General features: G+C 34.3%; 65 protein-coding genes, 1 tRNA gene and 5 pseudogenes (2 of these 71 running past the window's edge). 32 read left to right on the top strand and 39 right to left on the bottom strand.

Annotated features, from left to right (window positions below):
• The 5 genes from AAGD89_RS03390 to AAGD89_RS03370 all read left to right on the top strand — a co-directional run.
• Positions 1 to 541 carry the 3' end of an ankyrin repeat domain-containing protein gene (locus tag AAGD89_RS03390; protein WP_341808846.1) on the top strand. Its footprint begins 572 nt before the window's first position, so only the last 541 of its 1113 coding nucleotides appear in the window; its start codon lies off the left edge, out of view; the stop codon is at positions 539 to 541.
• Positions 542 to 913 (top strand): hypothetical protein, encoded by a 372-nt coding sequence (locus AAGD89_RS03385; protein WP_341808845.1) that lies wholly within the window; start codon positions 542 to 544, stop codon positions 911 to 913.
• 123 nt (positions 914 to 1036) lie between these two features.
• A complete protein-coding gene (locus AAGD89_RS03380) occupies positions 1037 to 2266 on the top strand; it encodes a lipoprotein-releasing ABC transporter permease subunit (RefSeq protein ID WP_341808844.1) in 1230 nt (409 codons plus the stop codon).
• Positions 2259 to 2993, top strand: coding sequence for a hypothetical protein (locus AAGD89_RS03375; protein ID WP_341808843.1), 735 nt, complete (start codon positions 2259 to 2261; stop codon positions 2991 to 2993). The genes AAGD89_RS03380 and AAGD89_RS03375 overlap by 8 nt, the downstream gene beginning before the upstream one ends.
• A complete protein-coding gene (locus AAGD89_RS03370) occupies positions 2990 to 4204 on the top strand; it encodes a heme biosynthesis protein HemY (RefSeq protein ID WP_341808842.1) in 1215 nt (404 codons plus the stop codon). The genes AAGD89_RS03375 and AAGD89_RS03370 overlap by 4 nt, the downstream gene beginning before the upstream one ends.
• A gap of 167 nt (positions 4205 to 4371) precedes the next feature.
• Here the strand turns inward: AAGD89_RS03370 and AAGD89_RS03365 are convergent, their stop codons facing one another.
• Positions 4372 to 5028 (bottom strand): ankyrin repeat domain-containing protein, encoded by a 657-nt coding sequence (locus tag AAGD89_RS03365; RefSeq protein ID WP_341808841.1) that lies wholly within the window; start codon positions 5026 to 5028, stop codon positions 4372 to 4374.
• A 397-nt stretch (positions 5029 to 5425) separates the two neighbouring features.
• Between AAGD89_RS03365 and dnaE the strand changes: the two genes are divergently transcribed.
• From dnaE to AAGD89_RS03315, 10 genes and pseudogenes are all read left to right on the top strand, one after another.
• Positions 5426 to 8764 (top strand): DNA polymerase III subunit alpha, encoded by a 3339-nt coding sequence (gene dnaE, locus AAGD89_RS03360; protein ID WP_341808840.1) that lies wholly within the window; start codon positions 5426 to 5428, stop codon positions 8762 to 8764.
• A 48-nt stretch (positions 8765 to 8812) separates the two neighbouring features.
• The gene (gene rpsF / locus AAGD89_RS03355) at positions 8813 to 9595 is read left to right on the top strand and encodes a 30S ribosomal protein S6 (RefSeq protein WP_341808839.1); all 783 of its coding nucleotides are present in this window, start codon (positions 8813 to 8815) and stop codon (positions 9593 to 9595) included.
• Complete coding sequence (gene rpsR, locus AAGD89_RS03350; RefSeq protein WP_341808908.1) at positions 9595 to 9870, top strand: 30S ribosomal protein S18; 276 nt, start codon at positions 9595 to 9597, stop codon at positions 9868 to 9870. The genes rpsF and rpsR overlap by 1 nt, the downstream gene beginning before the upstream one ends.
• A 7-nt stretch (positions 9871 to 9877) precedes the next feature.
• The gene (gene rplI / locus AAGD89_RS03345; protein WP_341808838.1) at positions 9878 to 10450 is read left to right on the top strand and encodes a 50S ribosomal protein L9; all 573 of its coding nucleotides are present in this window, start codon (positions 9878 to 9880) and stop codon (positions 10448 to 10450) included.
• Entirely contained in the window at positions 10447 to 11748 is a 1302-nt protein-coding gene (purB, locus tag AAGD89_RS03340) for an adenylosuccinate lyase (RefSeq protein ID WP_341808837.1), read from the top strand. The genes rplI and purB overlap by 4 nt, the downstream gene beginning before the upstream one ends.
• Positions 11739 to 11814 (top strand) — tRNA-Met (locus AAGD89_RS03335). Before purB ends, AAGD89_RS03335 begins: the two co-directional genes overlap by 10 nt.
• A 561-nt stretch (positions 11815 to 12375) precedes the next feature.
• A complete protein-coding gene (locus AAGD89_RS03330; RefSeq protein ID WP_410541864.1) occupies positions 12376 to 12765 on the top strand; it encodes an RDD family protein in 390 nt (129 codons plus the stop codon).
• 312 nt (positions 12766 to 13077) lie between these two features.
• The gene (locus tag AAGD89_RS03325) at positions 13078 to 13389 is read left to right on the top strand and encodes a hypothetical protein (RefSeq protein WP_341808836.1); all 312 of its coding nucleotides are present in this window, start codon (positions 13078 to 13080) and stop codon (positions 13387 to 13389) included.
• Entirely contained in the window at positions 13379 to 14011 is a 633-nt protein-coding gene (locus AAGD89_RS03320) for an ankyrin repeat domain-containing protein (protein WP_341808835.1), read from the top strand. The genes AAGD89_RS03325 and AAGD89_RS03320 overlap by 11 nt, the downstream gene beginning before the upstream one ends.
• Before the next feature lie 156 nt (positions 14012 to 14167).
• Positions 14168 to 15001, top strand: a pseudogene (locus AAGD89_RS03315) (transposase family protein).
• 21 nt (positions 15002 to 15022) lie between these two features.
• Here the strand turns inward: AAGD89_RS03315 and AAGD89_RS03310 are convergent.
• The 19 genes from AAGD89_RS03310 to AAGD89_RS03220 form a co-directional block, all read right to left on the bottom strand.
• Positions 15023 to 15199: a hypothetical protein gene (locus AAGD89_RS03310; protein WP_341808834.1), complete on the bottom strand. Its 177-nt coding sequence runs from the start codon at positions 15197 to 15199 to the stop codon at positions 15023 to 15025.
• Positions 15200 to 15248: 49 nt separating this feature from the next.
• Positions 15249 to 15416 (bottom strand): hypothetical protein, encoded by a 168-nt coding sequence (locus AAGD89_RS03305; RefSeq protein ID WP_341808833.1) that lies wholly within the window; start codon positions 15414 to 15416, stop codon positions 15249 to 15251.
• Between the two features lie 230 nt (positions 15417 to 15646).
• Positions 15647 to 15817 carry a hypothetical protein gene (locus AAGD89_RS03300; RefSeq protein ID WP_341808175.1) on the bottom strand — a complete coding sequence of 57 codons (171 nt, stop codon included), beginning with the start codon at positions 15815 to 15817 and terminating at the stop codon, positions 15647 to 15649.
• A gap of 297 nt (positions 15818 to 16114) precedes the next feature.
• On the bottom strand, positions 16115 to 17059 hold the full coding sequence (locus AAGD89_RS03295) for a hypothetical protein (protein WP_341808832.1): 945 nt from the start codon (positions 17057 to 17059) through the stop codon (positions 16115 to 16117).
• A gap of 16 nt (positions 17060 to 17075) precedes the next feature.
• A complete protein-coding gene (locus AAGD89_RS03290) occupies positions 17076 to 17351 on the bottom strand; it encodes a hypothetical protein (protein ID WP_341808831.1) in 276 nt (91 codons plus the stop codon).
• Between the two features lie 79 nt (positions 17352 to 17430).
• On the bottom strand, positions 17431 to 18174 hold the full coding sequence (locus AAGD89_RS03285) for a hypothetical protein (RefSeq protein WP_341808830.1): 744 nt from the start codon (positions 18172 to 18174) through the stop codon (positions 17431 to 17433).
• Positions 18175 to 18392: 218 nt separating this feature from the next.
• Positions 18393 to 18680 (bottom strand): hypothetical protein, encoded by a 288-nt coding sequence (locus AAGD89_RS03280; RefSeq protein ID WP_341808829.1) that lies wholly within the window; start codon positions 18678 to 18680, stop codon positions 18393 to 18395.
• 568 nt (positions 18681 to 19248) lie between these two features.
• Positions 19249 to 19698 carry an Hsp20/alpha crystallin family protein gene (locus AAGD89_RS03275; RefSeq protein WP_341808828.1) on the bottom strand — a complete coding sequence of 150 codons (450 nt, stop codon included), beginning with the start codon at positions 19696 to 19698 and terminating at the stop codon, positions 19249 to 19251.
• 133 nt (positions 19699 to 19831) lie between these two features.
• Positions 19832 to 19969: a hypothetical protein gene (locus AAGD89_RS03270; RefSeq protein WP_341808827.1), complete on the bottom strand. Its 138-nt coding sequence runs from the start codon at positions 19967 to 19969 to the stop codon at positions 19832 to 19834.
• A gap of 221 nt (positions 19970 to 20190) precedes the next feature.
• Positions 20191 to 20556 carry a hypothetical protein gene (locus tag AAGD89_RS03265; protein ID WP_341808826.1) on the bottom strand — a complete coding sequence of 122 codons (366 nt, stop codon included), beginning with the start codon at positions 20554 to 20556 and terminating at the stop codon, positions 20191 to 20193.
• 18 nt (positions 20557 to 20574) lie between these two features.
• On the bottom strand, positions 20575 to 21267 hold the full coding sequence (locus tag AAGD89_RS03260) for an ankyrin repeat domain-containing protein (RefSeq protein ID WP_341808825.1): 693 nt from the start codon (positions 21265 to 21267) through the stop codon (positions 20575 to 20577).
• A 136-nt stretch (positions 21268 to 21403) separates the two neighbouring features.
• Positions 21404 to 21730, bottom strand: coding sequence for a hypothetical protein (locus tag AAGD89_RS03255; RefSeq protein WP_341808824.1), 327 nt, complete (start codon positions 21728 to 21730; stop codon positions 21404 to 21406).
• Between the two features lie 183 nt (positions 21731 to 21913).
• Positions 21914 to 23026 carry a hypothetical protein gene (locus AAGD89_RS03250; RefSeq protein WP_341808823.1) on the bottom strand — a complete coding sequence of 371 codons (1113 nt, stop codon included), beginning with the start codon at positions 23024 to 23026 and terminating at the stop codon, positions 21914 to 21916.
• 124 nt (positions 23027 to 23150) lie between these two features.
• Positions 23151 to 23528, bottom strand: a complete 378-nt coding sequence (locus AAGD89_RS03245) for a hypothetical protein (RefSeq protein WP_341808822.1) — start codon at positions 23526 to 23528, stop codon at positions 23151 to 23153.
• An 8-nt stretch (positions 23529 to 23536) separates the two neighbouring features.
• Positions 23537 to 23956, bottom strand: coding sequence for a hypothetical protein (locus tag AAGD89_RS03240; protein WP_341808821.1), 420 nt, complete (start codon positions 23954 to 23956; stop codon positions 23537 to 23539).
• Between the two features lie 413 nt (positions 23957 to 24369).
• Positions 24370 to 24579 carry a hypothetical protein gene (locus AAGD89_RS03235; protein WP_341808820.1) on the bottom strand — a complete coding sequence of 70 codons (210 nt, stop codon included), beginning with the start codon at positions 24577 to 24579 and terminating at the stop codon, positions 24370 to 24372.
• Between the two features lie 91 nt (positions 24580 to 24670).
• The gene (locus tag AAGD89_RS03230; RefSeq protein ID WP_341808819.1) at positions 24671 to 25066 is read right to left on the bottom strand and encodes a hypothetical protein; all 396 of its coding nucleotides are present in this window, start codon (positions 25064 to 25066) and stop codon (positions 24671 to 24673) included.
• Between the two features lie 206 nt (positions 25067 to 25272).
• Complete coding sequence (gene mlaD, locus AAGD89_RS03225; protein WP_341808818.1) at positions 25273 to 25728, bottom strand: outer membrane lipid asymmetry maintenance protein MlaD; 456 nt, start codon at positions 25726 to 25728, stop codon at positions 25273 to 25275.
• 2 nt (positions 25729 to 25730) lie between these two features.
• On the bottom strand, positions 25731 to 26045 hold the full coding sequence (locus AAGD89_RS03220) for an NADH-ubiquinone oxidoreductase subunit NDUFA12 family protein (protein WP_341808817.1): 315 nt from the start codon (positions 26043 to 26045) through the stop codon (positions 25731 to 25733).
• 64 nt (positions 26046 to 26109) lie between these two features.
• Between AAGD89_RS03220 and AAGD89_RS03215 the strand changes: the two genes are divergently transcribed.
• The gene (locus AAGD89_RS03215; protein ID WP_341808816.1) at positions 26110 to 27588 is read left to right on the top strand and encodes a proton-conducting transporter membrane subunit; all 1479 of its coding nucleotides are present in this window, start codon (positions 26110 to 26112) and stop codon (positions 27586 to 27588) included.
• A gap of 333 nt (positions 27589 to 27921) precedes the next feature.
• Here the strand turns inward: AAGD89_RS03215 and AAGD89_RS03210 are convergent, their stop codons facing one another.
• From AAGD89_RS03210 to glpX, 3 genes are all read right to left on the bottom strand, one after another.
• Positions 27922 to 28074: a hypothetical protein gene (locus tag AAGD89_RS03210; RefSeq protein WP_341808815.1), complete on the bottom strand. Its 153-nt coding sequence runs from the start codon at positions 28072 to 28074 to the stop codon at positions 27922 to 27924.
• A gap of 75 nt (positions 28075 to 28149) precedes the next feature.
• Positions 28150 to 28482 (bottom strand): hypothetical protein, encoded by a 333-nt coding sequence (locus tag AAGD89_RS03205; RefSeq protein ID WP_341808814.1) that lies wholly within the window; start codon positions 28480 to 28482, stop codon positions 28150 to 28152.
• 113 nt (positions 28483 to 28595) lie between these two features.
• Complete coding sequence (gene glpX, locus AAGD89_RS03200; RefSeq protein WP_410541863.1) at positions 28596 to 29522, bottom strand: class II fructose-bisphosphatase; 927 nt, start codon at positions 29520 to 29522, stop codon at positions 28596 to 28598.
• A gap of 500 nt (positions 29523 to 30022) precedes the next feature.
• Here glpX and AAGD89_RS03195 point away from each other — a divergent pair, with 500 nt between their 5' ends.
• Positions 30023 to 31099, top strand: coding sequence for a type I glyceraldehyde-3-phosphate dehydrogenase (locus AAGD89_RS03195; protein WP_341808813.1), 1077 nt, complete (start codon positions 30023 to 30025; stop codon positions 31097 to 31099).
• Positions 31100 to 31139: 40 nt separating this feature from the next.
• Here AAGD89_RS03195 and AAGD89_RS03190 read toward each other — a convergent pair whose 3' ends face one another.
• Positions 31140 to 31556, bottom strand: a complete 417-nt coding sequence (locus tag AAGD89_RS03190) for a hypothetical protein (RefSeq protein ID WP_341808812.1) — start codon at positions 31554 to 31556, stop codon at positions 31140 to 31142.
• A 189-nt stretch (positions 31557 to 31745) separates the two neighbouring features.
• Between AAGD89_RS03190 and tatC the strand changes: the two genes are divergently transcribed.
• Positions 31746 to 32495, top strand: coding sequence for a twin-arginine translocase subunit TatC (gene tatC / locus AAGD89_RS03185; RefSeq protein WP_341808811.1), 750 nt, complete (start codon positions 31746 to 31748; stop codon positions 32493 to 32495).
• Positions 32496 to 32666: 171 nt separating this feature from the next.
• Here tatC and AAGD89_RS03180 read toward each other — a convergent pair whose 3' ends face one another.
• From AAGD89_RS03180 to AAGD89_RS03155, 6 genes are all read right to left on the bottom strand, one after another.
• A complete protein-coding gene (locus AAGD89_RS03180) occupies positions 32667 to 33092 on the bottom strand; it encodes a hypothetical protein (RefSeq protein WP_341808810.1) in 426 nt (141 codons plus the stop codon).
• Between the two features lie 191 nt (positions 33093 to 33283).
• Entirely contained in the window at positions 33284 to 34540 is a 1257-nt protein-coding gene (locus AAGD89_RS03175) for an IscS subfamily cysteine desulfurase (protein ID WP_341808809.1), read from the bottom strand.
• Between the two features lie 96 nt (positions 34541 to 34636).
• Positions 34637 to 34909 (bottom strand): hypothetical protein, encoded by a 273-nt coding sequence (locus AAGD89_RS03170; RefSeq protein ID WP_341808808.1) that lies wholly within the window; start codon positions 34907 to 34909, stop codon positions 34637 to 34639.
• A 163-nt stretch (positions 34910 to 35072) separates the two neighbouring features.
• Complete coding sequence (locus tag AAGD89_RS03165; protein WP_341808807.1) at positions 35073 to 35693, bottom strand: hypothetical protein; 621 nt, start codon at positions 35691 to 35693, stop codon at positions 35073 to 35075.
• Between the two features lie 15 nt (positions 35694 to 35708).
• Complete coding sequence (locus AAGD89_RS03160) at positions 35709 to 36242, bottom strand: hypothetical protein (RefSeq protein WP_341808806.1); 534 nt, start codon at positions 36240 to 36242, stop codon at positions 35709 to 35711.
• A 5-nt stretch (positions 36243 to 36247) separates the two neighbouring features.
• Positions 36248 to 37324: a hypothetical protein gene (locus AAGD89_RS03155; RefSeq protein WP_341808805.1), complete on the bottom strand. Its 1077-nt coding sequence runs from the start codon at positions 37322 to 37324 to the stop codon at positions 36248 to 36250.
• 28 nt (positions 37325 to 37352) lie between these two features.
• Here AAGD89_RS03155 and AAGD89_RS03150 point away from each other — a divergent pair.
• Positions 37353 to 38186 (top strand): annotated as a pseudogene (locus AAGD89_RS03150) (transposase).
• Between the two features lie 314 nt (positions 38187 to 38500).
• On the opposite strand, the gene apaG reads toward AAGD89_RS03150, so the two are convergent.
• On the bottom strand, positions 38501 to 38905 hold the full coding sequence (gene apaG / locus AAGD89_RS03145; protein ID WP_341808804.1) for a Co2+/Mg2+ efflux protein ApaG: 405 nt from the start codon (positions 38903 to 38905) through the stop codon (positions 38501 to 38503).
• A gap of 104 nt (positions 38906 to 39009) precedes the next feature.
• On the opposite strand from apaG, the gene AAGD89_RS03140 reads away from it, so the two are divergent.
• Positions 39010 to 40170: a 5-(carboxyamino)imidazole ribonucleotide synthase gene (locus tag AAGD89_RS03140; RefSeq protein WP_341808803.1), complete on the top strand. Its 1161-nt coding sequence runs from the start codon at positions 39010 to 39012 to the stop codon at positions 40168 to 40170.
• Between the two features lie 56 nt (positions 40171 to 40226).
• Here AAGD89_RS03140 and AAGD89_RS03135 read toward each other — a convergent pair whose 3' ends face one another.
• The gene (locus AAGD89_RS03135) at positions 40227 to 41111 is read right to left on the bottom strand and encodes an ankyrin repeat domain-containing protein (protein ID WP_341808802.1); all 885 of its coding nucleotides are present in this window, start codon (positions 41109 to 41111) and stop codon (positions 40227 to 40229) included.
• Between the two features lie 191 nt (positions 41112 to 41302).
• On the opposite strand from AAGD89_RS03135, the gene AAGD89_RS03130 reads away from it, so the two are divergent.
• The 4 genes and pseudogenes from AAGD89_RS03130 (at position 41303) to ftsH (ending at position 45586) form a co-directional block, all read left to right on the top strand.
• Positions 41303 to 42052 (top strand): YebC/PmpR family DNA-binding transcriptional regulator, encoded by a 750-nt coding sequence (locus tag AAGD89_RS03130; RefSeq protein ID WP_341808801.1) that lies wholly within the window; start codon positions 41303 to 41305, stop codon positions 42050 to 42052.
• Between the two features lie 63 nt (positions 42053 to 42115).
• Positions 42116 to 42562: pseudogene (locus tag AAGD89_RS03125) on the top strand (M23 family metallopeptidase); the annotation flags it as partial.
• Positions 42563 to 42675: 113 nt separating this feature from the next.
• On the top strand, positions 42676 to 43524 hold the full coding sequence (locus tag AAGD89_RS03120; RefSeq protein WP_341808800.1) for an SPFH domain-containing protein: 849 nt from the start codon (positions 42676 to 42678) through the stop codon (positions 43522 to 43524).
• 229 nt (positions 43525 to 43753) lie between these two features.
• On the top strand, positions 43754 to 45586 hold the full coding sequence (gene ftsH, locus AAGD89_RS03115) for an ATP-dependent zinc metalloprotease FtsH (protein WP_341808799.1): 1833 nt from the start codon (positions 43754 to 43756) through the stop codon (positions 45584 to 45586).
• A 26-nt stretch (positions 45587 to 45612) separates the two neighbouring features.
• Here ftsH and AAGD89_RS03110 read toward each other — a convergent pair whose 3' ends face one another.
• Entirely contained in the window at positions 45613 to 46824 is a 1212-nt protein-coding gene (locus AAGD89_RS03110; protein ID WP_341808798.1) for a hypothetical protein, read from the bottom strand.
• 115 nt (positions 46825 to 46939) lie between these two features.
• Positions 46940 to 49483 carry a DNA polymerase I gene (gene polA, locus AAGD89_RS03105; protein ID WP_341808906.1) on the bottom strand — a complete coding sequence of 848 codons (2544 nt, stop codon included), beginning with the start codon at positions 49481 to 49483 and terminating at the stop codon, positions 46940 to 46942.
• Between the two features lie 177 nt (positions 49484 to 49660).
• Here polA and AAGD89_RS03100 point away from each other — a divergent pair, with 177 nt between their 5' ends.
• The 5 genes from AAGD89_RS03100 (at position 49661) to AAGD89_RS07270 (ending at position 52184) form a co-directional block, all read left to right on the top strand.
• Positions 49661 to 50566 (top strand): hypothetical protein, encoded by a 906-nt coding sequence (locus AAGD89_RS03100; protein WP_341808797.1) that lies wholly within the window; start codon positions 49661 to 49663, stop codon positions 50564 to 50566.
• Between the two features lie 237 nt (positions 50567 to 50803).
• Positions 50804 to 51307, top strand: coding sequence for a hypothetical protein (locus tag AAGD89_RS03095; protein WP_341808796.1), 504 nt, complete (start codon positions 50804 to 50806; stop codon positions 51305 to 51307).
• A 16-nt stretch (positions 51308 to 51323) separates the two neighbouring features.
• A complete protein-coding gene (locus AAGD89_RS03090) occupies positions 51324 to 51704 on the top strand; it encodes an IS630 transposase-related protein (protein WP_341808723.1) in 381 nt (126 codons plus the stop codon).
• 24 nt (positions 51705 to 51728) lie between these two features.
• Positions 51729 to 51917, top strand: coding sequence for a hypothetical protein (locus AAGD89_RS03085; protein ID WP_341807927.1), 189 nt, complete (start codon positions 51729 to 51731; stop codon positions 51915 to 51917).
• Positions 51918 to 51965: 48 nt separating this feature from the next.
• A complete protein-coding gene (locus tag AAGD89_RS07270; RefSeq protein ID WP_410541844.1) occupies positions 51966 to 52184 on the top strand; it encodes a transposase in 219 nt (72 codons plus the stop codon).
• 60 nt (positions 52185 to 52244) lie between these two features.
• On the opposite strand, the pseudogene AAGD89_RS03080 reads toward AAGD89_RS07270, so the two are convergent.
• Together AAGD89_RS03080 and AAGD89_RS03075 are read right to left on the bottom strand one after the other, a co-directional pair.
• Positions 52245 to 52512: pseudogene (locus tag AAGD89_RS03080) on the bottom strand (DUF6444 domain-containing protein); the annotation flags it as partial.
• Positions 52513 to 52689: 177 nt separating this feature from the next.
• Positions 52690 to 53205: pseudogene (locus AAGD89_RS03075) on the bottom strand (ribonuclease D); the annotation flags it as partial.
• A 131-nt stretch (positions 53206 to 53336) separates the two neighbouring features.
• Between AAGD89_RS03075 and AAGD89_RS03070 the strand changes: the two are divergent.
• Positions 53337 to 53639, top strand: coding sequence for an NADH dehydrogenase ubiquinone Fe-S protein 4 (locus AAGD89_RS03070; protein WP_341808795.1), 303 nt, complete (start codon positions 53337 to 53339; stop codon positions 53637 to 53639).
• Positions 53640 to 53757: 118 nt separating this feature from the next.
• Positions 53758 to 54051, top strand: a complete 294-nt coding sequence (locus tag AAGD89_RS03065; RefSeq protein WP_341808794.1) for a hypothetical protein — start codon at positions 53758 to 53760, stop codon at positions 54049 to 54051.
• A gap of 2 nt (positions 54052 to 54053) precedes the next feature.
• On the opposite strand, the gene AAGD89_RS03060 is transcribed toward AAGD89_RS03065, so the two are convergent.
• Positions 54054 to 55631: a penicillin-binding protein 2 gene (locus tag AAGD89_RS03060; RefSeq protein ID WP_341808793.1), complete on the bottom strand. Its 1578-nt coding sequence runs from the start codon at positions 55629 to 55631 to the stop codon at positions 54054 to 54056.
• Between the two features lie 20 nt (positions 55632 to 55651).
• On the opposite strand from AAGD89_RS03060, the gene ispH reads away from it, so the two are divergent.
• Positions 55652 to 56581, top strand: a complete 930-nt coding sequence (ispH, locus tag AAGD89_RS03055; RefSeq protein WP_341808792.1) for a 4-hydroxy-3-methylbut-2-enyl diphosphate reductase — start codon at positions 55652 to 55654, stop codon at positions 56579 to 56581.
• A gap of 8 nt (positions 56582 to 56589) precedes the next feature.
• On the opposite strand, the gene AAGD89_RS03050 is transcribed toward ispH, so the two are convergent.
• Positions 56590 to 57108: a 5-formyltetrahydrofolate cyclo-ligase gene (locus AAGD89_RS03050; RefSeq protein ID WP_341808791.1), complete on the bottom strand. Its 519-nt coding sequence runs from the start codon at positions 57106 to 57108 to the stop codon at positions 56590 to 56592.
• On the bottom strand, positions 57092 to 57152 hold the 3' end of the coding sequence (locus tag AAGD89_RS03045) for an oxidoreductase (protein WP_341808790.1). Its footprint extends 569 nt past the window's final position; the window shows 61 of its 630 coding nt (coding positions 570-630); its start codon lies off the right edge, out of view; it ends in the stop codon at positions 57092 to 57094. The genes AAGD89_RS03050 and AAGD89_RS03045 overlap by 17 nt, the downstream gene beginning before the upstream one ends.

The following is a 57152-nucleotide window of genomic DNA, read 5'->3' as shown; positions in this document are numbered from 1 at the left end:
TGAAAGAGGTGCAGATGTTAAAGCAGCAGATAAATATGGAAAGACTCCTTTACATTATGCTGCCGAAATAGGCAGTTTAAAGGTGGTAACACATCTTCTTGCAAATGGTGCAGGTATTAATGCCGTAAATCGTTTTGGAGAGGCCCCTTTGCATCTTGCTGCTTATGAAGGTCATATAGAGATAGTAAAAGCTCTCCTTGCAAATTATGCAGATATTAATATAATGAATGACTGTGGAAATACTCCTTTACATAGTGCTGCTTTGTATTATGCTGCTCACGAAGGCCATATAAAGGTGGTAGAAGCTCTATTAAAAAAAGGAGCAAGCCCAATAAAGGTACTAAATAGTTATTTTTATGAAAAAAAACATGTTAACCCAAAGATAAAAGAGCTTTTGGAGAAGGCAAAAGAAAAGATTGATCGTGAAGCAAGTGACTTATTTGGGGCTGGTTGTGCAAATAAACAAAAAGAAGCTGAGGAGATTATAGAATTTTCTAAGCAGGAGGGTAGACTTGCTGTAATACTGAAAAGTGGTTTGTAGATGCAATGCTTATTTATCAGTAAAGAAAAAGCTAAAGAATTTGCTAAAAAAGATAACAAAGAGATAATAAAAGAAATTCAAACAAGACAGGCAATTGTAATTGGTTTTGCTGGTGGTGTGATGGCAGTATCTGCTATTGCTGCAATAACAACAATCATATTAACTGCTTCTATGCCAATGACAGTAGGTGCTACTCCAGGAATAGTTGCTGCTGGAATTCTAGGCTGTGCAGGATTATTGGGTGTTGGCTTTGCTTGCTATCATGTACCTAAAAAACCTCCAAGCGCTGAAATGAATGAAGTAGGTAAGGAACAACATGTACCTGAATCTGAACCTAAAAAAGGAGCAGCTCCTGGTGGTATCTGCTCTTAGATTTTTATAGTAGCTCTCTTTAAATTATAGGGAGCTCGCTTCAACAGAAAAAACATGAAGCAAAGCTTTGTGCTTTTCGCAAGATATCTTATAATCAATCTTGATTTATAGTGAAAATGACTAATGTCCATCACCTTTGAGATCACCATGGCCATTCGCTATCTGCGGGCAAAAAATATAAGATTTTGCTCCATAATGACGTTATTTTCTATTATCGGCATTGCGCTTGGAGTTGCAACATTAATAGTAGTGATGTCTGTGATGAATGGATTTAGGGCAAAGTTGCTTGATTCGATACTTGGTATTGATGGCCATATCAACGTGTATTTTGATAAAAATATAAACCCAGATTATTGTGCAGTTTCAAAGTCCATTGAAAAAATTCCAGGCGTATTAAAAGCTACTCCCATGACTCATGATCAAATTATTATTTCAGCAAATGGCAACATTGCGGGTACCATAGTTCGAGGTGTAGCAATTGAGGATCTACTGAGTAATACTGTTGTTACAAAGAATGTTATTGTTGGTGACATAAAAAATTTTGATGAAGGAGTAATAATAGGGGCACGCTTAGCAGAAAATTTGAATATTGAATATGGCGATAAAATTACGCTTATATCACCTGAAGGGTTTGACGCACTGCTTGGTGAAATGCCGCGAATGAAAAAGTATAAAGTTGTCGGGATATTTGATATGGGTATGTTTGAATACGACAGCGCCTTGATATATATGCCTCTAAAATTAGCACAGGCCTTTTTTAATTATAAAGATAGTATAAAAAACATAGAAGTGTTTGTGAATGACATTACTAAATCCAGCAAACTTGCAAAGATTATAGAAAAAGAAGTAGGAATGGAATCTGCAAGCTGGGAAATAGAGCAAAGCCACTATTTTAATGCTTTAAAAACCGAAAGAAATGTGATGTTTTTAATTCTTACTTTGATTATAGTTGTAGCAGCATTTAATATTGTCTCGAACTTAATGATGATAGTGCAAGAAAAGAAATCTGCAATTGCAATTATGCGTACATTTGGTGCAACAAATGGTAGCATTATGCGCATATTTTGTATTTGTGGTATATTAATCGGCTCTGCAGGAACTTGCCTTGGCTGTATTATAGGTGTCGTTTTTTCTCTCAATATTGAAAATATTAGAATATTCTTAGAAGGTATTACTAATGTTAAACTTTTTGATCCTATGATATACTTTTTTTCAAGTTTACCTGTGATATTAATTCCTCAAGACGTAATAAATGTTTCTGCACTTGCATTGTTCTTATCATTTTTAGCGACAATTGCTCCTGCTTTGCGAGCGGCTAGCCAAGATCCTGCGGAGATACTACGTTATGAATGAAACTCAGCAAAAATACATAGCTTGGTTCTTAATTGTGTTATTGTTTGCCGGATACATGACAGTAAATAACATAATACTCTTAAAAGCAAACCAGCAAGAAAATGAAAATAATGTGAAAGCTTTGTCAGAAAGCATGTATGAATTTAGGATGTTGCTTGAAGTTAATCAGTCTAGAATAGAAAAGAAGATATTCGATTTCAAGAGGAGCCTGCATACTCAATGTGAGCAAATAGGTGACGGTAGCACGAGGTATAAGAATCTTGCAAAATTGTTATTACTTGTAGTGAAAATGAAGAGCTCATTATTACAGGAAGCAAAATTTGATAATCATATTAATGGGGTAAAGCTTTTGATATCGGAGCTTGATGACCCAGAGATAGAAAATGCAATAAATAAATTGGAAAATTTGAAAGAAATAGATACTTTGTATGAACTCAAAGTATCTTTTGAAAAAACTATTGATACTATTGATTACAATAAAAGTACATTATTTAAAAAATTCATTTCAAATTGGGTAAAAGCAAAAAACAAAAATGATCCATTTAGGGTAAAGTTTGCAGAAATAGAAGAGTCAATAAATGAAAATGATTGGCAAAGTATAGCTACTTTAGCAAGCACTTTAACTAATCCAGAATTTAAGCCTTGGCTAAATAAATTAAATGAATTTGCTATAGCCTCTAAGAATATCTCAATAATATATCGTCATTTATTACAGTATATCTCATGATTTATTTTATAATTTTTGCTCTTTCATTTTTATTTATATGGGTCAAAGTAAGCGGTGAAGTTTTAAAGTTAGAATTAGGCAGCTACACTATAAATATTGATCTGTATTTCATTATTTTTATTTGCACAATTTTATTATTTTTATCAATTATACTTGCACGCTTTTTTCCCTCTGTTTCATCAACTTTTACTAACATAAGAAACAGGAGAAAAGATAAAGAAGAATTGCTTTTATTTGAAGCGTTTTTTAGCCTAGATTTAGGCAATATAGAGAACACTCAAAGACTAATTAAAAGCCTAAACGAGGAAAGCGATAGAATATCTTTAGTTAAAGCCTTTGATGCAGGTAAGATAGGAAATTACAGTCTTTTTAGTAGCAGTGTAATTAATATTGCAAATAAGAACCGTAATTTAGCTATACTTCTCGCTAATAAGCTGATTGCACATCTAAAACAGGAAAAAATAGTTTTTCAAAAATTTATAGAGCATTGTTCTAGCTCAATTAATGATAAAATATTGTCTATTCCATTTCAAATAGAACACTGCATATTAAAAGAAGATTGGACTAATGCAATTTTTAGGCTAAAGGAAGCCGTGAAGCTCAATATTTTTCTTCCATTTGATTATAAGGAGATATTTGCTGTGTTTTACTGTGCTTTGGCAAGACAATATGAAAACAAAGGGAATTTCAAAGAGGCTATGAAGTCTTTATTCAGAGCACAAAATTATTATGCAGCTTTCCAGCCTGTTAATTATTTAAAGGCAGAATTATATATTAAGCTTGGAAAAATCAGAAAAGCTTCCGCAGTGCTAGAAGCAGAGTATGAAATAAGCCCGACTCCGCAAGCAGCTAATCTTTATATTAGCTTGAATCACGATAAAGCAGAAAGACTATACAATTTACGCCCTGATTACTATTTCAGTCATTGTTTACTTGCTTCATCTGCAATTACTGCAGGTAAATATGACATTGCAGAACAATATTTAGGTACTGCTATAAAAAAAGCTAACTACATCTCAATCTACTTTATTATGATACAGCTAAAAATTATGTTGCACGAGCATGATAAAGCAATAGAGTGGCTAAATAAAGCCAATAACGAAGCTTTACATGATCCATGCTGGAAGTGCAAGAATTGTCAGAAAGAACTGGAACAATGGGATTGCAGATGCCCCAGTTGTAGTGGGTTTAATTGTGTTACTATGATATAGCTAACTCAAATGAGTTTTGCCTGGATCAAATTTATGTAGTTAGGTGAACATCCTAGCCTTGAGGTGAACAATTTAAGTGTATGGTCAGGGGGATCACGTAAGTAAAAGTGTGCTGTTTAAGTTTTAGAATCATTATTTCCACGAACGCTCAGTCATCCCCCACCACTTTATTTTTTTAAAATCGGGGAAGGACTTACTTGAGTTATCATGTCTATCACATCGAACATTATATTCCCAGGTATTGTTTCTACTTTCTTTGGACTCTTGTGTATGGTAGGCATTGTATCAGTAGTACTGTTACTTTTTAGCTTCGAAACAGGCATAAGTTTAGGCATATCTGTATAATAAATATGTTTTGCCAACCCATCTAAACACTTTTCTACTTGAGACTTTATCTTGTTGTCTTTAATGCTTTTTATACAATTCAAAATCCTATAATCTACTTCAAGCTTAACCTCATGTCCTGGGTCATATTGATTTACGCCGCTAAGTACCTCTGCAACTACTCTCAGAAATTCTTCTATTACATCAGAATTTCTACTTTCAATGGCATGTATTAAAGCTGTCTTTCCCTCGTTATCTTTTTGATTAAGGATTGCTGCTGTTTCTGGGGATAGTAAAAATGGGAAACATGCTGAATTACCAGACTTTATTGCACGCATCAATGCGTTATTACCTTCATTATCTTGTACGATGTACGAAGAAATCCGTTGCTTATAGACTTCGTGTAATGCTTCAGGTAAATCGCTATAATCAGTTAATATTCCAGGGATGTGATACCATTTCCTCAAAAGATCTGCCCTGCTACGTTCTGCTGCAAGCATTATTACAGTTTGTCCTTTATCATTCTTAAGATTAAAGATTTTTAGACTCTCTATACCAAACCACTTTTTTTCTTCTTTTGGTGTGCTTCTATAAGCTTTAATAAGCTGGCTTATTAGATTTTGTAGTTTGTAAAGTCATTACTTAGAGCGTCTAAGAAGCTATGTTCTAACGATTTTAGTTTTTTGCTTATAGATAACTTTAAAGCCGCTTTTTCGATGATATATTTACTTACTATAGCCATACCCCTCAATAATAGCTGCTTGCATTATAACATAAAATATCTTAATACCAAGAAAAATATCTTCATGATTTATTTATCAATCGCTTGCTTATCGCAAAACTATGTCTTCACAGACAAATTAATGTTACTCTCTTATTACTTATTTAAAGTTTCTTATGTTCATACACTTGCGTGTTCATAGTGTTTATTCATTGCTTGAAAGCTCTGTCAAAATTGAAGAGCTGATTGGTCTTTGTGTGCAGAATAAGATGCCGGCAGTTGCGGTTACTGATTCAGGTAATTTATTTGGCTCGCTTGAGTTTGCAGAATATGCAGCAAATAGGGGAATACAGCCTATAATAGGATGTAACATTGTAGTTAAACATGATGATCAAGATTTATCTATACTGTTACTTGCAAAGGACGAGCAAGGGTATACTAATTTGGTCAGTTTAGTAAGTGAATCCTTTAGAAAACGCAAAATTGGCAGTGATACTCCTTATATTGATTTTGATGAATTATTGAATTCAAATGCAGGTTTAATTGCTTTAACTGGTGGATGTGAAGGAATATTAGCGCAGCTACTATCAGCACAAGATAAAGAAACTATTGGTAGATTAATATCAACGTTTGGTGACCGTTTATACGTTGAATTACAGCGTCATGGATTAAGTAGAGAGTTGGAACTGGAAGAAATTTTAATAGACTTTGCTTATCAGCACAATATTCCGCTGGTTGCAACGAATGATGTATTTTTTTCTAATAGGTCAGATTACGAGGCTTACGACATATTAACATGCATATCCGAAGGAAGTTACGCTGTGGAGGGCAATAGAAAAAAATTAACCACTGAGCATTATTTTAAGTCTGTAACAGAAATGGAGAAGCTGTTTAGCGATATTCCAGAAGCAATTCACAATACTTTGGTAATAGCACAAAGGTGCTCCTATATGCCAAGAAGTAGACTGCCTATATTGCCTAAATTTCCTTGTAGAGAGGGTAAAACTGAGAATGAAGAGTTGAAAGAGCAGGCAACCGCAGGGTTGAAGCTAAGGATTGCAAATGAAACAGACATAATCCTTAAACAATACTACGACCGGTTAGATTATGAACTAAGTGTAATAACTTCAATGAACTATGCTGGTTACTTTCTAATAGTTTCCGACTTTATTCGCTGGAGCAAAGCAAATGGCATTCCAGTTGGCCCTGGGCGAGGTTCTGGTGCAGGTTCAATTGTTGCTTGGAGCTTGCAGATCACAGATCTTGATCCCATAAAATTTGGATTAATATTTGAAAGGTTCCTCAATCCTGACCGTATATCGATGCCTGACTTTGATATCGACTTCTGCCAGGAAAAAAGAGATCAGGTAATTGATTATGTTCAGAAAAAATACGGTTATGTTGCTCAAATAATTACTTTTGGAAAATTGCAGGCAAGAGCGGTATTGCGCGATGTTGGGAGAGTGATGCAAATGCCTTACTCTCAGGTAGATAAGATATCTAAAATGGTTCCGTTTAATCCAGTAAATCCTGTGACTTTATCACAAGCAATTGAACTTGATCAAAACCTGCAGAAGGAACGTGATAGCGATGAAGTCATTGCAAAACTCCTTGATATATCTCTGAAACTCGAAGGTATATATCGGCACGTTTCAACCCACGCTGCTGGAATTGTAATATGCGATCAAAAATTAGAGAATTTCGTTCCTGTGTATTATGATTCAAATTCAGCCTTGCCAATTACTCAATATAGTATGAAATATGTGGAGAAAGCAGGGCTTGTAAAATTTGACTTTCTTGGACTTGGCACTTTAACGCTAATAGATCGTGTATGTCGTTTAATTAATCGTGATGGGGAAAAGATCGATATTTTGGCCGTAGATTTAGACGATCAAAAAACCTATGAAATGCTTTCACGCGGTGACGCTATTGGTGTGTTCCAGCTTGAAAGCTCAGGAATGAGAGAATCTTTAATCAAATTAAAACCAGACTGCATTGGAGATATCATTGCTTTGATTTCTCTTTATCGCCCTGGTCCAATGGATAACATTCCAACTTACATTGCAAGAAAACATGGGCTTGAAAAACCAGATTATATTCACCCATTACTTGAAGAAGTCCTCAAAGAAACATTTGGAGTAATAATCTACCAAGAACAAGTGATGGAAATAGCCCGTATTCTTTCTGGGTATAGCCTCGCAGAAGCAGATCTGCTGAGACGTGCTATGGGTAAAAAAATCAAGGCAGAAATGGATAAACAGCGTGAACTTTTTGTGAGTGGTGCTACGAAAAATGGTATTGATTATGATAGAGCAAGTTACATTTTTGACCTAGTAGCGAAATTTGCCGGCTATGGGTTCAATAAATCTCATGCTGCTGCATATGCGATCATATCTTATCAAACTGCTTACCTTAAGGCCAATTATCCACTGGAGTTCTTTACAGCATTAATGAACTTGAATATCGATGATCGGGATAAGCTGAATTTATTTTATCATGCAGCAAAGTTTAGTGGTGTTACTGTTCTTCCTCCTGATATAAATAAATCTCAAGCTGAATTTTGCATAGAAGGTGAGTGCATACGTTACGGTATCGCTGCTTTGAGAAATGTTGGCTTTTCTATAGCGCAAGGGATAGTAAATGAACGTTCAGGTTATTATAATGATATATGGGAATTTATTCAAAATTCAGGTCACATTATAAACAAAAGAGCACTAGAAAGCCTTATTAAATCTGGAGCTTGTGATAGTGTGCATAAGAACAGAAAACAATTGTATGAGTCAATTGGCACGCTGATTTACTTTGCAAATAAAAACAAACAGGATAGAGAATCAAATCAATCTGCTTTATTTGGCGACCTTGACGTGCTAAAACCAAAACTTGAGAATGTAGAAGATTTTGATGAAGATGAAAAGTTAGAGCATGAACTATTTTCATTAGGATTTTATTTAACGAATCATCCGCTTAAAAAATTTAGAGTTTTTTTAGAGCAGTTAAATATTGGGTTTATCGGAGAACATAAGACAGCAAAAACTGCTGGAGTGATATTAAATGCGCGCATGAGAACATCAGAGCGTGGAAGATTTGTTATACTGACACTTTCTGATCCACATAATGTTTCTGAGATAGCATTTTACAATAATGAAATAATAGAAGAGAAAAGGGATCTATTTACACCAGGAACATTTGTGATCATTGACCTTGAAACTTCAGGAGATAGGACAAGATTAGTAGGCAAAGATATATCTGATTTTACAGAAAGAGTTACTTCAGCTATAAAAGGATTAATTTTAATTATTGATTCTGCTGATCCGCAAAAGTTCACTATGGAGTTACAAGAAATATTAAAAAGTAGAGGGAAAACTAAAGTTCTACTGAAACTTCTTCTTGAAAAACATAAAGTGAGTATATTATTACCGGATACATACTCAATCGCCCCTCAAGTTATTTATGAGATATCTAACTTAAGCTGGGTTAAAGACGTAGAAATTAATACAAATAACTTGCTTATATAAAAAAGCTTTATATAATGAAATATTTAATCGATATTAAAGGAAGAGATAGTGAATCTTTATGAATTTACTTTTATAGCCCAACAGGGGTTACTGCAGCAAGAAGTAGAAGGAATGGTACAAGAACTGGCTGTTTCGTTGCAAAACATTAAAGCAGACATGATTTTGCAGAAAATCAAGGACATTCTTGAAAAGGAAAATGGCAAGTTTACAAAGCAAGAGTTAGAAACGCACTCAAAAAGCATTCAAAAAAGCTTAGTTGTTTATTCTGATTTGTTGGAAAGTTTTGCAAAAATTTTATGGATTGAATTGGAAGAAGATTTTTCAAATTTGAAAGATGTGAAATCAAAAATTGATAGAGAATTGAAGGATGATCTAAAAAATTTAGGAATAGCACAAGACTTTATAAAACTTCCAGAAGGCAGTCAGCAAATCAGTAAAAGTGCATTTATTCAGAATTTGGTAAATGCCTTAAAAGGAAAAGTCTCAGAATATACAGTAAAGATTTTTCAAGATATTTTGAAAGGTCTAGTAATAAACACCTCAACTCAATTGAATAAAGGGTTAGGGAAACTTTTAGAAGACATCCAAGCTTCAGGATTGATAAAGTATGAACATTGGGGTCTTTTGGATTTTGCATATCCAATAAATAAAATGAAGAGCGGCTATTATTGCATGCTATGCATAAGTTCTACTTCAAGCATTATGGATGAGTTTGTGCGTAGAATAAAACTTAATGAGAACGTTATTCGCCACCTGTCTGTACAGGTTGATAAGTTTTTTGAAGGTAAATCTCATATGATGAATAAACAAGTTGAGGAGCAAAGCGCGTGATGATGAAAAGACGAAATAATTTTAATAATTCTTATTTATCTGTAAATAATAGGACTGGCTTTAGGCGATCTAAGATTTGCCCTCTTGCTGAGTCAAGTGATGAGGACATAAATTATAAGAATACAGATTTATTATCCAGATTTACTTCTGATTATGGTAGGATATTACCGAGAAGATTGACGGGCGTGTGTGCAAAAAGGCAAAGGAAGTTGCGCTTGGCGATTATAAGAGCACGGTTTTTAGCTCTTGTTCCTTATTGTACTAAAAAAAATTAGGTAATTTATGTTGATAATTTTAAAGGAAAATATAAGAACTTTGGGTAGATTTGGCGAAGTTGTCAAAGTAAAGCCTGGGTACGCACGTAATTTTCTTTTTCCACAAAAAAAAGCAGTAAAAGCTACTAAAGAAAATGTAGCAAAATTAGAAGAGCAACGTTCTGTTTTAGAGGAAGAGAATCTAAAAAAATTGAATTTGGCAAAAAAGCTAGCTGAATCTTTTATTGGTAAATTTGTAATATTAGTAAAACAAGCTTCGGAAGATGGTAAAATTTTCGGTTCTGTAACAACAAGAGAAATCGCGAAATCTTTATTACAAGAAGGACAAGAAATAGATCACCGTGATATATCCTTCAATGGTGTAAGAATAAGGAATTTAGGTGAATATCAAATAAGTATAGAATTCCATAGCGAAGTCATAGTACAAATTGCAGTGCATGTCGTTAGGTTAGAAACTGATGCACATGAGCTAAGACAAGTGAAGATGGAAAGTCAAAAATCACAACAGCAAGAAGGTGAGGAAGTAGGACAAAGTATGGATGAAGAAGTTGCCAGTGGTGATGAAACTGACCAAAAATGATCCCACGTTATAGCCGCAAAGAAATGTCTTCCATTTGGGAAGAAAGTAATAAGTTTAATATATGGCTTAAAATAGAAAAATTAGCGTGTGAAGCTCAGGCAAAGCTGGGTATTGTTTCAAGTGATGTTGCTCAGAAGCTTTCTGGTGCTATTGATTTTAATGTTGAACGTATCAACGAGATTGAATCCATTGTAAAACATGATGTTATAGCTTTTCTAACATATGTTGCTGAAAGAGCTGGAGTTGATATTCGTTATCTCCATTATGGAATGACAAGTTCTGATGTTTTGGATACGTGCCTTGCAGTGCAGCTAAAAGAGTCATGTGATATTCTACTCAAAAATCTAGAGAATTTACTTGTAGCATTAAAAAAGAAAGCTGAGGAATATAAGAATATTATATGTATTGGACGCAGCCATGGGATACATGCCGAACCAACAATATTTGGGCTAAAATTTGCTAGATTTTACGCTGAGTTTCAACGTAATTATCAAAGATTAAGCACTGCACGAAAGGAAATATCAACTTGTAAAATATCAGGTGCGGTAGGCAATTTTGCAAATATAGATCCATCTGCTGAAGGATATGTGGCAAAAGAAATGGGGCTTACACCTGAGACTATTTCATCTCAAGTGATTCCACGTGATAGACATGCATTGTTCTTTTCAGTTTTAGGAATTATTGCAAGTTCTATAGAGAATGTTGCAGTTGAAATTCGGCACTTACAAAGAACTGAAGTTGGAGAAATCTCTGAGTATTTTTCTACTGGACAAAAGGGAAGCTCTGCTATGCCACATAAGCGTAATCCCATTTTGAGTGAAAATCTGACAGGGCTAGCGCGTTTAATACGTAGTTATGTGTTTCCTGCATTGGAAAATGTTGCATTGTGGCACGAACGAGATATATCACACTCATCTGTAGAAAGATGCATTACTCCTGATGCCTGCATCACAATGGATTTTGCTCTAGTTCGGTTAACAGATTTGATAAATAATCTGGTTATTAATGAAGAAAATATTGGGAAAAACTTAAATTCTTCAAAAGGCTTGGTTTTTTCACAACGAGTATTACTTGAGTTGGTAAATAGTGGTTTAAGCAGAGAAGATGCATATAAAATCGTTCAAAGTAGTGCTATGAAGGTGAAACAAAATAATAGTGATTTTCTCACCGAATTAAAACAAGATAAATCACTACTCGAAATCATAAAAATAGAAAAACTTGAATCATTATTTGATTTTGCTTATTATACAAAGCATGTAGGTCACATATACAATAAGGTTTTTAATCAGGCTGAGTAGCTCAGTTGGTAGAGCAGGAGGATCATAATCTCTTGGTCGGGGGTTCGAATCCCTCCTCAGCCACCATGCTTTTTTGTAAACTCATCTATGTCAAATTTAGCATAGCTCTAAAACCCGCGCCATTGGCCTACTTTTCCCCTAATATATTTTAGCCGCGTAGGTAAATTATTTTCTATAATTCATTAACTATACTTTCATAATGCATATCTTATGGAAAGCTGTCTCAACCTAGTGTAGCCTTTTTGCCCATTTTTGAGAAAATTAAAAGTAAATAAGCAAATAGAAGAATTTAAGATAGTCCTAAAGATAATGTTTCTTTTAAAAAATATTTAATTTGAAGTGCAAAAAAATATGTTGCTTCACACATAACTTTTCTTATCTTATGTCAATATAAGTATGGAGTTTCAACAAACTTCAAGCGTAATTTGTGTTAATACCAAATCCCAGAAATAATAGGATAAGCTAATTTATCTTCTATTATTGTAACTTTTTGTAGTGCACTTTGCTGATAATTAGGATTGGTTTAATTTACTTGAGAACAGGTTAATTCAAACAGCAATACAAGCAACCAATTTTACTATTATTTAATTGCCCGCTAGTATATTACATAATGATTTGGAGCATGCAATGGATACTAAAGTAAATTATGCAGGAGTAACTAGGCGCGTCATAGCTGGCACAATTGATGGTGTTATTATGTTAGGAATCTTGCCATTCTTGTGTTCTGCGCTATTAATAATATTATTAGTGGCATTTGAAAGCAATGAATTAGCCAAAAATAGTGTTCAAATGGCTGATGATTTTTTTGAATCTAACATATCGCTAATCACGTTTGTTATTTTCATATTCTTTAAAATATTGGAAATGTTCATGATAATAAGATTTAGCGGCACCCCAGGACAATTGTTATGTGGCATTCGTATAAAAGATGCAAGTACATTTAAAAATGTTACTATAATGCAAGCAGTAATTAGATGCGTGTCTAGAGACATTTTTATGGAGATAATTCGCCTCTAAAGTGGATATATTGTCCTACTAGTTGCAATAGTAATTGCGATAATATTTGCAGCATTTGACAAACGAAAGCAATTTTTTCACGATAAAATTGCAAGAACAGTGGCAATAAACTATAAGCCTTCAAGCTAATTGTTTGCTCTGAACCCCTCTTCGGTTGAATTTCTCATTCATGCAAAATTCATTTAAAAAGATCGTTGACACTAAAAACACATGTGTTACAAATAGGGCCAAGTTTTGGTGTGTGAGTAATTTTTTATAGCCATTTAGCTTCATGGTGACGGTAATTTATTAATTACATTTGAGGAGGGTCAAATGGGTGTGAATGAGCAACAATTAACTAATAATGGAACTACAATAGATGATACAGTGGAGCTTCATCGTTCAAAACGAAATGTATGGCCTGAGATAATCGGCGAAGCCTCTGGGGTTTTTGACGCGCTTTTTGGTGAAGAGCATGGTATAGAAGGACAAAATGTTACAACAGCAATGCCACCAATCGCAAAAGGGCAAAATGCTACAACACAAATTCCACCAGTCACTAGAGTGCAAAATGTTACAACAGGAATGCCACAAAATTACAACAGAGATGTCACGAGTAACAGAAGCGCCACATGTGAGATATAGAAATGCATCTGTGCACTCAGGCGCTGAGCAAGGTGATTTGAATATGATAAAGTATTTTATAGAGAACGGTGCTGATATTAATGCTAAAAATGAAAGTGGTGATACGCTTTTGCACTTGGCTGTTAAGGGAGGCCATTTGAATATAGTTGAATATCTTATCGAAAACGGAGCTAGTGTTAATATTAAAGGCAAATATAATGAGGCACCTTTGCATATAGCTGCTCGACGTGGGAGGTTGGATATAATAAACCTTCTTCTAGATAAAGGTGCTGATATTAATATTTATGGGGAATATACTGGTACACCTTTACATGCAGCTGTTGAAATGGGAAGATTGGATGTAGCAGAACTTCTCTTGAATAGAGGTGCGGATATTAATGCTAAAAACGACTATGGAAATACACCTTTGCACCTAGCTATTGAAGAAAGTAAATTGGATTTAGTAAAGCTACTCATCGAAAAAGGTGCGGATATTAATGCTATCAATAAAGACGGCGAAACAGCTTTCGTTGCAGCTTGCGGTAATAGTAAGACAGATACGGCAAGATACTTGATGGATAAAGGTACCAATGTGAATGCTAGAGATAAAGATAATCGCACACTTTTACAATTAGCCTTTTGAAGGGGAATGTGGCATAATTTCAAATGTCTTGTAGAAAATGGTGCTGACGTTAATGTTAAAGATAAGAATGGTGACACACTAGCCCCCCTGCGAAAAGGTAGAAAGTAGGTGAAAACGACTAAAAAGCATGTAAAATGAAAATTTTAGAAGAGTAAAATGGCAATAAGTTACGTGAAAATAGCAAGAACACCATATGTTTTTAGACAATTGACAGGGCTCACAACATCTGAATTTGAAAAAATTGTGGCAAAAGTGCGTCCAGAGTGGGAAAAAATGGAGGCGAAAAAGAAATGTCACGGAAGAAAATCGCATGTTGAGACTCTAGAAGACAGGATTTTATGTGTTCTAATTTATTACAGAACGTACATAACGCATCCATTTTTAGGGTTTTTGTTTAATTTGCACAACTCAAATATTTGCCGACTTTTGAAGAAAATGGAGCCATTATTGGCCAAAAAAATTACTATAAAAAAGGATAGAACGCTGACGCCAGAAAGGATTTTAAAAATTTCAGTAGACGTCACAGAGCAACCGATACAGCGGCCAAAAGACACAAAAAAACGTAAGAAAAGTTATTCCGGAAAGAAAAAAATGACCACAATAAAAACCGAAATTGTGATCGAGGGAAATGGGCAAATTTTGTCGATTTCAAAGTCACATCGAGGTCGAATGCATGATTTTCGCATAAGAAAATAGGAAAAATTGTTGCCCAAAGATAGCATAAAATATGCTGATTCTGGCTATCAAGGTTGGCAAAAACTGCAGAAAAACGTTGTGATTCCGTACAAAAAACACCGTAAAAAGCCACTAACGGAGGAGCAAAAGGAGCATAATCGGAAGCTGCCATCGTTCAGGATGCGTGTGGAAAATAAGATTCGCGAGATCAATGTTTTTAAGATTATGTCAAATATTTACAGAAATTTTCAGAAGAAATACAACATGAGATTTAATATTATTGCGGGTATTGTGAACTTGCGGCATAGTTTTTAATAATTTTTGGGCTGGGGATTTCTACCAGATTTTATCAGCAACTTGCTTCACGTTGTTTCGCAGGGGGTCTTGTCTTTCCTCTTTTTCCCACTCTGGACGCACTTTTGCCACAATTTTTTCAAATTCAGATGTTGTGAGCCCTGTCAATTGTCTAAAAATATACTGGGTCTTTGAAACTTTTGCGTAACTTATTGCCATCTTCCCTCTTCTAAAATTTTCATTTTACATGCTTTTTAGTCGTTTTCACCTACTTTCTACCTTTTCGCAGGGGGTCTCTTCTTTTTAAGTGCATTCTTGTAATAAATTTATATTCCTTTTCGTTAAACTCAGCGGAAGTCCCTGTTTTTGCAATTCCCCTATCAAATAACAAAATATCCTCTTTTTCAACTTTAGCTTCATTAATCGCTCTTACCAATGCTATCTTCGCTACCTTCTTCTTGCCCTTTGCAAAATCTTATACTTGTTGGCAATTGATTCTTTAATCCCACACTTACCTTAACTTGACTGTCGTTACTCTACTTTTAACCCATCCTTTATAAGATATCCTGATAGATTTATAATTGTTGAATCGAATCTGTGTAAATTATGTGACGTTTTTTTTGGTAATAGTTTTTCAACTTTGTTCATCAAATCAGTATATACCCCCTAAAAATAATCAGGGTTTATAAATTTTAGTCTCTTTGATAAACCACTATATGTTACTTTGTTTTTATCATCATTTTTGTCCATCACACACCTATTTATTACCATCTCTAGCGCTCTCAGGCTTGTTTTTTGTCCCATTAATATTAGTCTCATTAAACCCTTGAATACCATCTTATCAACTATTTAGTATTATATTTATCCACCTCATTTAATTTTCCTAGCTTTTCTAAATCCTCACCTTTGATTAAGTTTAGTATGCCTTCTATTTGATCCATTATTGCCTCCTTTCTTCTGCAACAACAGCTCTTTTATATCCTTTTTATATCACTTTCAACACTTGTTGGGCTTATACCCTATTTTTTCCTTCTCTCCGTCAACTTTCCTCTCACTTTTTCTTAACTTGACGCGTATGGTTTATTTAACACTCCCATTTAGCACAAAGCCGGAAGTGTACACCTAAAACCTCTGTCAAATAAATTCACTATACACCTCTCCTATATTGACTTTAGAGGGATCATAACTCTCCGCTCCATCGTGACAATCACAATGCATAAATTGACCATTGTCATTAAAATAACTAAATTTACTAGTTAATTCAGCCACTTTTCTAAACTTTTCGCCATTTCTTAATTCAAATACTGTGGCTGAATTGCAGCTTGGAGACCCAGGCTCAATGGAGTCTTCTGTGATGAGGAATAATGGCCAATGACTCAATAACTCTTCGAGATTGTATCCTTTCTTTGCGCAATTTAGATTTACGAATTTACATTCATCAGAAGTATTTGAGTATTTTGAGTCATATTTTTTATACTCAAAGAACTCGTTACCAAGTATATTACAAAAAGTTAGCCTATCTGATTGATCAGTTTTTAAAAAATGAAAGCCCTTTGGAATAATTATCTTCTCTCCTTTTACATAATCACGTATAACCAACAGACCATTGTACATGTAGTAAACTATTTTTGGCAAAGTAGCCATGGGTTTACCATCCAAGGCAATATTTGCTTCATAAGTATCATCTGATAATTTTTCTCCTTTCTGCAAAGTGAATTTTTGCTGAGTGTTTTCAGCATTAATTAGGCTATCTATTGTTTCTAATTCTTCTATACTTGGTGTATATTGATACTTGTAGTAATTATACTCTGGAAGAGGATTTCCACCTTTATCTGATATATAAACAGTTCGAGAGCAATCTTGACTATTATCTTCTACTGTAAGATAAAGCCCTCCTGTCTCTTCTTTAATCTTTTGTAGTATTGGATCATTTTCATCATAAAAATTATAAAAATTAATATAGTTTAATTCTCCATCTGGATCGCTTCTAGAAATGAATAAGCCAATACCAAAATGTTTGTTACCATCTACGTTGTTCAGTACAGTGCCCACCGGTTGCGATGAGTCAAGTTTGTGCATAACGTCGTTTCTATCTTTACCAATAATAGCTTCTTCTTCTATAATAAAGCTCTCTTATAATAAAGCTCTCTCCACTTTGAAGCTTGAGAGCTGAATTCCCTTCATATAAAGCGATTTTATCACCTTCTTTCTTTAAGTTTACAAAGCGAATATCACTTACTTTAACTGAGCCCATATGTGAATGAATAATATATCTACCACCAATACTCTCTACCTTATAATGTGCAGTAGGCAGCTTGATCAGCTTCTTAAGAGAATCCTTACCGTCTATTCTAAATGTATATTTTTTCATATTATGCTCTATCTAAAGTCACTGTAATAGCTCCTCACCAAAAATCACTATAAAGGCAAATCTTCAGCCAGCACCAACTTCAAGGGTATGTACCGGCTAATTGAGCAGTAATATGGCAAGATATTTGCACATTACTGATGTAAGTTCCAATGTGAGTATCTGCTGTTTGATGAGTTCGTCCTATAACCTTCGTAGACTGTCTTGATTCAATAAACTGTCTTACTTTATTAACTTCTTGTAAAAGCTTGCCTACCTCATTACTTATTTGCTGTTTTGTTTCCTCCAATTGCTCTTTTGTGCAGTTTGAAAATATCCCAGTTTTTAGTGTTTGATGTGAGGTAGGATCTTCTGTCTCTGAATGCAGAGAAGGTATAAATTTAATAATACCTTGAACAACACCCTTAACAGAATTAAATATAACATCGAAAGCAGTGTTTATTAGTGATGTTGGTTTATCTCCTCTACTTGTTGCCAATTGATCGTTAAAATCATTATATTGATTTTCAATCTCTCTCTTTCCTCTCTTTTTCCCTGCAGAGCATGATGGACGTGTTGAATTCATTTCATGAAGCATATCTTTTACGGCACAATGCAATACCTGAGTATTTTTCTCTGATATAAACGCTAGAGTAGCAAAATTATCAGCCTCGCCTTTAAAACCTTCAGTATCATTTCTAAAAATTTCAGCTTGTTTTGCAAAGTGCTCTGTTTCAGCATGCAATTTTATAGTGTTATTTTCAGCTTCTTCACAACCATCTCTAGCTTCCAATGCTGCTAAAGAAGCAGCATTGGTTCTATTTTCTATTTTCTTCATCTCGTTCAAAAATCGATCAGCTAACCCAGCCCCTACTCCATCTGCACCTTTAGGACCTATATCACCTTTAAGACCTTGTGCGCCATCTGTACCATTTCTTCCATCTAGTCCTGGAGAACCATCTGTACCATTAAGGCCTGCTGAACCTTGAATACCCTTATCACCTGTATCACCTTTCTGTCCCAGATCGCCTTTTGCTCCTGGAGTTCCATCCGTGCCATTAAAGCCTATTGACCTTGAATACCCTGTTCACCCTTAGAACCTTGAATTCCCTGAGGACCAACTGGACCTGTGTCACCCTTATAACCTACAAGTCCTGGGTAACCTTGCTCACCTTTCTGTCCTGGAAGTCCTAGACCACCATCTAAACCAGATAAACCTGGATAACCTTTCAGTCCTGGAGATCCTGGCTCACCTTTCTGTCCTTTAAGGTTTCTCTCTAAATTTCCAAGCCCCTCTTCTAAGAGTCTAACTTTTCGTTGTAATTTCGTTAATAATGGTTCTTCATTTCTCACACCAACCCCCAAAAAAAATTAAATTTCTAAATGATGATAAAGGATACAAACACCACCTTTTGCAGCCTACATTTAAGCTTTCTGTTTCTATCAGAGCTAAACTCTATAAAAACATCGCCACGTAAAGGGGCTCTACAAACTCTAGTATTTTTACACAGATGAACTTCACACCATTCATTTGTCCGTACAATACATAGCTCATATAGCGTAGTCAAGAAAAAGATTAAGATATTATATAATCAGTATAAGATATACTTAATAGTGCATTATATTTTAATTTATTATTTAAAATACGAGTTTAAACATAAAAAAGAAATCAAGCTTCTCATTTTAAGACTTCAATATGTACAGTTCCGGAGTATAATGGTGTGATATATAAGAAGTGTATACGTTCAGCAAAGTGGTTATAGGAGGCAATTGACAGAAGATTTTGAAAGTGGTTAATAGCTGAAAATTATGTAAAAGTAGAAATTTTGGAAAAAACAACCAAACAAGGAACTCAAGTGTGATTAAAAGAAAAAGCAAGCCTAAATAAACAGAAGGCCTGCAATTCCTTGAAGATTTTTTATTACTTTATTTCAATCTTTTTAGTATATTTCTCAGACTTAGGTATATTTATTTTGAGCACCCCATTTGAGAAATCTGCAGAAATTTTATCCTGCTCTGCATTTGGTGTAAGCTCAATAGATCTATAAAATGAGCCGTAATATCTCTCTAGATGATAATATTTTTTCTCTTCTTCAGATGACTCATTTTCATACTTCTTCTCACCTTTAATTATTAAGTTATTACCAGACATGCTAATATCTATACTTTCTTTGGAAAAGCCAGGTAAATCCATGGATAGACAATAATTTTTGTCTGTTTCATAGAAATCACAAGCTGGTAAAGTGTTTCTGCTTTTAGTAAGTTCAGGTGTAAAAAAACTATTGAACATATCATCAACAGCTCTTTGTAAGCCCCTGATGCTGAAGTCATCACTACCAAAGTTCTTGTTTGAACGAACTATATTACTCATATTATCACCTCCTTTTTGTTAGTATAAGTTCAATATAACCATTCGGTTTATTCATTTCAAGGTACTTATCAAGAAGAGTATTTGTGATTCATAGATCCAGTCTGAATTACTACGTTTAAAGTCATAATTTTCATTAAATTGGTAATTTCTTTTCCTGGCCAGACATAGATTGTACATCAGGACTATCAAGACATTTATTTATGCAATAACCGATTCCAGCTCCAGGTAATGCACCAACCACAGCAGCTGCAAAAAATACTGCAACTTGCACTACCTACTAATGCAGCAGCCCCTGCAAAGTATGCTATTACTGCTCCAATAATTGCACCACCGATTGCACAGCCAACGATATAGTATTTGCTGTTACTTTTAGGTTTTTGAGAGTCAGTTTGTGAATTCGATCCATTTTGTGTTTTATTTTTGGTTTCAGGAAAATCTTCTTCAAGTCGCAGGAGCACCTCATGTATGTTGGCAGTATGGCTTAGAACCTTTTCAGCTGCAGGTTCTGGTTCTTGAGAATTTTTGTGCAAGATGCGCTTCTCTAGCTTCAGGCTCTTGTCGAGATTCCAATACTGGTGCTAAATTTGATTCTTCCGCTATAAGCCCTGGTTGGGGTTGTTCAATATTTTGTTTCACATGTTCTGTTTCAGGTTTTGAATCCTTTGCTGGAGCTCCAATAGTAAGGCTTGGAGCTCCTTCCACTATAAGCTTTTGAGATTTTTCAATATCTGGTGCATAGTGTACTTGTTCTGCTAGAGGCTCTAGTTTAGGCTGTTCAATCTCTGGTCCTTGTGGTACGTTGCTATTTGAAGAAGATTGATCTTTCTGCTTAAACAATGTTGTAAGCATCTTACTCAAACTATCTTCTTCAGAACTCTAACCGCTTTCCCTACCACGATCACGTAATGTTTTAGCGTTATACTGATTTATTTTATTCTCTAGCTCCCTTGAATCTGAATTAAAAATTTCCTTATTAAACGTAGATTGATTACAATGTAATACTTCCCTTATCCATTTAACATTTTCATCTCTTTCTCTTCTGGTTGGTAAAGTAGCACAGGAAGATTGATTTTCTTTATCATTAGTGCCACCTACCGAAACACCAAATATGCGCCCCGTCATAGACCCTATAACCTTTTGCACCTCTTGATATTTATAATTTAATAAATCAGCAGGTTTCTTACCTGAATAATCTTCAGCTTCTGGATCAGCTTCCTTCTCTAGTAATTTTATTATTAGTTCCGGAGAATCACCTCTAAGACAGGCTGTATGTAACGGTGTCATGCCAGTCTTTAGATCTATCACATTAATATCTAAATCTTGGTACTCCATCAACTTATTTATAATCTCCATTTGTGGAAACTTATCATGAGAAGGTTCTATTGATGAATCAGGATTAATGTGATTCCAGCCCTTGCTTATAGCCAAAATAATTGGATTGTTTCCATATAATAGGCCATATTGATTAATATTTGTATTGCGATTAATCAATTCTTTAACAGCCACGCTATTTGAGCAAAATATTTGACCCGTTAATTGAGAATTATTATTTATGACAATATCTCTCATATCTTTACTATAATAATCTCCTGTAGATAAGCTTATACCAAAGGAGGGTATATTGATATCATATTCATGAAGATTTTCATTTCTTAAAAATTGAATGACGCCCTCTATTTCATTTATAGAACAATGTACTTGTTTGTTATGCCAATGCAGACCAAATATATGCTTGTTCAGAATGTTCGTTATAGAAAGGGCTCTGTGTATCATTATTCGTTATATAAAAATTTATCCCATCCTCATCAGCTAACTTACACATATCCAAATATTTTTTATATCCTTCATCGATAGCACGGTTAACTTTTTCTCCATTTTGCTGATTAAGTTCTTCAGCTACTATATTGTGTTTTCTATGTACTATTTCCCTAAACTCTTCTTTTTTCAATCTTGATAAAGGATCTAGGAAATATTGTAATATAGAATAAGATTGTGGTGAACAATGATCCTTAACTGTATCTTTGGTAAGCATGATTTTGTTCTCTGTTTGATATATATACAATGTTACTTAATATCTTAATAATTGTCAACTTTTACCAAAATATCGTGTGATTTTTAAAGTAATACCACGCTCTCCAGCATCACACAAAATTTAATTGTTTACTTCTCTTTACTCTTTGATTTTCTCAAAAAAGGGCAAAAAGGCCACTGAACTTCATGCTAAGTTTGACTTTGAGTTGCCAAAATTATCACTGTTGTGTCCACGTGATGTTATTGCATTTATTTCCTTATTAAAATCAATTATTACAGATATACAATCATTTGATTGCTCTCCAGATAATTGGTGGGCATACCTATTGACAAGCGGTGCATGAGAATTTTTAATATCCCCTATGATTGCATCTTTTTCTTCTTTTGAAAGGTTATCCTTGTGAGTCACATAGTACTGAACACGTTGATGTTCAAACCCTAATCCTCCTTTAAATTCTTCGTATGCATGTTTCACTTGAGGAAGTTGAACATCTGCTTGCGGAACAACTTGTTCTTCAGGCTCACCTTGCGGTTCTACGCTTGATTTTTCTTCTTCCGGAGTTGGTACAGATAGCACTTCTTTAGGTTTACTTATAACTGTAAGCCCTAGATCTGATTCCTTAAGATTCGTCTTGAAATGTAAATCACCAAGCAACGTCACATTCTTTATGTTTCTTTCACTATCAATCTCAATTGATACTTGTGCATTTTCGCTTAGCCGCTCTCCAAGTAATTCTTCAGATTTATTCATGAGCGATTCGTGAGAGTGCTCAATGTTTTCTCTAATTTGCACTTTTTCCTCTGCTAAAAGGCCATTATGAAGTATACGATAATTGACACCTTGGTACGGAAACGTAAAGGTATGTTCGTCATCAACCTCTTTAACCTCTTTTGCAGGAAGATTGTCAGGTTCTAGTAAAGGACTAACTGATTCCTTAGTGGAATGCGACTCTTCACTTTGGTCTTGTTCTCCTTTTTTCGTTAGGAAAGACGGATCAGGTGATTTATACTTTTGCTGCATCTTTCCATAGTATATATCACTTAATTGATTTGCTTTATCATAACCAATGAATATCATTGTACCACTATGTGGAGATTTACCATGTAAAACATTATATTCTGCAACAAGCGATTCATGAGAATCTCTAATATTTTGTGCAATTTGCTCTTTCTCACCTTTTAAGAAGGAACCACCCCACACACTGTACCTGATACCTTCATGATTAAAGTCAAAACTTCCACGATAATCCTCTATAACATCACCTGGTAAGTCTAATGTAGAAGGTTTAGGATCCACTGCCGGAAGTTCAGCTACTTGCAGCGAACTAGCTGGTTCCTCAATAGAAGATTGAGAGCTTTGCGAATTACCTTGTAATTCTGGGCTTATCTCTACCTTTTCAGCAACATTCTTGGTTTCAGAGTTACTTCTTACTTATAAGTGTGTTGCTTAATTGCCGCGATACCCCTAGAGCACTATTGTTATAATATATATCTTTTATGCTTGTATCATCAGCCACATCAATTTTTATAATTATACCTTGATTTGAGCTATACGGCCATGAACTTTGGCATGCACTAACCAGTGCTGTATGAGAATGAATGATATCTTCTATGATTTTCTGTTTTCCGTCTTCCGAAAGGCCATCATGAGATATACGATAACTGACATCTTGGTGTGGAAACGTAAAAGCATTTTCGTCATCAACCTCTTTTGCGGGAAGGTGGTTAGAATCCACTGCCGGAAGTTCAGGGGTTTGCTGCTGGCTAACTGATTCCGTAGGATCATCTGGTAGCTCCACACTTCTTTTTACCTTGCTTGGCGCTTCTTGTACTTCAGGTGTGATAAAGATTGGTCTGCAAGAGGGTGGGTATCAATGTTACCTGCTGCAGAATTAACTCTGCTTACAATCGATGGGTCCAATGCTATACGAGAGTTGTCCTCATGTGTTAACAAATCTATACTTTCTACTTTTTTATCAGTGCCAATAACAAGAACAACGTTAGATGTAATCTTCGCCAGTCCTCCTTGCTCGCTATATTCATTAATAAGTAAAGGATGAGCTTTACTGATGATCTTAGAAAGTTCACTTTCTTCCATGCCCACTTTACACTGCACACGATATAAAATATCCTTACTACCCCATGCATTGATTTCATTGCCTTCATGTTTCTCTCTAAAACTTGTTACAAGTGGGATATTGTTTTGATTAATTTGATTTATGCTCATTTTTGTACCTCACTACTAAATAAATGCATAAACCAGTATCTCGGCTAAAGTTATAATAATTAATTAATATATCTGGCATGGCTAAAATATAAGTTTTTTGATTTTATAAGATATAAAAAATTAATAAAAAGAAAATGCAGGAATTTCAAGATGATACGCCTGATTTTTTACCTAATTGTTTGGATAAAATACCACTCTGTGTCATTTTTCCATGTTCAGAAAATCCGTGAGATTTAGCTGCTGTAAACAACTGAAAGAGGGTAGGGGAGGTTGAAGAAATTTGTTATTTCGCTATATTATAACAATCCATCAGGAGAGTTATAATGATTGTAATCATCTGATGCGTGATAATTATTTATACAATTTTCTTCGAAGTTGTGGTCTAGCTCATCAACTTCAAGATTAAATTCAGATTACCGCACCGATTTTTCATTAGCAAACCCAAATATCCACGAAAAGAGTGATGTAATAGATCCAACAATAAGTTCAATTGCTGAAAAAATAAAATTAGAAAAGGAGCCACTTTGTTCTATAGAATTAGCTTGCAAGAGTGTGCTTTCTACTTTATTTAGCTCTGTACTTCTATGTCCTGTTGTACTGAAGTTATAATTTTCTTTTTCCACTTCGCGGCTAATAAAGTTTTACCATCGTAGTCCATGTTAAGAAGATTATTGTACTTTACAAAATCATCCCTGTTATTAAAAATATAAACTTTTATATCTTATTTGCATTGTTATCTTGAAGACAAAATTTCTCTTTAAACGCCCTATAAGCAGTTTCAATATCTATTTTTATTTGGTTTTGCTCTTGTTGTAACAGGCCGTCGTGGTTTACGGTACAACTTATATATTCATATTTAAAATTAAAGCTGTCAGGTAACACATTAGATATTGCTGGAGGATTATCAAACTGCCTTGACTCAGTTTTTTTATACAATCGATTTTGATAGTCACTACCAGAGTATTCGGGAAGTGTAGGTATTTCAGTAATAATATTATTAGAATTATCAAAGAAAGAAATCTTTGTAGTACCAACCTTAAAACTTTGTATGGACTTTCCACAAGCTCTGTTATCTGTATGATTGTGTTTAATGGTGTAATTTCTCCTCATAATATTTATTCACTCACTTACACTTCACTAAACTTTGCTATACTATTATTTTGTTAAAAACTATAATAATTCGTTAATTTATATATTTAATAAGTATATATGTATTCGCATATTTATTTATATTAGTTGTAATTTAGCTGGATAATTTGTTTGACATCAGAGTCAATATCTCTGGGCAAGAGGATATTTTGTTGGGTGCTACTCTATCATTTTGTAAACATACCAAGGATTTTGTCCATTATTCCACCCATGCTTGCTTCAGCTTGAGTATACTCTATTTTACCGCCATTCAAGATTAGCTTGGTATCTGACCCAGGAGATATATTAACAAATTTACTGCCAACAACGCCACTACTAGTGATTAGAGCTGAACTATCAATTGGTAACTTTATATCCCTGCTTACACACATATCAATTCGCGCTACATAAGTGGCTTTATCAAGCGATATAGCAGTGATGCTTCCAATATCTACACCTGAAATTTTAACGCTATCACCAACTTCTATACCGTTAGCATTGGCAAAGAGGCCGTGTATTTTATAACAATCCTTATAGCTTTTTTTTATGTAGGATAGCTTGTCAATAGCAAAAAAAATCAGAAAAATAGTAAAAATTATTACAAATAATCCAGCAGTTACTTCAAGTATATTAGATCTGCGCATCTTCAATTTTTAGGATTCCAGCTTTCATAGTAGTTACTCACTTTTTGATTTGGATAGTATGCATCCTTTGTACCAGTTAGATTAGGCATGTGCTTTACTTTTCTTCTTTTATTGTTAATCGGCACTGCATTATCGGTATAGTGGAGCCATATATGCCACTCTGGGGTGACTCTAGTAGGTTCAGAAATTCCGCTATATTCCACCCATCTTTTTCCCTTACTTGACTCATAGTAAGAATTTCCATTTTCATCTTTTCCTACAAATTTCCTACCTCTTCGTAACATGCGTTTTATTGCGTCATAAATTTTAGATAACATAAGGGTATCAAAACAAAAAGTATTATATATAATAATGGTTTAACAGTCTATTAACAACAATTTAATGCAATTACCGATTTTACAAGTTATTATACCAATAATTGCATCGATGTTTTGTTTTCTTACCAAGAAACACAAAGTATCTTGGTTTATTTCTTTTTTTACAACAACAGCTACTCTTATCATTTCATCGATACTACTCGTTAAAACATATAAAGGCGAAATTATAACTTATCACCTTGGGGATTGGACTCCTCCATATGGAATAGAGCTAAGAATTGACGTATTAAATGCCTTGATTCTAACCTTGGTGAATTTTATTGCACTAACCAGTGTGCTTTATAGCTTTCACATTAATGAAAAGGAGATTAGCAAAAACAAAATCAGTGGTTTTTATTCTCTATTTTTATTGTGCCTCAGTGGACTGCTTGGGATTTTAGTTACAAACGACATATTTAATCTTTATGTTTTCTTGGAAATTTCATCAATTTCCTCTTATGTGCTAGTCTCGATGGGAAGAGATAAAAGAGCTCTGGTTGCATCATTTGAGTACCTAATCAGTGGCACCATAGGGGCAACATTTTATCTATTTGGTATTGGGCTTTTGTACTCAATGACTGGAACGTTAAATATGTCCGATATGGCTGAAAGGTTAGTTCCATTATACGACAATAACATTATAAAGCTTGGCACATTGTTTATTTTTGTTGGTCTCTCAATTAAGATGGCGCTATTTCCACTCAGCAGATGGTTGGTCAATGCATATAGCGAAGCACCGAGTTTCATTAGCATATTCTTTTCAGGCACAGTGACTAAAGTGATGATATATGTCTTTATCCGGATCTTTTATACCGTTTTCTATCAAAATTTTTTCTTATTTAAACCACCACTGGACAACGTGATAATTATCCTTGCACTTTGCGCTATTGTATTTGGGTCAATATTTGCAATAACTGCAAAAGATATAAAAAGGCTGCTTGCTAACTCTAGCATTAGCCAGATTGGTTATATTATTCTAGGGCTCAGTTTAAACTCAAAAGCAGGCATATTTGCAGCGATTCTTCATATAATAAATCATAGTATAATAAAAACATCCTTATTCATGTCTGCAGGGTGCATTGCCTATAAGTTTGGTACAACAAAAATAGAGAATTTATCAGGATTAAAGAAATCAATGCTTTATACAACCCTTGTATTTACTTTGCTCAGTTTAGCTTTGATTGGTGTTCCTTCAACAAGTGGTTTTGTAAGCAAATGGTATATAATGAAAGCAATTATAGAATCTCATGCGTGGGTCTCACTTATAGTATTTGCTTCCGGATCTTTCCTTGCGCTCATATACATGTGGAAAATGATGGAAAAAATGTATTTTGATAGCAGTCAGATGCAGATTTCAGCATCGCGTGCTGGCATGACATCAGGCCGGGCTAGCGAGGTTCCATTACCGATGCTCCTTTGCTTATTGTTTATGGCAGTTTTAATATTAGCAACTGGTATATATAGCACCCTCATTCGATCTGTGATTGAAAAATTCGCTTTTTGATTTTTATTCCCTAGTTGAAAGGAGTTCAAAAAGAGTAGATCCAAGTACTGCAATAGGTGGTGAAGGAGAGACATTATGGCATAAAATTTTTGAAAGCGAATCCCTTTTCGAAAAAATGTGTTCTCTCTTGACTATTTTGTATTGCTCTGCAAACTGCCTCTGTTGTTTTTGCACACCCATGTAATATCTGTCCCATAATGACTCCTTAAATGATGATAGTATACCATCAATTAAGGAGTGGTGTCATTCTCTGAGACTGTACGGCTAGCCTCTTACTTTCATTTATATTTGTGAAATATAATTTACAAGTCTGTTAATTTTTATGGCTATAAATTATAAAATATCATAATCAGTAAGACTGACAGCTAATACATCATTCGAATTCATGGGCATAAGGCCATGTAATATTTCTGGATGAGTAATAATCGACTCGTCATCTTCAAACTTTGCTAAGTGATCATTAAAAGTTAGAGTATCATCTTTCATTCCATCTTCAAGATATTCACCTAACGCTACTTCAGCATATTTGCATGAGGAGTTGCATCATTTATGATCATAGTTCTACTTATGAGTTATGAGTATAGCTGTACCATCTTTGTTATTAGTAATAACAAAATCTCTACCTTCAGGCCTTACTGAAAGATCATGGATACTTTTATAGTAATCACCATTAACTTTAAGATATTCAGAATTTATCTCGTCATGCCAGAAGTCTAAATTGTATTTAACATGGTATGAACTAATAGGAGTTTCTTTAGCAGTAATTTCTTTTCCATTTTGATCTAATGTGGATTCAATGATTCGTAATTCATATTCTTCAGTTCGAGAATTTGGGCCATGCTTGATAGTTTTTAATAGATTTCCTGGTGCAAGTTTGTATGTTTTTTTAGTCATATATGTACCTATGTTTATTAATATATAAACAATATAATATTCTTTTTAATAAACGTCACTAATAATATGTATAAATATATTAAAATTTTACTATTTTATTAATTCGGTATCAATTATATTTTACATATCTGCATTTTGATTACTTTATTGGGTAATATTATTAATGAGCTAATAATGAAATGTTTGTTTTGATCATATTTTATACCATCCACAAGCTCTCCATTTGTTACTCCAGTTGCAATAAATACTGATTCACCTCTTACCATATCTTTTACAGTATAGATTTTCTCTGTGTCATGAATATTTAGATTTTTTCCTCTATCCTTTAATTGATCAGTATCAAATATCAATTTTCCTTCCATCTGTCCACCTATTGAACTCAGCGCTGCAGCTGCAAGCACTCCCTCTGGTGCTCCTCCTGTTCCGATGTACATATCGTGATTGCCATTTACTAATGAAACCACAGCGGCAACATCACCATCATCGATTAGCTTGATTTTTGCTCCTAACTTCCTGATTTTCGATATTAACTCATTGTGTCTCTCACGTTTAAGCACTGTTACTGTAAGATAACTTACTTTACATTTTTTTGCCTCAGCTAAATTCCCTAAGTTCTTTTCAATACTGTTTTTTAGTGAAACTACACCATCAGGCAGATTTTTTCCTACTGCTATTTTTTCCATATAAACATCTGGTGCGTGCAAAAAATTACCTTTTTTTGTTGCAGCAAGGACAGACATTGCACCTTGTTTATAGTGAGCACAAATTGTAGTACCTTCAAGCGGATCAACAGCAATATCGATTTCAGGACCATTTCCAGTGCCGACCTTCTCTCCAATATATAGCATCGGTGCTGAATCTCTCTCACCCTCGCCTATTACAATCATACCATTTATTTCCATGGAATTTAGCACTGTTCGCATTGCATCAACTGCAACTTGGTCAGCCTTTTTTTCATCACCTAAACCTGCCGATTTATATGCAGCAAGGGCTGCAGATTCGGTCACTTTTACTAATTTGTAAGCTAAGTTTTCTATCATTTTAGGGTCGTGAATAAATGACTTAATATATACCGTATCTTACTCAAGGCTGCAATATGTCTCAACTGACTTTTAAGAAGTCAATATAATAGATTATCATATTGATAAGCAGTTGTGTTAAAAGTCAATTCTTTTTGTCATAATAATTCCTCTAACAATAAATAAAATTATTTCACAACAAGGCAAAGATTAGAAAATTATAGCTGGAATAAGTAAGATTTCCCTACATCATAAATTCTATCCGCAATGTATTCCACAACTGTACGAACGTTGTATTTTAAAGCGACCTGTAGTGTCATTCCAGGTAACTCATCAAGCAACGTTGGACCAAATACTCGATATTTTTTGCGGCTAGATAAGAACTGAACTAGATTCTCTTAAATTACAAGAAAGAGTAAATATATTATGTAAAAATTAATTTTTAGCAAGAATTTTTGTGCAAAAATAGAATAATGAAGTATTTAGTGATATCCTCTATAATTAAATTTTTGAATGAAAAAATGACAATTCGTGTAGGCATCAATGGGCTGGGTAGGATAGGCAGAAGTGTGTTGCGTGCTATTTTTGAGGTAGAAAAATACAGCAAGCAAATAGAGGTTGTAGCTGTAAATGGATCACTAAGCGCTGAGCAGCATGCGCATTTGATTAAATATGACTCTGTTCATGGTAAATTTAATGGTGAAATCTACTTTAGCGAGTCTGAAAATTGGTTATCCATAAACGGCAGAAAATTTTCTTTATTTAGAGAGCGGAGTCCCGAAAATATCCCTTGGAATGTTGATGTGGTGCTGGAATGTACTGGTGCATTTAACAAGAATTCAGAAGCAATGCGGCACAATGCAGAAAAAGTAATTGTTTCAGCTCCAGTTGCAGATAGCGATGTAACTATTGTTTATGGTGTAAATGATCACATGCTAAAAAAAGAGCATAAGGTGATATCAGCGGGTTCTTGCACTACAAATTGCCTTGCTCCGATCGTACAAGTTTTGCACTCTAACGTTGGTATAAAAAGTGGTTTTATGACCACCATACATGCTTATACAAATGACCAAAATATCCTTGATGGCAATCATAAAGATTTGCGTCGAGCAAGGGCTTGCGGATTATCTATGGTGCCAACTACAACTGGAGCGGCAAAAACAATTGGCTATATTATTCCAGAATTAAAAGGAAAGATCGATGGCACTGCAATCAGAGTTCCAGTTAGCAATGTTTCCATGGTTGATTTTAAGTTTACAACTGATAAGAAGGTAACGGTGCAAGAAATTAATGAGATGTTTAAGCGCTCATCGATGTCATTCCAGCACGTGATGCTGGAATCCAGAGCCGAAGAAAAAGCGTGGATCCCAGTGCCAAGCACTGGGATGACAAAAAACTCTCCAATATCAAATATACTTTCTGTATGCGAAGAGCCTTTAGTTTCAATAGATTTTGTACATAATCCTTATAGTGCAGTTGTAGATTTAACTGGTACATATATTACAGGTGATATATGTAGGGTTGCTGCATGGTATGACAATGAATGGGCTTTTTCACTCAGAATGTTAGACATAGCATTATTATTACGTAAAGTATGAGTTTCTGCTCATGCTTTACTTATCACGAACGTCCTACAATCTACGCAAGAATTTGTCGAAAGCCTCCACGAACTTCCTCCACACTAACGTTCTCCAATCTCGTCGATGGTAGGTCTAAATCACTATCACTTTCATCTCCAAGAGAAATTTGCTTCTCTCTCAACTCTTTCAATGTTTTTCCGCCAGCATCTTTAATGGCTTTTTCTAAAGATAGTAATGTTGGATTATTTAGCCTGCTTGATTTATTGCTATTATAACCTCGAGTATCATAGAAAATTACATAGTCTAAAGCTGTCATTGCGTAGTTGTGGCATTTTATACTATCATTAATATCCCTTTTAAAATCTTGATCACTGACAATCTCAAGTGCTTCAGTGAGCATAGCATTTTCCTCAGTATCGCTGTCCGCCGTAACAATTTCTGAAATTATTTCAAGAAACTTTTCTTGTATACTCATTATTAACCCTCACTATAATTTAATCTCACCAGTGCACAATATAGCATTTTCACTTTTAATCAAGAAAAATACTTGATGTATTAAATATTATATAAAGCATATTAAAAAAGGAGCTCGAAAATAAAATGAAATATTGAGTAATGTCCTCTATAATTAATTTAACGAATGGTTTTTATTGTTACGTAAAATATGAATGAAAAATATGCTTCATTTTATGAGCACTTTGCTGAACTCAGAAGAAGGGTTATTTTTTGCTTTCTGTTTTTTTGCGTTGCTTTTGGTTTCTGTTACTATTTCAAAGAAAATATATATCGGTTTTTACTTTCACCTCTCATTGAAGTTACAAAAGATATTAGTGGATTTTCGCTAATCTATACAGATTTAACAGAAGCGTTTTTTGTGTATCTTAGAGTTGCAATAATGAGTGCAATTTTATTTTCCTTTCCTGTGTTTGCATGGCAATTTTACATGTTTTTAGCGCCTGGATTATATAAAAGTGAAAGAGCAGTGTTACTACCATACTTAATTGCAACACCGGTTTTATTCGTAATGGGAGCTACTGTAGTTTATTACTATATATTTCCTTTAGCATGGAAATTTTTCATCACTTTTGAGCATAGTGGTAAATCTTTTGGTATACCAATAGAGTTCATGCCATCGGTAAGTGAATATTTAGATCTTGTGCTCCAATTTATGTTTGCATTTGGCACTGCATTTCAAATTCCAGTCATACTTACATTAATGGTGAGAGTTGGATTGCTTACTGCACAAAGTTTGTCAAATAAACGTAGAATCGCGATAGTAGTAATTTTTATTATTGCTGCAGTTTTAACTCCACCTGATGTACTCAGCCAAGTAGGGCTGGCAATACCAATGTTGATTCTATATGAATTGTCTATCCTAATATGCAAGTATATCGAGAAGAAAAAAAAGCCTTAGATACACAGCTAGCTAGAAAAGATTCTGCCTAGAAAAGATTCTGCATTCGTATGCAAATAAATTGATATGGAATAATTACATAATATACATTATGGAAAATAAAATCACAATTTAAAAAGCAGCACTATTAACCCCAACTATACCTCAATGTGGATACGATCAATAGAGCTCTCAGCTTTGCATGGTAGCTTCCGAGCCAACTTTTTGACTAGCATCAGCTTCAAGCATTTCAGTGCTTGGCTGAATGATTTTGTATGTACCATAACCGATTGTACAAGCAGCTACTATTGCACCTACTATACCTATAGCAATTGACCAACCAGTACCAATTCCAGAATACTCTTTGCAAGCAAAAATAAGTGATGGGAGTATAAAAACCAAGGAAGTAATACCGACTGCTGCACCAATCTTTTCAGCTTTTTGGTTCTTTTGAAGTACATTGATTATTACATCATTACCGTATTTTTCATCAGATAGCTTTTTTACAAGATCTTTTCTTATACCAGAAGCTATTAGAACATCCTCTAAAATCTCATTCTCTCTAGCTACGTCTAAAATTGTTTCAATAAATTCCTTAAACTCTATAATAAAGTACATAGCTCTAATTATATATAATGATTATAAACAAAATAATGGTAAAAATTACCATAAAAAACATTAGTAATATCAATTACTCTAGTAAAAGTAGTACTGGTAAAAATTTCTTTTAAAATTTCCTTATCATCTTTAATAGCCCTTAAAATTAATTGAAGCGTAAATATCACAGATTCTAATAAAAAATCAACTATTTAATGAGCGTCCCACTTAACAGTGTTTAAGTCTATACCTTCTTGCACCATTTCTAAAAGCGGGCTCATTTCTCTCAACCGGCCGATATTTTTTGTTATAAGGTCAGCTGCGTATAAGACTTCTTCTTTAGTTGTAAATCGACCCAGTCCAAACCTGATTGATGAGTGTTCGAGGTCATGACCATTGTTTAGTGATCTTATAACATAAGAAGGCTCTAAGGATGCAGATGTGCAAGCAGAACCAGAGCTTACTGCTAAATCTTTGATTGCCATAATAATCGATTCACCTTCAACGTAAGGAAAACTTAAATTCAAATTACCAGGAATTCTATTTTCATAATCACCATTTAAAACTACATCAGGAAACGCCTCTTTTATTTTTTTGTATAAAATATCCCTCAATTCTTCCACTCTGGTTGCTTCTTCTTTCATTTCTTCTTTAGCAATACGTGCTGCTTCACCAAACCCAACTGCAAGCGGTGTTGGAACTGTACCAGAACGCATCCCTCTTTCTTGCCCTCCCCCACTAATTAATGGAGTTAACCTCACACGAGGGTTTTTCCTGCGGACATATAAAGCGCCTATTCCCATAGGTCCATAAATTTTGTGGCTGGAAAGGCTCATCAGATCAATATTCATTTCATTCACATCAATTGGAACTTTTCCAAAACTTTGAGCTGCATCTGTATGGAAAAATATATTATGTTTTTTGCATATTTCTCCAATCTCTTTCACAGGCTGAATAACTCCAATTTCATTATTTACCATCATCACTGAAACCAAAATGGTTTTATCGGTAATTGCATTCTCAAGTTTTGACAAATCTATCATTCCGTTTTGCTTAACAGGCAAATACGTAACTTTAAATCCTTCGTTTTCCAGATGCCTGCAAGAATCCAGAACGCATTTATGTTCCGTGCAAACAGTAATTATATGACCTCCTTTATTTTTATAAAAATGAGCAACTCCCTTAATTGCCATGTTATTTGACTCAGTTGCACCCGAAGTAAATATTATCTCTTTGCTATCTGCATTCACCAAATCAGCAATATACTTTCTTGCTTTTTCCACTGCTTCTTCAGCAGTCCAGCCAAATGAGTGGCTACGAGAGTGTGCATTACTGAACTCACCAAAATAAGGAATCATCATCTCTAAAGCACGAGGATCCACTTTAGTAGTCGATTGATAATCAAAAAATATTGGTAGCTTTACGTTATATTCTTTAGCGTTATGCATTTTTTTATTTTCAATATTCATAAAGCTACCATAGAGACAAAATTTATATCTACTAAGTAACATTAAAACTTAATTTTTTCAAGGGTTTTAATGGATATAAGTATTCAAAATTTATCCCTAGCTTCTAGAAGGCTTATCTATTATTTTACGTGCAGCCATCTCTACCAAAGATGTAAATGAGTTTAATTTAGTGTCAGGTTTCTCTATATCCTTAATTGATGATATATCGAAGCCTTTCTCTTGGTAACTCTTGTAATTCTCCTCCTGTTCCGCATGGTTTGGAATTGGATTGTTATTTTCCAATTTTTCTGAATATTTAACCATCCATAAAAACATTAATGGTGTTTCTTTAGATAAAACTTTTTTTATACTTAATATAATTATCCTCACACTAATAAAAACTTATTTTAATTATTCTAGAAGTTTATTAATCAATCACAAACAGCTAAAACTGGTGGCTATACTATCATTACCATAAACTAGGGATATTTTTTCTTGCCCTATTTCTGATGGCGATGTTCAATTTTCAGAAATCAAGGAAACTTTATTTGGGTTAGCTATAACCCAAATAATCCAGCAAGTTGAGATGACCATCGTATAGTGTAATTGGATGAATAATATTATCGCCAATTTGAAAATTACCTTCGTGGTTTTCGATTGTAACGTTTAACTCTTGGGAATCGTGATCATATCCCTGATGGTGATTCACATAATGAAATTGATCACGCTCAAAAAAACCAAATTCGTCGACTAAAGTGCCTATTTTTTTATTTCTTGCAATTTCATACACATCAACTCTGTAATTTTCAAGAGATTGCCCTTCAAGCTCGCCTTTTCTTACGGCAAACAATGGCGTATGAATATGATGATAATAATATTTGCTCAAGTCGATATTTGCTGCATTCTTTATGTATTTCAGGTCAATTAATTTGTACTCTTCTAGTACGCCTGCATACTCTGGAGCGTACTTTTGATAATCAAAAAATAAATTGCCTAAATTATTACAAAAAGCTAATTTGTAGTTATTAAAGTCATCTTCAACCACTGTGAGAAAGTGAAAATTCTTAGGAATTAATATGTTATTGCCTGTTATATGGTCACGTATGTATAAGTTGTCGTTTTTAAAAAAGTATCCGATTTCTAAAAAAGTTGCGATCACCCCTACTCCGTCCAATTCAATATTTGCTTCTTATATATTTTCATTATAAGGTTCTCCTGGTACAATTTTTAATTGAGGTTTTTTTTGAAGCTCTCTGATAGTCCTTTTTAATCCAGAATCTAGAGGGAAGCTATCTACACCATCTGTTCCTCTCTCACCTTGCTCTCCTTTTTCACCCTGTCTTCCATCTCTACCTTGTGGACCTGGAGCTCCATTAACACCATCTTTCCCTGCTGGTCCTGGAGTACCATTTTCTCCCCTTTCACCATCTGCACCATCATCTCCCTTCACGGGGTCAGCATCTTGCCCTGGGTCTCCCGGATCACCTTTTACACCTCTCTGAAAGTCAATATCTCTTTTTAATATGTCACTTATATTTGCTTGAAAAGATGAATCTTTTGCTACCTTGTTAGCCACTTGTGCTGGATCTGCATCTTGGCCATTGTCACCTCTCTCACCATCTGCACCATCATCGCCTCTCAAAGATCGTTTAAAACGGGAGCTGTGTGCTAACCTATGTGCAATTTCCGCTGAATTTGCATCTTGTCCATCTTGGCCATACACACCTGTTACAGCTTTTTGAAAATCTGGATCACTTTTAGTGTATTTGTTACATTAAGAGATACAGCTGTTGCATCAATACTACCAGTAGCTTGGAAATCACCAATATCTGCAGACGTTAAAATGCTTTTTATGTAAGTTCTAACGTTTGGAAAGAGGTTTAAATCTTTCATTTTGCAATTCTTTGTATCGGCGCAGTAAGCTACTAAATCTTTATTAGAAGTTTCCTCTCCATTTTTATCTGAAAAACGATATCTAAATTCACCTGATTTTTCATCTCTATACAATGTTATATAGTCTGCATCAAAATCCCATGCTGCATAGTCTTCGATGCTACCAATAGCTAATCTTACTGGTGTCGGTCGTATAGAATTAATAGACACAAAAGAATAAGTATTGCTTAATTCTCCTATTTTTTGTTGCGTAGATTCTTCATATATGCACGCAGGAACATGCGCACCATGTGAAATGAACTCACGAGGTTTTATAACATATCTGGTACCTGTGTTTATTTGTTGACTTGGTTCAAAAGCTATATCACTTTTACTTATGATTAATTTTCTACACGAGTCAGTATAATTTACTTCACACTTGTCTTTCCGACCACTGAGAGAATTGTAATTATAAGTCTGGTCTTTGCTACACAAAGGCCAATTTATCTCATATGATTTATCACGAGATAGCAAAACTAATCCAGTCTCTACACCATCATCATAACCATCAGCATATATCTCATCATTAGTATACTCAATCACTCCATTTGCAAACTTCAGCGACTCTTGCGATGAAAGGTTGAATTTGCTTGGGTAGATACTTAAGAAGGAAAAAAAGGATTGTCCTGGATGGTTCTTATCTTCGTAAAAATAATAATATCCACGAGTGCTGAGTGATCCATATAGCGACATTTTCTCGTTGGTGGTGCTATCAGGAATATAATTACCGGCGAATCCTTCATCGTACAGAGCTATTACGTAATATTCTATGTTAGGATTACTTTTATCTACAAATAATTGATATTTAAGCCCATCATTATAGGAGACCCCCTGCGAAAAGGTAGAAAGTAGGTAAAAACGACTAAAAAGCATGTAAAATGAAAGTTTTAGGAGAGGGAAGATGGCAATAAGTTACGTAAAAATAGCAAGAACACCATATATTTTTAGACAATTGACAGGGCTCACAACATCTGAATTTGAAAAAATTGTGGCAAAAGTGCGTCCAGAGTGGGAAAAAATGGAGGCGAAAAAGAAATGTCACGGAAAAAAATCGCATGTTGAGGAGCTAGAAGACAGGATTTTATGTGTTCTAATTTATTACAGAACGTACATAACGCATCCATTTTTAGGGTTTTTGTTTAATTTGCACAACTCAAATATTTGCCGACTTTTTAAGAAAATGTAGCCATTATTGGCCAAAAAAATTACTATAAAAAAGGATAGAACGCTGACGCCAGAAAGGATTTTAAAAATTTTAGCAGACGTCACGGAGCAACCGATACAGCGGCCGAAAGACAGCAAAAAACGTAAGAAAAGTTATTCCGGAAAAAAGAAAGCAACCACAATAAAAACCGAAATTGTGATCGAGGGAAATGGGCAAATTCTGTCGATTTCGAAGTCGCATAGAGGTCGAATGCATGATTTTCGCATAAGGAAACAGGAAAAATTGTTGGCCAAAGATAGCATAAAATATGCCGATTCTGGGTATCAAGGTTGGCAAAAACTGCAGAAAAACGTTGTGATTCCGTACAAAAAACACCGTAAAAAGCCACTAACGGAGGAGCAAAAGGAGCATAATCGGAAGCTGGCATCGTTCAGGATGCGTGTGGAAAATAAGATTCGCGAGATAAAAATCTTCAAAATAATGTCAAATGTTTACCGCAATTTTCAGAAGAAATACAACATGAGATTTAATATTATAGCAGGAATTGTGAATTTGAGGCATAGTTTTTAATAATTTTTGGGCTGGGGATTTCTTACCAGATTTTATCAGCAACTTGCTTCACGTTGTTTCGCAGGGGGGCTAGGGAAATTTATCTCGATCAGAGGGTTGACGCTTATCTTGATAATTATAATGCAAACGTAGTATATATTTATTCCCAACACTCATAACTCATACCCTCCAAACATTCTCACATGTTGGTTCTAGCTTGGAAGCTTTAATTATAAGTAAATCCTTTTTTAGGCATGGTGCAGCTAGTGCAGGTGAGGCTTATGTTTTTCCCCTACACTGAATCCGAGTGTCACGCTACTTGATGACAGAAAGTATTAATGCGGTCTGGTGTTGACGTATGGACTATCCAAAGAGAAGGATGGTATTATAACCTCAAAAGTTTTTGTGCTTTCTTCATTGAGAAATTCATATTTACCCTGCATTATTCCAGATGGCACATTTAAGTATGCCCCACTTGTATATTTGAATATTTCTCCAGCCCTGATGATAGGTTGTTCTCCAATCACACCAATGCCGGCAATTTCATTTACTTTTCCCCTATAATCTATTATTTGCCAATGACGACTTAATAGTTGAATAGTTGATTGACTTTGATTTTTTATCTTAACGTTATACATCCATACGTAGCAATTTTCGTAAGGAATGGATTGTTCCTCAATATAAATTGGTAAAACTGTAACTTTAACAAGGTTAGTAGTGAGTGTATATTCCAGGGCCATTGAGGATATTTATTGTGAGAATATGATATTCTTATTATACACTTTTTTCGTAGATTCTTCAAGAATATTCTTATATTCTGATTGGGAAATGTTGGTTGACAATTATGAGCGAACCGAGAGTGTTTGGTCAAAAAGTAATAGGAATAATAGGTAGTGGACAACTGGGCAAAATGACCGCTGTTGCTGCAGCAAAGCTCGGGCAAAAAACTCATATTTTTGCTAACGCTAAAGATGATCCGGCTTGTTCTGTCGCTGATGATTTTATAGTAGCAGATTTTTCTGATAAGAAAGCGCTTGAATCTTTTGCTGAAAGTGTGGATTTGGTGACCGTTGAATCTGAAAACGTTCCATGCAGTGCCATTGATATTATTGCGCAGCATGTGGATTTTTACCCAGGAAAGAAAGCATTACACGTTGCACAAAATAGACTGAGAGAGAAAGATTTTATTGGAAATTTGAATATCAAAACTGCTGATTATCAAAGTATAAAAAATTATGCTGAGTTACTAAAAAATTGCGAAATTTTTGGCTATTCAGCGAGACTCAAAACAGCAGAAATGGGTTATGATGGCAAAGGGCAATATGTTATTAAAAATAGGCTCCTTGCAGAACATTCTGTCATCCCAGTGCTTGACACTGGGATCCAGAAAAAAGATATAGATTCCAGTGTCACGCACTGGAATGACACCTTACTTGAGGTTGCTTCCCTAGACTGGAACAAACAATATATTCTAGAAAAAAATGTTGATTTACTGAAAGAAATTTCGATTGTCGTTGCAAGGGATAATAGTGGTAAAGTAGCCTTTTTCCCTATAGCAGAAAATCATCATGTTGATGGAATACTTGATACTTCAACAGTACCAGCCAAAATAGACAAGGGTTTAACCGAAAAAGCACAGCAAATTGCAGAAAAAATAGCAAATGCTCTTGATTTAATAGGAATTCTAGCTATTGAATTTTTTGTCACAAAAGATAATCAGTTGCTGGTTAATGAATTGGCTCCAAGGCCTCACAATTCTTGCCACTGGAGCCTCAATGCATGCAATGTTAGTCAATTTGAGCAATTGGTCAGAATAATATGTGAATTTCCTATGCAGGAAGTGGTGTTACATTTTCCTTGCAAGACAAAAAACATAATAGGTGATGATATATATGATTCTCACAAATATTTGAACAATAAAAAAGCTAGTTTAACTTTATATGGAAAAAAAGAGGTGAGAGCTAAGCGCAAAATGGGACATGTGAATATAGATTTAAGTGAGTAGAGCCCTCTCAAAAACGAATTTTGAAAAAGCTTTATTTAAGAACGTCTTAAATTGGTTTAGTCAAACCCTTTACCAGATTCTAGGGCTTTATGCCGTTCAGTGTTTGGGTTTTTAAGCAAGGTGTTGTTTTTTACCAACCCTGAAACAATCGCACACAATTGTAATGTTGGAGTATGCCTTACTGTAACATCTTCAAAGTTTACAAAATCGATCAAAGTTTTGTCTTTAACTCCAAGCTTCACTTTAAGCTTATCTTTGTTTTCTTTTAGAAAAGTTTTTATGTTACAACGTTCATCGTTACCATTATAGCCTAGTTGTGGTAAAGCATCAATTAACGGTCTATAATTATCGAAAAATATTATTTCAGTGGTAACTTGAGCTTTGATCTCCAAATTCTCTGGGCTGACATATTTACCATCAGCTTGTAGTTTTGCTATGTGTTTTATTATGAGTTTAGCAATATCTATTTTATTTTCGTTAAAAGCAAGTTGAAGTGGTGTTTTGCCATCAAAACTTTTATCATTAATATCAGCGCCATAATCAAGAAGAAGTTGTACCGTATTTAGATCACCTTTTTGAACAAAATAACATAATGGTGTGTTGACACCGTCACCTATAAAATTAGCATCACTACCACGCTCAAGCAAAAGTTGCACCATATCTGGGTTCCCAGCATAATATAATGGTGTTGGATAATAATGCCCTTTAGCATGAACATTAGCACCACTTTCAATCAGAAGCTTTGCTTTATTCAAATCTCCTCCTCTAACAGCTAGGTGTAGTAGCGTGCCAAAAAATATATTTTCAGCATTAACATCATCACAATCATCAAGGAGCTTTGCTAAAAAGCTATTATTATCTTTAATGTCAGCATCAGCACCCTTTGGCGTAAGTTCCTTGGCTCTAGTTACGTCACCCTCTTCTAGCTCTCTTCTACTCATAAATTACCTCACACAACTCTATTAATATACTATTATATAGTACTAATAATTAATTATAAGTAATGTCAAGCTTTTCACTTGCCCAGTACATTAAGTTTCAGTATCTGCTACTTAATAAGAATAGAAAACATGAAAATTTTATTTAATTTTCTCTACACTTTGGTATACAATTAGCTTTTAACTATTTGAATATGGCTGGCCATTCACAATTTTCAAATATAAAACACCGCAAAGGTGCGCAAGATGCAAAGCGCTCTCAAAAATTTACAAAGCTGATTAGAGAAATAACAGTTGCTGCAAAACAAGGATTGCCTGATCCTGAGTTAAATCCACGTCTTCGCTCTGCTATATTTGCTGCACGCAAAGAAAATTTACCAAAAGATAAAATAGAAATAGCTATAAAAAATGCAGCAGGTAATATCGCTGGAGAAAATTACGAGGAGATACAATATGAAGGCCATGGACCTTCTGCTACTTCATTGATTGTGCATATTCTAACGAATAATCGCAACCGTACTGCTTCTGAAGTGCGTTATATCTTTTCTCGCAAGGGTGGAAATTTAGGAGAAACAGGAAGCGTTAGTTACCTTTTTGATCATGTGGGCTTAATCGTATATAAAGCAGAAGGTGTAAATTTTGATGATCTATTTAATTATGGAATCGAATTGGAAGTGCTCAATGTTGAGGAAAATCAAGCAGAAGGGGTATATGTTATAACCTGCGCAGTCAAAGATTTTGGCAAAGTACGTGATGCCCTTTATGCAAAATTTGGAGAGCCAGAACTTGCTAGCCTTTCGTGGCAACCAAAGGATTTGATTGAGGTTAGTGATAAAGAGTTGATTGATAAGTTATCTGCATTAGTTGAAGAGCTAGAGGATAACGATGATGTACAGCATGTGGAAGGTAACTTTACTTTTATTAATGATAATCCTATTACTTAAATTATGAAATCAATTCTATTTACACTATTTTATATTTTACTCGCATTTAATGCCAGTGCTGCTGAAACACTAACCAACAAAAAACAAGTTTTATTGATATCAAAAGATAAAAATCTTAAACTTTTCATAAATCCTTTAAATGGTGATTATCGCATATCTTCAAAATTTGGTAATAGAAAGCACCCTATTCGTGGCAAAATTGCTTTTCATAAAGGGGTGGACTATGCAGCTAAGCTTGGTACTCCAATACATGCTACTGCAGAAGGTGTTATAGAATATATAGGGAATAATGGTGGCTATGGGAAGTATATAAGGATAAAGCATACAAATGAGTATTCAACCTGCTATGCACACATAAGTAGATTTAATAATAATTTAAAATTAGGCTCTAAAGTAAAGCAGGGGGAAGTAATTGCTTATGTTGGTAGTACTGGTGCTGCAACAGGACCTCATTTGCATTACGAAGTGATATATAAAGGTAAACACATTGATCCACTTACACTAATACAATAAAAATTACTTGATCATAAATTAGAGGAATTTAAATTATTAATTGATAAGATAGATGAAAATAATTAGCAATAGTTAATTAAATAGAAATTTAAAAAGATTAAGAGGCAATAATGAACGATAGAAAACTAAATCAACTTGGCTTATTTCCTACATTAATATTAGGGTTAACTTTACTTGGTATAATATTATTTTGTTTGACATACGATAGTAATGTAGGAATTAACTTTGCTGTAATAAGCGTCGCTTTAATATTACTATTTTCTCAAGGATTTTTTATCAACAATCCTAATGAAGCAAGAGTAATAGAGTTTTTCGGGTATTATATTGGTACTTATTTTCAACCAGGTATGTTTATAACAATCCCATTTGCAAGTAAGTATGTTATCTCTCTAAAGTTCCAAAACATTAATACAGATAAAATAAAAGTTAATGATGCAAATGGAAATCCAATTGAAATTTCAGCTGTAATTGTTTGGAGAGTTAATAGTCCGGCAAAGGCGTATTATAACGTCAATAATTATCATGAATTTGTTTTTGTGCAAAGTGATTCAGTAATAAGAGAATTAGCAAGCAATTATCCATATGATAGTGAGAGTGATGAAGAGTCTTTACGTAAAAATTCTGATAAAATTTCAGATGAATTACGTTCTATGTTGCAGTATAGACTGGATATTGCTGGAATTGAAATTACGGAAGCAAGAATATCGCATTTAGCATACGCATCAGAAATTGCACAAGCGATGTTAAAACGCCAACAAGCACATGCCATTACCTCTGCAAGAAGATATATAGTGCAAAATGCAATAGTTATTGTTGAGGAAGTTATAGATCACTTTAAAAAAAATAAAAGCATACAATTGGATGAAAAGCAAAGGGTTCAATTGATAAATAATTTGCTGATAGCTCTGATCTCTGACCACGACACACAACCAACTATTAGTTTAGATAATCAGATGTAACATTGTAGTATTTGGGGAAGCATATAATTATAATGATGAACTTCAGTAATCGCTTTACTAACCAAGATATAAACTTTTATATTGTCGGCCTGAGCTAATTTTTGGTCGTATGCTAACAATGATTAATTGGATTCAAAGTGGCATTCCTAATCACAAAATTCAATGCATTATTAATAGCATGGTAAAACAAAATTTGGTAAACTTAGTTGGTATTTAGTTAAAAATAACAATGAAAAAATTTTTAGAAGGTTTGTTAATCTGGTTAGTAATTATAGTCCTGATTTCAGTTTGTTATATCCAGTTTAGTGGAGATATAGGTAAAAGTAAAACAACTATACCTTTTTCAGAGTTTTTAACTAGGTTAGAGGACAATGATGTAGAAAATGTTGTAATAAAAAATCAGAGCGTTGAAGGTAATTTTAAGGATGGGTCAAGCTTTAATTCAAGTGGCGTCATATATAGCGATCTAATAAAAAATTTACATGATAGGAAGGTGAATTTCTCCTTTTCAACTGGAGATTCTGCAATGAGCGTAATTGGCGGAATATTAATTTCATGGGTTCCAACATTTATTTTTATTGGCTTATTGCTATTCTTTTTAAAGCAAACACAAGCTGGAGGAAACAGAACTATAAGTTTCGGCAAATCAAGAGCTAGACTCATGACCAGTGGGAAAAAAGTAACGTTTGATGATGTTGCTGGCATTGATGAGGCAAAGGAAGAATTGGTGGAAATTGTTGATTTTCTTAAACATAGACAAAAATTTCAAGCATTAGGTGGAAAAATACCAAAAGGATGTCTTTTAATTGGCTCGCCTGGAACCGGTAAAACCCTCCTTGCTCGCGCAATTGCTGGTGAAGCTAATGTACCGTTTTTTAGCATCTCTGGATCTGATTTTGTTGAGATGTTTGTTGGTGTTGGCGCAAGTCGTGTTCGTGATATGTTTGATCAAGGCAAAAAAAACGCTCCTTGTATAATTTTTATAGATGAAATAGACGCTGTTGGTAGACACCGTGGTATTGGCCTTGGTGGAGGTAATGACGAAAGAGAACAGACATTAAATCAATTATTAGTCGAAATGGACGGTTTTGAATCCAATGAAGGTGTGATAATAATTGCTGCAACTAACCGACCAGACGTTTTGGATCCTGCATTACTTAGACCTGGACGTTTCGATCGACAAATTACTATTTCTTTACCTGATATAAATGGACGTGAGAAAATATTAAATACACATATAAAGAAAATATCAATGGCACCAGATGTAAATGTGAAAACAGTTGCAAGAGGAACGCCTGGTTTTTCAGGGGCTGACTTAGCAAATTTAGTAAATGAGTCTGCACTTATTGCTGCAAGAAGAAATAAGAAAATTGTTACCATGGATGATTTTGAATATGCGCGTGATAAAGTGATGATGGGAGTGGAAAGACGATCTCTCATGATGAAAGAAGAGGAGAAGAAGCTGACAGCATATCATGAAGCTGGTCATGCGATAATTGCTGTTAATATGCCAGCCTCTGATCCAATACATAAAGCAACGATTATTCCTCGCGGTAGGGCACTAGGTTTAGTTATGAGGCTACCAGAAACTGATAGGGTATCTCTCACAAGAGAAAAGATGATAGCAGATATAACCGTTGCTATGGGTGGAAGAGTAGCAGAAGAATTGATCTTTGGTTATGACAAGGTTACAAGTGGTGCATCCTCTGATATAAAACAGGCATCTGACTTATCACGCGCTATGGTAACAAAATGGGGAATGAGTGACAAAATAGGTCTTGTGTACCATAATCGTGAACAAACTGTACATGGTTCTGATGTAATTTCTGAAGATACATTAAAGGTTATAGATGAGGAAGTAAAAAGCGTTATATCTTCTTGTTATGAAAATGCAAAGAATATTTTGACTGAGCATAGGAAAGGATTAGATCTTATTGCTGAAAATCTACTTGAATTTGAAACTTTAACAGGCGATGAAATAAAAGATATCTTGAGTGGCAAGAAAGTTGTCAGGGATGAAGATCAAAATAATGAGGAAATAAAAAAATCTTCTCTATATTAGATTAGATTTTGGTAGTGCCCAAGAATTCATGACCTAAACAGAGTTTCCCCTGCTTCTTTGCGTTCACCTTCTGACCGCCGCCATTTAGTAGACGCAGGATCAGTTGGTGCAGGGTGGGTTACTATAACTTCTTCAAACTTGGAGCCATTCTGCACGCTCTTTTTAGCTCCTTGAACTGGGGTGTTTAAAATAATATCACTAATATCCTTGCTGAACTTTTCACCATATTCTTCCGCTTGCTCTTTATCTTCCTTTTGTTTTTGTTGTACTTGCTCCTGCACTTTTACGTTTACTACATCTTTATCATGGGATGAAAAAGATTTGTCAGGACCATCACTAGTGCATTCTTCGTCATTTGAGAAAAGAACTTTTACCGCCTTATATTCAGCAGCAACAAAACCAAAAACAGCAGATCCTATTACTATAGGATAAGGAATGGTAAAAAGACCAAATACTGACATTGGGCCGCTTAGTCCACCTAATGATATTACAATAATGAGAGTAATAATAGGCCATAAAGATTTACGTAAGAATTTTGTTACCACCTCTTCTTCATTCAGTTGCTTTTTGTTTTTCTTTTCTTCCTCCTTGCCTAAAATTTTTTCAAATCCTGGTATTTTTCTTAATAAGCTTACCCCAGGCATGTTATTTTTAATGCCATTAAAAAACCAATCCCAAGCTTCTGTTCCGCGTGCTGCACCTATACTGTCATCTACTACTTCTTTTATTTCATCTCCTTCTAAACTCTTCTCATCAGCTAGCTTTCCTGATACTTTTTTTATTTCACCATTTTTTAAATTTTTCTTATCAGCTAAGCCTTCTGCCCTAATTTTTTTATATACCAAAACTAAAAGTCGAGAAAAATTTTCTTCATTGAGTTTATTAAGTTCTTTTATCTTTTTTTGATCAACTTTAAATATATTCTTATGATTTGCTAATAAAAAATTAAAAATTTTCTTTTCTTCTTCACTCTGCAATCGAGCTAACAGTTCCTTTTGCTTGTCTAAAAGTTCTTTATAAGCATCATAGTCTGCTCCTTCTATTTGTGGATCTAAAAGTTTTTCTTGTATCTTCTGTATATACTGGTGTGTATCCTTCTCTAGATTTTTCAAGGTATTTAGGAAAGCATTATAGATTATCGTACGCTCTTCACGGATTTTCTTCTCTTTTAGAGTTACAGCGGGAAGGTCCAGAAAAAAAATTGAACTTTCTGCTTGTGAGGTTGATATAGCTACCATAGCTGACCTAATTTATATTTATTATTTATTCTAACATATTTTCTCTGCTACTTCAAATAATTCATGCCTTTAGCACTTGAATAATCCTTAAAATGTAAATGACAATTAAGGAATTTTAAATACTTTTATCCCAATTATCTCCAACTTTTATTTCTACATAAAGTGGCACAGAAAGCTTCACAACGTTTTCCATTACATCCTTCATCAGCTCTGCCGTTTCTTGCACCCTCCCCTCCTCTACTTCAACCAGCAATTCGTCATGAATCTGTAATATCATTTTACCTGCTTTTAGCCGGTCAAAAAGCTGAATCATTGCACGTTTTATAATGTCCGCAGCTGTACCTTGCAGTGGTGCATTAATTGCTGCTCTCTCTGCAAATTGTCTTATGTAAGAAATCGTATTATGTATATCCTTCACAAAACACCTTCTACCAAACAAAGTTTCTACATAGCCATTTGATCTGGCAATCGCTATTATCTCTTCCATATAGGTCTTTATTTCTGGGTAGCAGGAAAAATAATAATTAATATATTCAGCAGCTTCGGCAATGGTGATGCCAAGCTGCTTTGCAAGGCCAAACGGACTAATGCCATATATGATTCCAAAATTAATAGATTTTGCTTTTCTTCTTAGCTGCTCACTTACATTTGCACCTTCTTGCACGCCAAAAACTTGCCTTGCAGTGATATCGTGAATATCTTGTCCATTCGCAAAAGCCTCTTTAAATGCAGCAACATTTGCCACATGCGCTAAAAGTCTCAGTTCTATTTGTGAGTAATCAGCAGAAATTATTTTATGTCCTTTTGGTGCAATAAATGCCTGTCTGATAAGATTTCCTTCTTTGCTTCTGATTGGAATATTTTGCAAATTGGGATTGCTGGAGCTGAGCCTACCAGTTGCAGTGACAGTAGTTGAGAAATTTGTATGTATTCTACCATCCTGGGAATTAACTTGCTTTATTAGCGCATCAGTGTATGTGCCCTTTAATTTACTTAAATGCCGCCAATGTAAAATTTTACTTGCGATTTCCACCCCTTCTATTTCAAGCTCTTCTAGTACTTCAGAATTTGTGCTATAAGTACCTGATTTTTTTGACTTTTTCTTTTTATTCAGTCCCATCTTATTGAATAAAATATCACTCAATTGTTTTGGTGAAGCGATGTTAAATTTCTCTCCTGCTAAGTTATATATCTCATTCTCAAGCACAGCAATTACCTGCTGAAACTTATCCGACATCTCCTGCAATTTTTGAGTATCCAGCAATATTCCATTTTTTTCCATATCAAATATCACTTTCATAAGTGGCTTATCAAAGCGCTCGTAAATTGTGAATAATTTTTCCTGAAATAATCTTTGTTCCAACCTTTTATGAAGAGTAATTAAAGTTTTTGCTGAGAAAATTTCTACATTCCCGCTCAAATTATGTGCAACTATGTTTCGAATGCTGTGATCATGCTTTCCTGTGTCTAAGCTATATGACATTATCATCAAATCATCGATTGAGCCTAAAGTTTTCTCTATTGCAGGCAAAATTTTTCTAATTTCCTTAATGTCATGTATTACTTTAAGTATTCGATTTGAAAATAAAGTCGAGTTAATTGTGATGAGCGCCTCTTGTATGCTAGCTTGCTCTATATAGAAAACATTATTCTCATCATAAGATAAGGAAATCTTACTTAATGTATTACTTTCAAAGTGAAAATAAATTGCGATTTTACCTTCATATCTACAATGCTCCAAAAATTTCTCTAGTGCTTCACTACTATATTCTGATTTCTCTTCTGCATCCAATGCATTGTAGGAAAAAAGTTTTTCTACTTTTCCTATCAGGGAATTAAATTCATACTTCTTTAAAAAGGATAATAACTTCTCTATATTTGGAGAATGGATCTCATATTTTGCAATATCATGCTGAAAATCTATATTTTCACATAGTGATATAAGCTCTCTTGAAATTAACGCTTTTTCCTTATGTTCGGTGAGGATATTACGTATTCTGGTTTGTTCTATCTTATCTACGTTTTTTAAGATATCATCCAGTGAGCCAAATTCATCCAGTAACTTAGCTGCAGTTTTAGGACCGATTCCTGGCACTCCTGGAATGTTATCAGATGCATCTCCAGTTAAAGAAAGTAAATCAAGTAGTTTGTTTGAATTTACACCAAACTTTTCTACCACGCGTTTTTCATCTATATATATGTTTTTTATAGGATCAAATATTAAAATATTGTGATTTAAAAGTTGAAATAAATCTTTATCTGATGAAACGACCACCACTTTAAAACCTTGAGTGTTGCCATAATTTGCAGCTAGTGTTGCAATTATGTCATCTGCTTCATAGCCTTCAATCTCTTCATAGCTCAGGTTGAAAGCTTCCACCGCTTCTCTGAGTATCGCAAACTGCGGAGTTAAATCTTCAGGAGGAGTTACTCTATTTGCTTTATATTCAGAATATAAATCATGCCTAAAATTTTTCTTACCAGAATCAAATGCTATGGTTAAGTAGTCCGAATGGGCTATATACTTAAGGAGCATGTTCAAAAAGCCATATACACCACCTATTGGTAGTCCAGTGGTAGTAACTAAGTGAGGTAATACGTAATAGGCTCTAAAGAGAAAGCCGTAGCCATCAATGATCGTGAAAGTTTTTTCTTTCATTGTAGGTATTTTTGTATGACTCGATAGTCCATTATTTAACCACAAAAATCAAGTTCTTGTTTTTGCTCGTCAATTTGTTATATATCATATTGGTTAATAAAATAATATATTTACTTTAAATTTAAATTATAATACTTAAATAAAATATAAATTTTATTAATAGATTAAGAGGTAAAAATGCTTATAAGTGAACAATTCAGCAAACTATATGAGTACAAGGACTATTGCTCAGAACTTAAGGACTATTTTCAAAGCAATGGACTACGCAGAACAGAACTAGTGGCTTTCTATAGAGAAATAGATCTTTACTTACCTATGGTTGGTGTAGAAACTGATGAATCAAAAAAGGAAGATCTACAAGATATATCAAATAATTTAGTGATAGGGGTACAATATAGAAAAAATTATTACAAATTTAAGTTTATAATTGATCTAATTAACGATATTGAGATAAAAATATTACAAGAAATGCAAGACGTAGTTCAGCAGTGGAAAGACGAGGTGAAGCTTGAAATAGGTAGTAGATTCTTCGCATGTATCACAGATCAAAAAGGTTATAACGATTATAAAGAGCTTAAATCTTTACTAAGTCAATTAAAAGTTCAAGAATGGAAAATGAAGCTTGATCAAAAATTTGAAGAGAGCAAGCATAAACAACTTGATATTATTGCAAAAGAAATTAACAGTAAATATATAAGTAGGTTAATAGATAACAACAACCAATATAATCTTAAAGGACATTACATAACTCTAGAAGAAGTTCTCAACAGAGCTAATCCAACACGTGAAGATAAGAACATCTTGCTTAAGTGGGATATACATCAAGTTAAAACTTTCTTGGAAGATCAAGCATTAACAGAACTAGATAAAGAGGCATTAAAGGAGATAAAGAAAGACTTGCAAAAAGAGAAGGATAAAAGCAAAAAAGATTTTGATCCAAGAGATGATTGGATTCAGAATTTGAGAGAAACTAGGGACAGATATGTTAAAAATTCGAGAAAAATTAGGAGTGCTATACCCTCCTCAGTCAAGCATGGAAGAGACATATGTGTGCAGTCAAGGGCATCAACGCTAAAACACTAACCTGCAGTGAGGCTACTGCAGTTTTTTTTAAAAGGTCAGCACTTATAACTCTAACTTGAAAATCTTATTTGCATCAACTATATTATATCACTTAATAAAGTAATATATTTACCATAAATTAGCAATATATTCTTTAAATAGAATATAGCTTTTATTAATTTGCTAAAAATAATATTAATATATGATTAATAACTGTTGCTTAAAATAAAATTATGTTAATAAATCAAGGAGTTAAAAATGGTAAAGGAAGTAAAAGAAGAGATAGAAAATAATTTTGACACAATGGCTTCTTTTCTTGAGTTTGGTAATACTCAGTATAAGCAAGGCTCAGTAGAAAGAACAGCACCACAGGTTTTACACTTTTCAACACAGAATGGAAAACATAAACTTAGCGGATCAGATATAAGCTGTCCAGTTGCTTTTGATCCTTCCACAATAAAAAGGGAGGAAGTAGCAATAAGATTTAATGCAAGTAATCAAGATGTTATACAGGATGACAATCAAACTCTTTTAACTTTCTCTAGTGGTAGCTCAGGTAGAGACTCAACTTCAAGCGGTAATGGAATATCATCTAATTCACCGCAAACAAGATCAAAAGAAGTAGCAGATAGTACAAATCAACCAGAGCAACAACAAAGTCCAGATCAACGAAGAGCTGGCATTTACTTCAGAAAAAATGGTAGAAGGATAACAGTTATAGTACTTTCCAAAGCAAATGATAACTGTATAATGACCATTTAGGCATGTAGGAAAAGTGATGGTATACAGTGTTGATTTAAGAGAGAAAGCAGTATCTTTGGTTAAAAAAGGAAAGCCAAAGGAAGAGGTTGCAGAACTTTTGGAGATAGGAATAGCAACGTTATACAGATGGCTAAAAAAGAAGGCTGCAGGTGAGAGCTTAAAACCAGCAAAAATGAGTGGTTTTATAAGAAAAATAGATCCAAAAATGCTGAAAGAGTATGTTAAAAAACACCCAGATCAGACGCTAATGGAGATGAAACAAAACCTAGGATTTGGGATAAATTCGATCTGGTATAGGCTGAAGCAGTTAAAAATCACAAGAAAAAAAAGACCACGCTTTACCGAGAGCGGAACCACGAAGATAGGCAAAAATTTGTCGAAAAAGTTGCCAAAATAGACCATGAAAGCATTGTGTATATAGATGAAGCAGGAGTCGATAATAGGCTATACCCAGAATATGGAAGAGCTCCACGAGGGGGAGAAAATTTATGCAGACATTACGGGCAAAAAACGCGAGAGAATCAGTATGACAGGTGGGTGGATTAAGAAAAATTTTATTGCGCCCATGACCTTCACTGGAGGGTGCGATAAGGATGTATTCAATGCGTAGCTGGAGCAAATATTGCTACCAAAGTTGCCTGTTGGTACAACTATAATTATGGATAATGCTGCTTTTCATAAAACCGCTAAAACAAGGGAATTAATAGAATCTATAGGTTGCTATTTGCTCTATCTTCCTACGTACTCACCAGATCTGAATCCAATTGAGCATTGCTGGCATACGATTAAAAGCTGGCTCAGGACTCGCATGCATCAGCAGGATAATCTACACCTTTTGGTTGGTAAGGCGATTATGGAAGTTTATCACTTGTATTAGAAAGTACTATAAAACTTTCATTTTACATGCTTTTAGTCGTTTTTACCTACTTTCTACCTTTTCGCAGGGGGCTCCTATTTTCACTACTTCATTCGCATTCATTTTTGGGCGACAATGACCTTCATGCCCAACCTGTGCCCCTATTGCTCTTTGGCTTATCTTCTTTGGTTTTGTATAATTCTTTGGAGCTTGGTATCGATGAATTTTTTGAATTTAAGCCGAGCTTTTCTCTTAATTCAGCATTTTCGATCCTTACTGCCTTATTCTCAGCCCTCAAATTTTCGTTTTCTATCTCCAATCCCTTTATTTCTGCTTTTAGCTGCTCTATTTCTGTTTTTAAGTTTTTTGAGAAGACTTGCTAGTAGATCAGACATACTTACCACACATACCACCTATATTTTTAGCATTTCTTTTCTACTACTTATTTTACCGCTCCGCTGAACGGATACCTTTTTCTGGGTAAAGTCACTTACTTTGAGAAGTACTATATACTAACATTTCCCATTCATGATTCATTTTCCACTAAGTTACTCTGAATTTTGGTTATATTGTTTGTAGATTTTACTGCTGAAATCTCAAATTTCGAGTGAGTTTTCAAGAAGGATTCAACTGACTTACCAAAAAAATCATATCTCCACCCCTTAAATAATTTATCTGTCTGTCCAGATATTGATTTGATCAATTCATCTTTTGAAGAAACTAATTTTCTTGATATATTACTTTCTTTGCATTTATTCTCTAAAATAATTGATAGTATATCAAATACTGATTTATCATAACTACTTGGCATCGGCTGTATCCACTTTTTCTCATTTGCATCAAAAATATTGATAAGCTCTAGCAAATCTTCGTCTTTTATATTTCTTGTATTTTCTTTTATATCGTCCAGAATTTCACTAAGATTTTCTACGTTTTTTTCAATCAAATTAGTTATCACAGAATTGTTAATCACCTTGTTACGATTCATATTGTAACGTTGTGCTAAGGTTTCTTGCCACTCACAAACCGCTTTAATGGTAACTTCTCATATATCATGCCATCATACTTTGGGACTATACATCTAAAGTCAGTTCTATGTCACCTCTATAATTACTTGTAAAAAGATATATTTAGGTATACCTTTAGGTTTGTTGAATATAGACGTCAGGAACTATGGGGATTGATGATAAAGTAATTTTTAAGATTTATAAACCAACGAAAGTTGCAACGCAATCTGGCTTAGGTAATACAAGCCTCTGGCATCTTAAAATCGAATCATCTGATTCTTATTACATTGACTCCCTAATGGGTTGGGTTGGCTCAAAAGATCCAAGAAAACAGATTGTATTAAAATTTGATTCTTTCGAAAAAGCAGTGTTCTACGCAAAAAAACGTAACGTTAAATATGTAATTGAAACTCCCAAAAATGTTAAAATGCTACCAAAGTCTTATTCAGATAACTTTTTGCTCAACTAAACATTATGTGATATTTTGCAATTAGTTGTTGAATTTAATGTTTCTATCTGTATCATAGATATACATGCTTAAAAAATGTGTGTAGCTTATTTAAATAATAAATATTGAGGAACTTTATATGTCGAATATTTTCTCTATTGCAGGTGAATATTGTACGGGCGGTTATTGCGATTTTTATACTGGAGGAGTTAGTCCTAGCGATATCGTGTTAGGTAGTTTTAGTTTAACTTCAGATAGCGGAAAAGAAGCTACAGTAAATCTAGATGCTGCAACATTCAATATTAATATTGCTGTTGATGGTCAAAAAATAGGGCTTAAAGGCAATGAATTCATAACGCAAGGTGATGGTTCTTGGTATATTGAAAAAGATACTGACAGTGATACGTTTAAAATTACAATAACGCCGTTATAATTTTACATTTCAGGCGTAACATTTAGTATTGGTGCTATTCTGCTTATAATATTTTTGACCACAGGTGCGGCGATTATTCCTCCAGTGGAAAATTTCGTGCCATGCGGCTCATCAATGGCAATCAGTACTATATATCTTGGATCAAGCGTAGTTAGCACTCCTATAAAAGATGCTATGTTTGCATTCTTATCGTATTTACCATTTATGACTTTTTCTGCTGATCCGGTTTTTCCTCCTATTGAATATGCTTTTATGTTGGCTCTTGTGCCAGTTCCATCTGTTACTGCTGCACGTAACAATTTTCGCAGCTCTCTGGAAGTTCTTCTTGTGAGGATTTGTTCTCCAATGCTTTTTTTATCCAATATAAAAGTTGCGTTGTGAAATATTCCATCATTAACCAGTCCAGCTGCAGTTTGTGCGATATGCATAGGAGTAACGGCTACTCCGTAACCGTATGATGCTGTGATTAGCGTACTTTCACTCCATCTACTTGGTACTATTGGCATAGATTTTTCTGGAATTTCTATTTTTAAAGGAGAAAATAGCTTCATAGCTTTAAAATATTCTACTTGTTTTTCAACACCTAATTTAGCCGCAATTTTTGCTGCACCAATGTTGGATGATTTGATAAATATATCTCGTACTGTGATTTTTGGAATTTTAGATTTGTGAAAATCATGGATCTTATATTTTCCAATAGTAATCGGGTTTGATACGTCATATAGATCGCTAATTTTTGTAACATTTGCATCAAGCGCTGCAGCTATTGTAAAGAATTTCAGCACCGATCCCATCTCATACACTCCAAGGCTAGCACGGTTGAATTTTTGTGCATCTTCTGCCTTGTTCTGAAGATTGGGATTAAAGTCAGGTAGACTAACCATGGAAATGATTTCACTATTTTTCACATTTAAAACAATTCCCACTCCTCCTAGCGCTTGGTATTTATTAATAGCTTTGGCTAATTCATCATGTACTACATTTTGCACTCGTAAATCCAGCGATAGCTGAATATGCCGATCAGATGTCATCCCAGCGCGTGACGCTGAAGTCCATATGTTTTTGCTTATATATGCCTCAATGCCAGCAATACCGTTGCCATCTATATCAGTATAACCAAGCACATGCGCAAATAAGTTACTGTGTGGGTATATGCGTTTTATATCATCGTAAAAATTTATTCCTGGCACGCCAGTATTTTTTATTACTAGCAATTCTTTAGGAGTTAAATGCCGTTTTATCCAAGCAAATTTTTTTTTTGAAGTAAGTAATTTATATAGATTCTCATATTTGAGGTCGTTAAAAACGGAACACAATTGTTCTGCTATGCCTTCCGGATTCTTCACTTTAGTTGGGTTTATATATAGTGACGTTGTAGGTACATTTGTTGCGATTACTACTCCATTTCTATCCAAAATATCTGGTTGCTTATATGCTTTGTTAATCTGTTTTAAATCCTCAGGAACACTCTGATGATCAAATGTTAAAGAGAAAATACGAAAAATAATTATTATATAAAATACAAACAATGGTACTATAAAGTATAACGAGCGGAGCTTGTTTTTAAGTAACACTTTCATATTTATTTGATTTAAAAAAGATGGAAATTATCTTAGCTGAACCACGAGGCTTTTGTGCTGGAGTAAAAAGAGCTGTAGACATATTAGCTATTACTTTAGAAAAATACCGAAACAAGTGCCAAGTGTATGTGCTACACGAAATTGTTCACAATAAGTATATAGTAGAGGATTTCAAGAGACAAGGAGTGGTTTTTGTAAACAGTATTGATGAAATCAAGGATAATGGGGGAATACTGATATTTAGTGCACATGGAGTATCCAAGAGTATAGAAGACGAAGCTAAAAAAAAGGATATTCAAGTTATCGATGCAACGTGTCCTTTGGTTAGCAAGGTACACAAGGAAGCGCAAAGGTATGAGAAAAGTGGCAAAGAGCTAATCCTAATTGGGCACGAAAATCATCCAGAAGTTAAAGGAATCAGAGGAAGGGTGAATAACCCCATAGCCTTAGTGCAAACCGTACAGGACGTATATGATTTGCAAGTTAAGGACTCAAGCAATTTATCCTACGTTACGCAAACTACGTTAAGTATAGATGATACTCGCGAAATTATTGCTGCCCTGAAGTCAAGATTTCCAAGCATTACAGGTCCTGATTTAAAGGATATATGCTATGCAACACAAAACAGGCAAAATGCTGTAAAAAAACTAGCTGAAATTGTAGATATGGTGTTAATCATAGGAAGTAAAAATAGTTCGAATTCAAACCGATTATTGGATCTATGTATTGCTAAAGGCAAAAGAGCATACTTGATTGATAACTACAGTTGTATAGATGAAAGCTGGTTACAAGGAGTAGAAAAAATAGGAATTACTGTAGGTGCCTCTGCCCCCGGTGTATTAGTGGATGAACTAATAAATTATTTGAAAACAAACATGGACGTTAAAGTCTCGATTATGCCAGGTGGCATTACTGAAAACGTTCAGTTTAAAATACCAGAATTGATTTAAAAGATAACTTATCTATATCTAACACACGTTTCAGTAATCATCACATCCAGTTTTTGATCATGTACTTCTGTAGGTAAATTTTTATAATATTGCTTTTCATATGCAATACCTATAAATATTTTTCCAAGAGGTCTAAGTTTTTTCATTGTTTTATCATACCAACCACCACCAAACCCTAGCCTATTAAAATGATCATCAAAAGCGATAATAGGAGTAATAATTATGTCAGGAATTATATTCCCACCTGCTTTATTCCATTCCTCAAATTTTAGTAGCTTCTCTTTATTTGGGATTGCTATTTTACATTCTAAATCGAGTAAGCTATACATCAAAGGTATAACATTTATTTCTCCATCGATCGGGATGTAAGCTGCTATTGTTTTGCCATTAACACAATTTAAATTATGATGAAAGAGATTGGTAATGGCTTTTGCTGCGTAATTAGAATAACTCTCATCAATGTTTTTTCTTATAGCTCTGTATTGTTCTCTTATTTCCTTTTTTTGTTGTTTAATATCTTCGAGCATGATCTATCCACTTTGCAGTGAGTTTTTCCTGTAAGCTATTCTGT

This window comes from Wolbachia endosymbiont (group E) of Neria commutata (genome assembly GCF_964026735.1).
Lineage (GTDB): Bacteria > Pseudomonadota > Alphaproteobacteria > Rickettsiales > Anaplasmataceae > Wolbachia.
The sequence above is the reverse complement of the archived record's forward strand: the minus strand, read 5'-3'. Positions and strand labels throughout refer to the sequence as shown.

Excerpts from the sequence above, each read along its gene's own strand:
- polA (WP_341808906.1), bottom strand. The coding sequence starts at position 49,483 with ATGAAAGAAAAAACTTTCACGATCATTGATGGCTACGGCTTTCTCTTT.
- AAGD89_RS03275 (WP_341808828.1), bottom strand. The coding sequence starts at position 19,698 with ATGAGTAATATAGTTCGTTCAAACAAGAACTTTGGTAGTGATGACTTC.
- AAGD89_RS03130 (WP_341808801.1), top strand. The coding sequence starts at position 41,303 with ATGGCTGGCCATTCACAATTTTCAAATATAAAACACCGCAAAGGTGCG.
- AAGD89_RS03110 (WP_341808798.1), bottom strand. The coding sequence starts at position 46,824 with ATGGTAGCTATATCAACCTCACAAGCAGAAAGTTCAATTTTTTTTCTG.
- AAGD89_RS03290 (WP_341808831.1), bottom strand. The coding sequence starts at position 17,351 with ATGAAAAAATATACATTTAGAATAGACGGTAAGGATTCTCTTAAGAAG.
- AAGD89_RS03260 (WP_341808825.1), bottom strand. The coding sequence starts at position 21,267 with ATGAGAGATATTGTCATAAATAATAATTCTCAATTAACGGGTCAAATA.
- AAGD89_RS07270 (WP_410541844.1), top strand. The coding sequence starts at position 51,966 with ATGGATAATGCTGCTTTTCATAAAACCGCTAAAACAAGGGAATTAATA.
- AAGD89_RS03100 (WP_341808797.1), top strand. The coding sequence starts at position 49,661 with ATGCTTATAAGTGAACAATTCAGCAAACTATATGAGTACAAGGACTAT.
- AAGD89_RS03140 (WP_341808803.1), top strand. The coding sequence starts at position 39,010 with ATGAGCGAACCGAGAGTGTTTGGTCAAAAAGTAATAGGAATAATAGGT.
- AAGD89_RS03210 (WP_341808815.1), bottom strand. The coding sequence starts at position 28,074 with ATGAAAGATGATACTCTAACTTTTAATGATCACTTAGCAAAGTTTGAA.
- AAGD89_RS03310 (WP_341808834.1), bottom strand. The coding sequence starts at position 15,199 with ATGGCAATAAGTTACGCAAAAGTTTCAAAGACCCAGTATATTTTTAGA.
- rplI (WP_341808838.1), top strand. The coding sequence starts at position 9,878 with ATGTTGATAATTTTAAAGGAAAATATAAGAACTTTGGGTAGATTTGGC.
- AAGD89_RS03095 (WP_341808796.1), top strand. The coding sequence starts at position 50,804 with ATGGTAAAGGAAGTAAAAGAAGAGATAGAAAATAATTTTGACACAATG.
- AAGD89_RS03240 (WP_341808821.1), bottom strand. The coding sequence starts at position 23,956 with ATGAGCATAAATCAAATTAATCAAAACAATATCCCACTTGTAACAAGT.
- AAGD89_RS03255 (WP_341808824.1), bottom strand. The coding sequence starts at position 21,730 with ATGCTTACCAAAGATACAGTTAAGGATCATTGTTCACCACAATCTTAT.
- AAGD89_RS03205 (WP_341808814.1), bottom strand. The coding sequence starts at position 28,482 with ATGACTAAAAAAACATACAAACTTGCACCAGGAAATCTATTAAAAACT.
- glpX (WP_410541863.1), bottom strand. The coding sequence starts at position 29,522 with ATGATAGAAAACTTAGCTTACAAATTAGTAAAAGTGACCGAATCTGCA.
- AAGD89_RS03230 (WP_341808819.1), bottom strand. The coding sequence starts at position 25,066 with ATGAGGAGAAATTACACCATTAAACACAATCATACAGATAACAGAGCT.
- mlaD (WP_341808818.1), bottom strand. The coding sequence starts at position 25,728 with ATGCGCAGATCTAATATACTTGAAGTAACTGCTGGATTATTTGTAATA.
- AAGD89_RS03325 (WP_341808836.1), top strand. The coding sequence starts at position 13,078 with ATGGGTGTGAATGAGCAACAATTAACTAATAATGGAACTACAATAGAT.
- dnaE (WP_341808840.1), top strand. The coding sequence starts at position 5,426 with ATGTTCATACACTTGCGTGTTCATAGTGTTTATTCATTGCTTGAAAGC.
- AAGD89_RS03380 (WP_341808844.1), top strand. The coding sequence starts at position 1,037 with ATGTCCATCACCTTTGAGATCACCATGGCCATTCGCTATCTGCGGGCA.
- AAGD89_RS03195 (WP_341808813.1), top strand. The coding sequence starts at position 30,023 with ATGACAATTCGTGTAGGCATCAATGGGCTGGGTAGGATAGGCAGAAGT.
- AAGD89_RS03155 (WP_341808805.1), bottom strand. The coding sequence starts at position 37,324 with ATGCTTTTTAGTCGTTTTTACCTACTTTCTACCTTTTCGCAGGGGGTC.
- AAGD89_RS03180 (WP_341808810.1), bottom strand. The coding sequence starts at position 33,092 with ATGTACTTTATTATAGAGTTTAAGGAATTTATTGAAACAATTTTAGAC.
- AAGD89_RS03370 (WP_341808842.1), top strand. The coding sequence starts at position 2,990 with ATGATTTATTTTATAATTTTTGCTCTTTCATTTTTATTTATATGGGTC.
- ispH (WP_341808792.1), top strand. The coding sequence starts at position 55,652 with ATGGAAATTATCTTAGCTGAACCACGAGGCTTTTGTGCTGGAGTAAAA.
- AAGD89_RS03085 (WP_341807927.1), top strand. The coding sequence starts at position 51,729 with ATGAAGCAGGAGTCGATAATAGGCTATACCCAGAATATGGAAGAGCTC.
- apaG (WP_341808804.1), bottom strand. The coding sequence starts at position 38,905 with ATGGCCCTGGAATATACACTCACTACTAACCTTGTTAAAGTTACAGTT.
- AAGD89_RS03375 (WP_341808843.1), top strand. The coding sequence starts at position 2,259 with ATGAATGAAACTCAGCAAAAATACATAGCTTGGTTCTTAATTGTGTTA.
- AAGD89_RS03135 (WP_341808802.1), bottom strand. The coding sequence starts at position 41,111 with ATGAGTAGAAGAGAGCTAGAAGAGGGTGACGTAACTAGAGCCAAGGAA.
- AAGD89_RS03365 (WP_341808841.1), bottom strand. The coding sequence starts at position 5,028 with ATGCTTGCAGCAGAACGTAGCAGGGCAGATCTTTTGAGGAAATGGTAT.
- ftsH (WP_341808799.1), top strand. The coding sequence starts at position 43,754 with ATGAAAAAATTTTTAGAAGGTTTGTTAATCTGGTTAGTAATTATAGTC.
- AAGD89_RS03300 (WP_341808175.1), bottom strand. The coding sequence starts at position 15,817 with ATGGTATTCAAGGGTTTAATGAGACTAATATTAATGGGACAAAAAACA.
- rpsR (WP_341808908.1), top strand. The coding sequence starts at position 9,595 with ATGATGAAAAGACGAAATAATTTTAATAATTCTTATTTATCTGTAAAT.
- AAGD89_RS03175 (WP_341808809.1), bottom strand. The coding sequence starts at position 34,540 with ATGAATATTGAAAATAAAAAAATGCATAACGCTAAAGAATATAACGTA.
- purB (WP_341808837.1), top strand. The coding sequence starts at position 10,447 with ATGATCCCACGTTATAGCCGCAAAGAAATGTCTTCCATTTGGGAAGAA.
- AAGD89_RS03060 (WP_341808793.1), bottom strand. The coding sequence starts at position 55,631 with ATGAAAGTGTTACTTAAAAACAAGCTCCGCTCGTTATACTTTATAGTA.
- AAGD89_RS03295 (WP_341808832.1), bottom strand. The coding sequence starts at position 17,059 with ATGCACAAACTTGACTCATCGCAACCGGTGGGCACTGTACTGAACAAC.
- tatC (WP_341808811.1), top strand. The coding sequence starts at position 31,746 with ATGAATGAAAAATATGCTTCATTTTATGAGCACTTTGCTGAACTCAGA.
- AAGD89_RS03065 (WP_341808794.1), top strand. The coding sequence starts at position 53,758 with ATGTCGAATATTTTCTCTATTGCAGGTGAATATTGTACGGGCGGTTAT.
- AAGD89_RS03220 (WP_341808817.1), bottom strand. The coding sequence starts at position 26,045 with ATGTTATCTAAAATTTATGACGCAATAAAACGCATGTTACGAAGAGGT.
- AAGD89_RS03120 (WP_341808800.1), top strand. The coding sequence starts at position 42,676 with ATGAACGATAGAAAACTAAATCAACTTGGCTTATTTCCTACATTAATA.
- AAGD89_RS03090 (WP_341808723.1), top strand. The coding sequence starts at position 51,324 with ATGGTATACAGTGTTGATTTAAGAGAGAAAGCAGTATCTTTGGTTAAA.
- AAGD89_RS03190 (WP_341808812.1), bottom strand. The coding sequence starts at position 31,556 with ATGAGTATACAAGAAAAGTTTCTTGAAATAATTTCAGAAATTGTTACG.
- AAGD89_RS03330 (WP_410541864.1), top strand. The coding sequence starts at position 12,376 with ATGGATACTAAAGTAAATTATGCAGGAGTAACTAGGCGCGTCATAGCT.
- AAGD89_RS03385 (WP_341808845.1), top strand. The coding sequence starts at position 542 with ATGCAATGCTTATTTATCAGTAAAGAAAAAGCTAAAGAATTTGCTAAA.
- AAGD89_RS03070 (WP_341808795.1), top strand. The coding sequence starts at position 53,337 with ATGGGGATTGATGATAAAGTAATTTTTAAGATTTATAAACCAACGAAA.
- AAGD89_RS03050 (WP_341808791.1), bottom strand. The coding sequence starts at position 57,108 with ATGCTCGAAGATATTAAACAACAAAAAAAGGAAATAAGAGAACAATAC.
- AAGD89_RS03215 (WP_341808816.1), top strand. The coding sequence starts at position 26,110 with ATGCAATTACCGATTTTACAAGTTATTATACCAATAATTGCATCGATG.